This is a genomic window from Sulfitobacter sp. 15WGC (assembly GCF_005068605.1).
GTDB classification, from domain to species: Bacteria; Pseudomonadota; Alphaproteobacteria; order Rhodobacterales; family Rhodobacteraceae; genus Sulfitobacter; species Sulfitobacter faviae.
Genome location: NZ_SZNL01000006.1, coordinates 85,550 through 140,911 on the forward strand (window position 1 = coordinate 85,550; position 55,362 = coordinate 140,911).

Here is a 55,362-nt window from a genome sequence, read left to right on the forward strand (position 1 = left end):
CTTCGCCGGATGTGCGGCGTTTTTTTTTTAGCTGTTCAGGGAGGGGCTGACTGAGGCCTGTCGCGATCAGCGCTCGCCCGCTTCGGCAGGTGCCTCGGCCTCTTGCATCGCTTCCGTCAATGCTTCGATGCTGAGCATGATGGAGGCATGGCGGTTTTTATAGGCCGTGGCGGGGGTTAGCACTTCGAAACCGTCGAAAGGGGCATCCGGCACCGGGCCTTCGCCTTTAAGCATGGCGTGCAGTTGATCGCGTGCGGTTGCGATCTGCGCAAGCGACCTGCCGGGGGCGGCATCGCCCACCACGGCGGCGGCGGCTTGCCCCAGAGCGCAGGCTTTCACGTCCTGCTTCATCTCGGCCAGATGCCCATCCTCAACCCGCACATCGACCGTCACGGTGGAGCCGCAGAGCGGCGAGCGGCGTTTCACACTGGCCTGCGGGGTCTCCATGCGGCCCAAGTGGGGGATCTCGGCCGCGAGCGCGAGAATGCGCGCGGAGTAGAGCTTGATGAGGTCCGTCTCATCCGACATGGGCTGTTCCTTTTCGTGTTGAAACCCTACATAAGCGCCGCAGAGACAGATGCAAATATTTCCACGAGGTGCCCGATGACATTTGATCCTGCTAGCCTTCAGTTCAACGAAGCGGGCTTGATCCCGGCCATCGCGCAGGACGCTGAGACCCATGAGGTGCTCATGCTGGCGTGGATGAATGCGGAGAGCATCGCGCGTAGCCTAGAGACCGGCAAGGTCACCTATTGGAGCCGTTCGCGGCAGGCGTTCTGGGTGAAGGGCGAAACCAGCGGCAATGTGCAAAAGCTGGTCGAGATGCGCGTCGATTGTGACCGGGATTGCCTGTTGGTGATGGTGGATCAGACCGGGCCGGCCTGTCACACCGGGCGGCGGAGCTGCTTTTACACCGGCATTCAGGACGGCGAAGAGGTCGAACTGATGAAGCCGATGGGTTAAGACCGCGCGCTAAAGCCCGATGATTTCACGAATTTCATCGGGCGTGGCGCCGTTCTCGCGATAGAGTGCGATGGCGCGGGCGTCATCACGTTTGGCCAATCGCTTGCCGCTGTCATCGCGGATCAGACGGTGGTGGTGATAGAGCGGCGTCGGCAGGCCCAACAGCGCCTGTAGCACCACATGAATGTAGGTCGCATCAAACAGATCGGCCCCGCGCGGGACCAGCGTCACCCCCTGCGCGTCGTCGTCGAGCACGACGGAAAGGTGATAGGACGTGCCCATGTCGCGGCGGGCCAAGACCACATCCCCGACCGTGTCCATCAACTGATCGGAAGAGAGGGTGATCTTCCCAGTTTCGGCATTCGGCCCCTGGCCGTTTTCGGTGAAGCTTAGCTTGGTATTGCCAAGGTTTTCCAGTGCCTTACGCATATCGAGGCGCAGCGCGCCGGAGCCTTTGGAGTGGCCTGCCGTGCGGCAGGTGCCGGGGTAAATGAGGCCATCGGGGCCGTAGACGGGTTCTGCCCCCTCCTGCGGCGCGCTGGTGGCAGCGGCAATGTCGCGGCGGTTGCAGGTGCAGGCATAGAGCAGGCCGCGCGACCAGAGGGCATCTAGGGCGGCTTCATAGGCCGCCATTCGATCCGATTGCCGCATGACGGGATGCGGCCAGTCGATGCCCAGCCATGCGAGGTCTTCGTAGATCTGCGCCTCCCAATGAGCGCGCGCGCGGGATTGGTCGATGTCTTCGATCCGCAGCAGAAAATTGCCCCCTGCGGCCTTTGCAAGATCATGGGCCAAGAGTGCGGAATAGGCGTGGCCGAGGTGCAGTGGTCCGGTCGGAGATGGTGCGAATCTGGTGATAAGAGTCAATTCTTTTCAATCAGATATACGGTAGACTTCATGTCGATCCCGGGCAGGTGCGGCCCTTCCTCGGCAAAGAGGAGGATTGCCGCGCCGCAATCGGTCCATTCGTGGATCATGCCCAAGGCACCGCGATCTTCCAGCGCTTTTTCATTTAGTGAAAATAGGAGCTTACCGCCCTTTTCTAACCCATGCATCAGCGTATCGAAGAGGGTGATCGGGGCTGCACCGGGGCCGATCACACCGATGGCGCTGATCGCCGCATAAGCCCCGGGCGCAAAGGGAAGTGGCGCGTCAACTTCGAGTTCTAATAGGTTGCGGTATATGCCTTTTTTGCGCGCTTGCTCTAGCATGGCGGCGGATACATCACCGCCGTCGATGGTGGTGAAACCCGCCTGTTTCAGCGCCGCGCCGGACAGCCCGGTGCCGCAGCCGATGTCGAAGATCGGCTGCTCTTTGTCGTCGAGAAATTCTGCGAGCGTGGCAGCGGCGCGGTCGGGCGTGGCATAGCCTTGGGCCTTGATGTCCTCGTCATAGCTGCTTGCCCATTCGTCATAGAGGCTGCGGATCACATTCGTGTCCCGCGCCGCATAGGCCTTGTCGAAAAAATGCTGTGTCATGCCCCCTAGGATATGGGGGATGGGCGGGAGGATCCAGTGTTAACCCCCGCCGCGTTAACCTTGATTAAGCCATGTTTGCCAATCTGCCTTGGCGCGGTCGGTATAGGCTTTGTAGCGGTCCTTGCGGCCACGGCGCCCCGATTTCAGCCCTTCGACCGGGGGGAAAAGGCCGAAGTTCACGTTCATCGGTTGGAAGGTTTTTGCCTCGGCCCCGCCGGTGATATGGGTGATCAGCGCGCCCATGGCGGTGCTGTCGGGCGGGGTGGGCAGGCTGCCGCCCTTGATTTCGGCGGCGGCCATACGGCCCGCCAGCAGGCCCATGGCGGCGCTTTCGACATAGCCTTCGACACCGGTGATCTGACCCGCAAAGCGGATATTGTCGCGGCTGCGCAGGCGCATCTGGTCGTCGAGCAGTGTCGGCGAGTTGATGAAGGAGTTCCGGTGAATGCCGCCCAAACGGGCGAAGCGCGCGTCTTCTAGCCCCGGAATCCGTTTGAAAACATCTGTTTGCGCGCCGTACTTCATCTTGGTCTGGAAGCCGACGATATTGTAAAGCGTGCCCAGTTTATTGTCGCGGCGCAATTGCACCACGGCATGGGCCTTGACCTCGGGTTGGTGCGGATTGGTCAGCCCCACGGGTTTCATCGGGCCGTGGCGCAGGGTTTCGCGGCCCCGTTCGGCCATCACTTCGATGGGCAGGCAGCCGTCAAAATAGCCTGCGGTTTCGCCCTCGCGGAACTCGGTCTTTTCGGCGGCCAGCAGCGCGTCGATGAAATCCTCGTATTGCTCCTTGTCCATCGGGCAGTTGAGGTAGGCGGTGCGCTCTTCCTCGGTCTCGCCCTTGTCATAGCGCGACTGCATCCATGCTTTGGACATGTCGATGCTGTCGAAATAGACGATCGGCGCGATGGCGTCGAAAAAGGCCAGCGCCTCAGCGCCGGTTTCAGCCGCGATGGCTTCGGCGAGCTTGCCCGAGGTGAGCGGACCGGTGGCGATGATCCATTTGCCGTCGCGCGGCAGTTCGGTGATCTCGCCATATTCCACGGTGATGTTGGGGTGGGCGAGCAGCGTGTCGGTGACGCTCTGCGCGAAGGGGTCGCGGTCCACTGCCAATGCGCCGCCTGCGGGCAGGCGGTTCTTGTCGGCGCAGGCCATGATCAGCCCGTTGGCGGCACGCATTTCCCAATGCAGCAGGCCGACGGCGTTTTGCTCGTCATCATCCGAGCGGAAGGAGTTGGAGCAGACCATCTCGCCCAGAAGCCCGGTTTGGTGGGCGAAGGTTTCAACCTTGGGGCGCATTTCGTGGATCACGACCTTCACGCCCGCGTTCGCCGTTTGCCAAGCTGCCTCTGATCCGGCCATGCCGCCGCCGATGATGTGCAATGTATCTGTCATGGGGGCGATGTAGGGCAGGCCAGCGCCGCACGCAACAGGCAAGAACGGGCGGTCTGGCTTCTGAGGGGGAATGGTTTTGGGGTCGCCGCGGCGGGAATGGTCGGTCAGTGAGAGGCTGACCCGGAGGGACCTTCCGCCTGCGGCGACCCAAAATCATCAGGGTTTCTATGCCCTAACATAACTATGCCGTGATTTCGCCAGATTTGCCAGCCCCAGCGTGGCAACAAAGGCTGGCGGATTTGGAAACAATCATTGGGGCCAATCGGGGCGGCGTTTTTCCAAGAAGGCGTCGATGCCATCGCGTGTTTCCGCCTCAAGCATGTTGCGGACCATGACCTCGCCAGTAAAGGCGTAGGCTTGTTCGCTGGGCATCTGCATCTGTTGGTAGAAGGCGCCTTTGCCATGGGCGACGGCGGTGCCGAGTTTGGCGGCGATCTTCTCGGCCAGCGCCTCGGTCTCTTGGGCCAGTTGGTCGCCCGGCACGGCGCGGTTGATCAGGCCCAGTTCAGCAGCCCGGGGGGCGGAGATGAACTCGCCGGTGGTGAGCATCTCAAAGGCTTGTTTGCGCGGGATGTTTCGGGTCAGGGCGACCATGGGGGTTGAGCAGAAGAGGCCGATGCTCACGCCGTTGACGCCGAAGCGGCAGTCATCCGCGGCGATGGCCAGATCGCAGGTGGCGACAAGCTGACAGCCCGCGGCGGTGGCGATGCCATGCACTTGGGCGATGACGGGCTGCGGCAGGCTTTGGATGCGGGCCATCAGGGCGGCGCAGCGGTCGAAAAGCTCTTTGAAACCTGCCGCTCCCCCGTCTTCGGCTTGGCGCATGGCGGTCATTTGGCGCAGGTCGTGCCCCGCGCAGAAGGCTTTGCCAGCGCCGGACAGGACGATGACCCGCGTGGCGCGGTCCGGGGCCAATTGGTCGAAGCGCGCGTGCAGGGCGGCCAGCATTTCGTCCGACAGGGCGTTCAGCCGCTCGGGGGCGTTCATGCGCAGGTGGGTCACCGACCCGCGTGCCGTAACGTCAAGAATTGCCACCTTGCCCTCCCCGGTTGATCGCGCCAACGTTACGCCGAGGACAGCAGGGAGGACAAGTATGGCCGTGGTGATGGATGCGAAGGCGTTGGAAGCCTTCATGCGGGAGGTGTTCGATCAGGTAGCGGATGATTTCGCCGTGGATCATGTGGCCGAGAACGAGATCACCATGCGCCTGTTGACCAGCCGCCGCCATCTGCGGCCCGGAGGGACTGTTTCAGGCCCGTCGATGTTCGCGCTGGCGGATGTCTCGGCCTATCTGGTGACGCTGGCGATGATCGGGCCCAAGGCGCTGGCGGTGACGACGAATTGCTCGATTGATTTTATGCGTAAACCGCTGGCGGATGTGCCGCTGGTGGCCCATGCCAAGCTGCTGAAGCTGGGGCGGCAGCTGTCGGTGACGGATGTGTTGATCTATTCCGAAGGGTCGGACAAGCCGGTCGCGCGGGCCGGGCTGACCTATGCGATTCCGCCAGCGTCGATGGGGTGAGGGGCAGAGTTTAGGGTCAGCGCCTGACCGTGGGGTGGCGATTGCGACGCCGGTCCATGCCACTTTATGGCGCAGCCGTGATGCGCCTTATCGCAGAAGCGCCCCGCCTCACCAAATCGCCAGCCCGCCGGGACGGGCAGGCGATGGCCCGGCGCCTGCGGCTTGATTCCGGGCCGGGGAATTCTCAGAGGCCACAAAAAAGGGCCGGGAAAACCCGGCCCGAGGAAGAGGTCTGGCAGTCGCCACAGGGAAGCTACGCCTGCCAGAACACGCGGGAAGCCTCGGCCGAGGCTTGTTCCGGTGTCAGTCCCGCATCTTCAAGCTCCCAGGGTTCAAGCGCGGCAAGCGCGATCCGGGTGCGTCGGCGGGCCGCCCATGTGGTCACGACAGCCGCAAAGCGCAGCGCAATCACCGCAGGGACCGGCAGGGCGCGGTATGTCATCAATGTCATTGCATCAGCGGTAAGGGGGCGTGCCTGTGTCATGGGGGGAACTCCTTGAAATTGTATTGGCAAAATTGTATTGACACAAAGTGTAGAATGCCTACAGGTGCAAAGGTACAAAGCGCGATACAATTTGACCACAGGAATATTGTGATGGGTACAATTTGGCAGCCGACATTGGCCGAGGGGCAGGGGCCGAAGTACAAACTCGTCGCGCTGACCATCCGGCAGGGGATTAACTCTGGCGCTTTGGCGGTGGGGGATAAGCTGCCGCCGGTGCGGGAACTGGCGTGGCAATTGGGGATTACCCCCGGCACCGTGGCGCGGGCCTATACCATCCTCACCGATGAGGGTCTGTTGGAGGCCGAGGTGGGCCGTGGCACCTTTGTCGCCCCGCCGCAGGCGGCCATCCGCGAGGATGTCTGGAATCGCGAACAAGATAGTTGGATCAAGGAGTTGGAGGTTGCCGATACGGATGCGGTCAGCCTCTTCAGCCCGCGCCTGCCGGACATGGGACAGGTGGCGCTGATCCGCAGCGCCCTACGGCAGGTGGCGGATGTGCCAGGCGAAGACCTGATGAACTATCCCACCCGCGACGCCTATGCCCCGGTGCGGCAAGCGGTGGTCAACTGGCTGTCGCATCTCGCGCTCGGGCCGCTGAGCGAGCGTGACGTTGTGCTCTCGCATGGCGGGCAGAGCGGGATTGTATTGGTACTGCAAGCGATCCTTTCAGGGCCGAAGCCGGTGATGCTGGTCGAAGATCTCTCCTACGCCGGGTTTCGCCGCGCGGCAGAGGTGCTGCGCGCCGAGGTGGTCGGGGTGGCGATGGACGCAGAGGGCGTGCTGCCAGAGGCGCTGGACAAGGCCGCGCGCGACAGCGCGGCGCAGGTCTTTTGCACGACGCCGGAGGTGCATAACCCTACGGGCAGCCACACCAGCCTTGAACGGCGGCGTGCGCTGTTGGAAGTCGCCAAACGGCACGGGTTGGAGATTTTGGAGGATGACTGCTACCGCATGGGCCTCGCCCGCGCGCCGAGCTACCGCTCGCTCTGGCCTGAGCATGTCTGGCATGTCTCTTCGATCTCAAAGGAATTGACGCCTGCCTTGCGGGTGGGGTTTGCGCTGGCGCCCGCAGGCCGTGCGGCGGACCTGCGGCGGGTGGCGGAATATGGCTATTTCGGCCTCGCCCGTCCCTTGGCCGAAGCCACGCGGATTCTCCTGACGGACCCACGGCTCAAGGCGATCTGCGCCGATATTCGCGAAAGACTGGCGGAATATGTCGAAGTGGCGGTCAACCATCTGGGCGGCCACGCTTTGGAATGGTCGCGCGATGTGCCCTTTCTCTGGCTGCAACTCCCGCCGGGGTGGCGGGCTGCCGGGTTCTGCCGCGCGGCAGAGGCGCAGGGCGTGCAGATCCGCTCGGCCGATGAATTCGCCCTGCGCGATGGCCGCGCGCCCCATGCGGTGCGCATCGCGGTGAACGCCCATGTCTCCCTGCGCTCTTTCGAGGCGGCGATGCAGCGGCTGCGCTGCCTTCTGGACAATCCACCGGAGCAGATCAGCGTGTAGAAATATGGGGTATTATTATACCTAAATCGCAACGTATTGTTTTAGCTGATAAAATCAGGGATTGCTGCGCTTGACCCGGCGATGCAGGTGTTTATAACGCCTCCATCAGACACCGGGCGGGGATTCCTCGTTCCGACCAACCTCAAACGGGAATTCATCCATGAAAACCTTTTCTGCGACACCGGCAGATATCGACAAGAAATGGATCATCATCGACGCCGAAGGCGTCGTGCTGGGCCGTCTCGCCTCGATCGTTGCCATGCGCCTGCGCGGCAAGCACAAGCCGTCCTTCACGCCGCATATGGATTGCGGCGACAACGTGATCGTCATCAACGCCGACAAGGTGCAGATGACCGGCAAGAAGCGCGAAGAGCACTTCTACTGGCACACCGGCCACCCCGGTGGCATCAAATCGCGCACCAAGGCACAGATCCTCGAAGGCGCGCATCCTGAGCGTGTTGTGACCCAAGCGGTCAAGCGCATGCTGCCCGGCAACCGCCTGAGCCGCCAGATCATGACCAACCTGCGCGTATATGCAGGTAGCGAACACCCCCATGAGGCGCAGAGCCCCGAAGTTCTGGATGTCAAATCCTTGAACAAGAAAAACACGCGGAGTGCATGAGCATGGCTGACGAAATCAAATCCCTCGACGGTCTGGAAGCAGCCGTGACCGACAACATCGGCGGCGTGCAGGGCACCGAGACCGAAGTGACCCCCCGTGAGCCGGTTCGTGACGAACTGGGCCGCGCCTATGCCACCGGCAAGCGTAAAGACGCGGTCGCCCGCGTTTGGATCAAGCCCGGTTCCGGCAAGGTCATCGTGAACGGCAAGCCGCAGAACGAATACTTCGCGCGCCCTGTGCAGCAGCTGATCCTCGCGCAGCCTTTCGGCATCACCAACACCGAAGGCCAGTTCGACGTGATCGCGACTGTCAAAGGCGGCGGTCTGTCCGGTCAAGCGGGTGCGGTCAAGCACGGCATCTCCAAAGCCCTGCAACTCTACGATCCCTCCCTGCGCGGTGCGCTGAAAGCGGCAGGCTTCCTGACCCGCGACAGCCGCGTCGTCGAGCGGAAGAAATACGGTAAGGCCAAAGCGCGCCGGAGCTTCCAGTTCTCCAAGCGTTAAGCTTACCGGTCATATTTTGCGAAAGGGCTGCCCTCCGGGGTGGCCCTTTTTCGTTGCGGTGGGCAGGGTTGGCCGCGGGACATGAAAAAGGCCGCCGCGGTTTCCCGCAGCGGCCTTAGGGTCGGATCGCCTTTGATCCTAAATCGGCTTAGCCGCCGATTTCGTAGCTCACGGTGAAGCCCAGCACGCCGTCGCCATCGTTGGTGTCTTCGTAAAGCGCTTCGAAAGTGACGCCGTCACCGAAGTCATAAACGGCACCGGCTTCGGCATAGATGTTGTCGTCGCGGTCGCTGTTGCCGATGAGGCCAACGGCGGTCCAACGCTCGGACAGGGGCGCTTCGAACGCGACTTCCTGATCGCTTTCGCCATTGTCGGGATCGATGATCACGGCGAATGCGCCCGAAGCGTCACGCCCGATGGGGAAGCCCAGCGTCGCGGTGATCTCTTCGCTGTGATCTTTGGAATCGTTCAGCCAGATGTAGCCATAGGTCAGATCCCAGCTCAGGCCTTGACCGAAGTCCGCGCCGTAGCCGAGGTTCGCTTCGAATTCGACGTCATCGGTGGGGTCTTGGTAAAGCGATGTCGCGCTCAGCCCGGTGTGGAAGCCGCCGTAGGTCAGCTCGACAAAACCTTCGACTTCGTTCTCAACGTGATCGAAATCATCCGACGTGTTGAACCGTGTCGCGGCAGAGACGCCGGCGGTCCAGCCAACCATGGAAGTCATGCTGCGGTCTTCGATGACCGGGTCGAAACCGGTAGTGACGTTTTCCTGCGCATAGGCAGCAGAGGAGAGCAGCCCGGCGGTGAGGCCGAACCCGATAAGATGTTTGATATTCATGGCATTTGCCTAGTTTTGGACCATAGCTTGTCTGCGACTGGCGAGGTCAGGTTGTGAAGGCCCCTCGGATAGGGCGCTCTCCGGGGGGCGGCAAGGCCCGATTGCGCATATCTGGCATGCGTTAGAACATAACATTGTGATCGACGGAAATTTCGCCCAAGTCGTTGGTTTTTATCAGGCGACGTGGTTCCGGGCGGGGCTGTGCCTGCCTATATCAGCCCCAACACAGGAGACAGTCATGCAGTATTCAGTTCTTGATCTTGCGCCCGTGCCCGAAGGGTCGGATACCACCACCGCCATCGCCAATTCGGTCGCTCTGGCGCAACTGGCCGAGGCCAAGGGCTATCACCGGTTTTGGATGGCGGAGCATCATAATATGCCCGGCATCGCTTCGGCGGCGACCTCGGTTCTGCTGGGTCATGTGGCGGATCACACGAAAGAGATTCGCGTCGGCGCGGGCGGGGTGATGCTGCCCAACCATGCGCCCTTGGCCATTGCCGAACAGTTCGGCACGCTTGCGGCGATTCATGGTGACCGGATCGATTTGGGGCTGGGCCGCGCGCCGGGCGGGGATCAGGCGGTGATGCGCGCCATGCGCCGCGGCATGATCGCGGGCGATCAATTCCCCGATGACGTGGCCGAGTTGATGGCCTATCTCGGCGCGCCCGATCCCCGCGCGCCGGTGCGCGCCCATCCGGGTGAGGGGACGCATGTGCCGATCTGGATCCTCGGCTCCTCGCTCTATGGCGCACAATTGGCGGCGCATTTTGGGCTGCCCTATGCCTTTGCCTCGCATTTCGCGCCGGATGCGTTGGAAGAGGCCGCGGCGATCTATCGTCGGGATTTCAAACCGTCCAAAGCCTGCCCCGAACCGCGTTTCATGCTGGCGGTGAACGTCTTTGCCGCCGACACGGATGAGGAGGGCGCCTATCTGCGGACCACCATGCAGCAGGCTTTCGCCCGTCTGCGTACTGGCCGCCCCGGCAAGCTGCCAGCCCCGGTGCGCGACATCGATGCCGAGATCGGCGCGGGCCTGCGCCAAGGGGTCGACCACGCATTGCGCATCTCTGCGGTCGGCAGTCCTGAGACGGTGAAACGTCAGTTGGAAACGCTGATCGCGCAGCACCGACCCGATGAGTTGATCTTGACCGGGCAGATTCACGACCATAACGCGCGGCTGCGCTCGTTCGAGATTGCGGCGGATGTCTTGCAGGAGATGAAAGTGGCGGCCTAAGGGCCGCCGCCGTCACTCGTCGGGGCTGACCAGCCCCAAGCCGCGCAGATAAATCCCGATCCCGGTTTCCAGCAGGTCATCGGGCGGGAAGGGCGAGGCGCGACCGGGCGAGTTGCGGGCGAAAAGCTCGACCACCCCGTGGCTCATCGCCCAGATATGGGCCGAGAACATCGAGGCGGGCGGGCGTTTGTCCGCCGGGATATGTTGGCTGAGGTCGGTCGCCGCGCGTTCCAGCACCGCATTGGCGCGGTTGGCGGCATGGGCCAGTTCCGGCGTGCGGTTGACCGAGATGCCGGATTCGAACATCGCGATGTAATGGCCGGGATGTTTGCGGGCAAAGGCAAGATAGGCGCGGCCCGTCGCCTCAAAGGCTTTAAGTGCCGAGGGCTGGCCGGATTGATAGGCAAATTCCATCAAGTCGGCAAAGATATCATAGCCTTGATGCGCGGCCTCGGCGATGAGGTCTTCGCGGCCCTCAAAATGGCGATAGACCGCCGCCGGGGTGACGCCCGCGCGTTTGGCGGCCTCGGAAAGGGTGAAACCCGTGGGGCCGCGCTGCTCGATCAACTCAAGCGCCGCGTCGATCAGCGCTTGGCGCAGGTTGCCGTGATGGTAGCCGCGCTTAGGCATCCCAGATGTCCGGCCCGCCGCAGATTTCATCGTCGATCTTGCCGATCGCCTTGGCGTCTTTCTGAGGATAGTCGAAACGGTGCAGCAGATGGCGCATGGCCGCGAGACGGGCGCGGCGTTTGTCGTCAGAGCGGATCACCGTCCACGGGGTTTCATCCGTATGGCTGCGCAGCAATGTCTCGGCGATGGCGGCGGAATACTCCTCCCATTTCGCGAGACCTTTGACGTCGATGGGGCTCAGTTTCCACTGTTTCAACGGATCGGATTCGCGCGACAACATGCGGCGCAACTGCTCGGCCCGGCCCACGTTGAGCCAGAACTTGATCAGGTGAATGCCGTCTTCGACGAGCATCTGCTCGAACGGGGTGACCTGTTCAAAGAAATGCGCGCGTTGTTCGGGGGTGCAAAAGTCAAAGACCTTTTCCACCACCCCGCGATTGTACCAAGAACGGTCATAAAAAACCATCTCGCCCGCTGTGGGCAGATGTTTGATATAGCGCTGAAAATACCACTCGCCTTGCTCGGTTTCGGTAGGTTTCGACAGGGCCACCACCCGCGCGGACCGTGGGCTGAGGTTTTCGCGCATACGGCGGATCGTGCCGCCTTTGCCAGCGGCGTCGCGGCCCTCGAAAACCATGACCACGCGCTGCCCGGTTTCGCGCACCCAAGATTGCAGTTTGACCATCTCGATCTGCAAACGGTCATAGTCGCGCTCATAGGTCTTGCGCGACAGACGTTCATCATGCGGGTAGCTGGGCGAAAGGATATCGTCCTTGTCGGCCCGCTGGATCGCTTGGCGGATGTCCTCGGGGGCGTCGTTTTCGTAAAAGGCGCTGATTGCGCCGTCAAAGGGCAGGTCCATGGGCGCTCCTTGCGGGTTGTTCTTGTTTCAATATGGGATGTTAAGGCGATTAACGCAAACCGGCACGGGCGGCGGCGCGGTCGATGGCATCCACCACCGCCTGCGGGTCGGCGTGATGGGGCATATGGCCCATGCCGGGCAGGCGGGTCAGGGCGCCGTTGGGGATGTCTTTGATCAGTTCCTCGGCGTGGATATGCATCGGCACAATGGTATCGGCATCACCGTGAATGATTTCGACCGGCATGGTCAGGCGGTCATATTGCGCGGCCATTTCAACCACATGCGGGCGGAGTTGATAAACCTGTTGCGCATTGGCGCGGCTGGCGCTGCGGCGCAGAGTGAGGCCCGTGCCGATGTGATCGGCATAGCCTTCGGGCGCTTGCTGTGGGGCAAAGATCGCCGCGATGCTGCTTTGCACCACGCTGTCGGGGACAAAGGCGGTGACGGCGGGGATAAAGAGCGCCCCGCCAAGCCGTGAGGCGCTGACGTTATAGAGCCAGCCGAGACCGCCGGGCCAAGGCTCCGACACGGCAGAGACCAGCACCAGCGCTGCGGTCTCATCAGGGCGTTGCAGCCCCCAAGCCAGCGCCACGGCCCCGCCAAAGGAATGGCCCAGCACGATGGGGTTTTCGACACCCAGTTGATCCGCCGCTTTCTGCAAGAGTGCGGCCTGTTCCTGCGGCGACTCGCCGCGCGGGTTCCAAGGCCCGCGCGCGCCGGGCAGGCGGGCGGTATAGCCCATGCCGGGACGGTCGAACATGATGACGCGGTAGCGGTCGCTCAGCCGCTCAGCGAAGCCCAGAGTAAAATCGCGCAGGTTGCCGCTGGCCCCGTGGATCAGTACCAGATCGGGCCCGCTGCCGATGATCTTGGCATGGACCGGCAGGCCATCCACCGTGATGATCTCACCCTCGGGCGGATGGCTTGCCTCGGCCCGCGCCTCATGCCGCGCGGCACGCCATTGGACAAGCGCGGTGAGCAGCGCCAGCCCGAGGAGGAGGGCAAGCAGCAGTTTAATGGCCGATCTCATTCATATCAAAGGGGGTGGTTTGGTATATCTCGTTGATCCAATTGCCATAAAGCAGATGCGCATGGCTGCGCCAGCGGTTCACCGGCGTGCGCGCGGGGTCATCCTCGGGGTAGTAGTTGCAGGGCACGTTGATCGGCACGCCATTCTCGACATCGCGGTCATACTCTTGCTTGAGCGTGTCGCGGTCGTATTCAAAATGGTTAAAGACATAGAGCGCGCGGTGTTCGGGGTCTTCGATCAGACAGGGGCCAACCTCATCACTGCCCAAAAGGGTGGTCAGGCCGGGACGCGCGTCAACCTCGTCTTGTCGCATCTCGGTCCAGCGCGAGACGGGCACGGTGCAATCATCCGAAAAGCCGCGCAGATAGGGCGAGGCGGGCGCGAGGTTGCGGTGCCGGAAACAGCCGAAAGCCTTTTCGCTCAGCATGTGTTTCTTGACGCCGTGGAAGTGGTTGATCATCGCCATGCCGCCCCAGCAGACGCCAAAGGTGGAGTGGATGTTCGTCTGGGTCCATTCCATCACCTCGCGCAGCTCGTCCCAATAGGTCACCTCGTCAAAGTCGAGATGTTCGATCGGTGCGCCGGTGATGATCAGCCCGTCGAATTTCTCGGCCTTCATCTCCTCAAAGGGGCGGTAGAAGCTTTCCATATGTTCGGCGGCGGTGTTGCGGGTCCGGTGGTCTGACATGCGGATGAGGCTCAGTTCGATCTGCAAGGGCGTGGCACCGATCAGCCGGGCGAACTGGTTCTCCGTCTGGATTTTCTTGGGCATCAGGTTCAGCAGGGCGATGCGCAGGGGGCGGATGTCTTGCCGCGATGCCAGTTCCTCGTCCAGCACCATGACCCCTTCGTTGCGCAGAACGTCGAAGGCAGGCAGGCGGGAGGGGATCTTGATGGGCATGAGACAGGTCTTTCAGGGGTGGCCAGTGCAGTCAGATAATCTTGGGCGGGGCGGGTTCAACCGCCTGCGGGCAGGTGGCGGGCAATGAGGTCGGTAAAGTCTTCGGGAGCTGTCAGCGCGTCGATATCGGTGGGGGTGATGGTCACACCCCATTTCGACATGGCGGCGTAGCGGGGTTGGCGGTGCGACAGGGCGGCGGCATAGGTCCAGCGGATGAAATCGTCGGGGTTCACCGCGTCCTCGGTGATGTTCTTTTCGGCCAGATAATCGGCCCATGCCCGGGCGAGGAATTCGGGCTGATAGGCCATCGGCTTGGGCGCTTTGTCAAAGCGGCGGATAAGTTCCTCGGTATGGGCTTCGTCGCCCTTGATCCAGACCAGCAGACATTCCTCGGCCAATTGCCGCAGGAGCGGGTCGTTCGGGTCTTCGGGGTCGACCCATTCGCAGATCGAGCCACCGGTGTCGCAGATGAAATGCGGATAGCCATAGAGCGCTTCGGCGCGGGTGGCGAAATAGGCGGTGTCTTGCAGCGCGCTGATCTCGGCCCGGCGGAAAGCCTCTTGCCGTTTGGCGTATTCTGCCATCGGCAGCCCGCCGCGCGAAGGGTCGCCCGGTTTGCCCAGCCATGTGGCCACGGGCGACAGGTTGTCGAAGGTGATGTTTGAGCCGATGTAGATGCTGTCGCTCAGCAGCAGATCGCGCAGGAAGGGCACTTTCATCGCCTCGGCTTTGGCGTTGTCGGCGATGAGTTCGCCCAGGTAACGGGTGCCGATGCGGTAGTCGATGGAGTAGTGAAACCAATCCCCGCTGGCGCGCAGCAGGCTAGAGAGATGGGTCTTGCCCAAGCCCGACATGCCGAAGATCAGAACTTTGCGCCGCGGCGCCGCGCGCCAATCGTCAGCCGTGGGGTAGAGCATGTATCACCAAGGTTAAGTGCTTCGTTTCCCCTGACTACCCCAGTGTTTCACCAGACGCCAGATGCGGCCATCGAGCACCAGAAGCCCAAGTGCGAGAAGGGCGAAACCGCCATAGGCAGCGGGGCGCAGGGTCTCATCACGCAGCCATGCGCCCAGCAGGATCGCCACGGGGGCGACCAGCAGTGTCACCAACATCAGGTTGCTGCTGCCCGCCATGCCGAGCACGCGGTAATAGAGCAGATAAGCCAGCGCCGTCGCGGCCAGCGCGTAATAGGCGATGGCGACGAGCGTGGCCGGGGCGAGGTTTAGGGTCAGTGGCCCCTCCGCCACCCATGCCAGCGGCAGCATGACCAGCGTGGCGCCGGTGAGCATCCCGGCGGCGGCCAGTTGCGGCGGCTGGCCCGGCAGCAGTTTGCGCGCGCAGACACCGGCCATGGCATAGGACATCGCCCCGCCCAGCACGGCCAGTTGTGCAAGGCTGCCGAGGTCGAAATTCGTGAGATTTTCCAGACCGATGGCGGTGCTGACGCCCGCGAAGCCGAGGCAGACGCCAATCGCCTTGCGCGGGGTGATCCGCTCATCCGCCAGAAAGATCGCCGCGGCCAGCACGCCAAAGATCGCGGTGGCGGCATTGAGGATCGAGGTCAGCCCCGAGGGGATGTGCAACTGCCCCCATGCCATCAGCGAGAAGGGGATCACATTGTTCAAAAGCCCCATCAGCAGGAAGGCCGCCCAGATGCGCGGGTCGCGCGGCAGTGGCAGGCGCATGGTGGCGACGGCGGCCCAAAGCACCAACATCGCCCAGAACACCCGATGCGCGACCGAGGTCAGCGGCCCGATCTCATCCAAGGCCACCCGCACGGCGACAAAGGACGCGCCCCAGAGCAGGGCGAGACAGCCCATTTCGATCCAAGCGCGCGGGGGGATGGTTTTCTGTGTGATCATGGCTTGGGTTTAGGCTGTTCCACGGATCGGCACGACCCGAAAGATGCGCATGCATAAAAAAACGCCGCCCGAGGGTCTCGGGCGGCGTAATCTCGACGGGTCTGGTGTGGATCAGAAGGTGAAACCCACTTTTACACCAAAGGCCAGAGCATCGTTGTCTTCGAACTCGCCCGAGGCATTCGTACCGTTCAAAGTTGTCTCTGCATCACCGATGTTGACGTAGCGCACGCCGGTGGTGATCTTCATGTTGTCGCGGGTATAGACGGCGGCCAGTGCAAGGCTCTTGTTGCCATCGGTCGGCCCGAGGTTGGAGGCGAACCCGCCGTTGGACTTCTCATAGCCGACGGAGGCCGAGACCGACCAGTTGTCGTTCAGACGGCGGCCCACGCCGAGCGAGTAGGTGAAAACGTCGTCATCGTAGCTGACGAGCGAGCCGCCCGTCGCGCCTTGGTATTGGGCGGGGGTGATGTCGAAGGAGGACCAATCGACCCAGCGGATGCCACCAAAAAGCAACGTGTCGGCGGCGATGCCGGTCTGGAAATCAAGGTTCACCGACTGCGGGGTTTCGATTTCGGTCGTGCTCATGATGGCGCCGAACTCGGTCGTGTCGACCTCGTGGTCGATGCTGGAGCTATAGGTCAGCGCGACACGCATGGCGATGTCGGGGCGCTCATAGGCGACACCCGCAACATAGCCGACGCCGGTGTCACGCTCGCCGTTCACCGTATAGCCGGCGACGAAGGGCACAGCTGCGACCGCTTCGATGGTTTGGACGCGCAGACCGCCGTGAACGCTGAAGTTCTCGTTCATGCGGTAGCGCAACAGGCCGGTTATCGCGTGGCTTTCCAGATCCGCTTGGGCACCTTGTGCATAGTAGCCGGTGGGCGTGGGGTAATCGACATCCGCGCCGAACGGCTGATCATAGATGATCGCATAGGACAGCTTGTCGTTGATGTCGGCCTTATAGGCTGCGCCAAACTGGAGATAGCTGGAGGTCATATCGCCGGAGCTGACATTCGACAGCGATGGCGGCGGCACCGCCATTGTCGACGTCCCGCTGGTGGATGGATCGATATGCCCAAAGCTGAACTCCGCATAGCGGCCGCTTTCAAACAGGGCGTTGATGGATTGGCCCGACCGATCGATGCCGCCAGCGTGAACGATTGCCGTAGATGCCAACAGTGCCGGAATTGCCAAGAAATAGGTTTTCATTTGCTCTCCTCCCAAGACTTCTGTGCGGATCCTCCCCGGCACAGGTTGGAAACGATCTAAGCGGATTGCTGCCGTTTGCGTCAATCGCTGACCTTGGGTCAGGCTGGAATCTGGGCCAACATTACTTGGGGTGTGCTTTGCGGGTCTCAAACCAGATATTGAGATAGTTGCCCGCAAAGATGATCCCGGCCCCGACAAAGACCCAGATATCCAGCGCTTCGGCATAGAGAAGCATGCCCACAATCGCGATGGCCGGTAGGCGGACGAAATCAATGGGCACCACCACGGTCGCGGGGGCAAGGCTTAGTGCGTTGGTCAGGCAGTAGTGCGCAAGCAGCCCGCAGGCGCCGACCAGCAGCAGGAAGGGCGTCGTCTCAGCCGTGGGGCTGGCGATATCGCCATCGTAGCCTGCCGCGATCAGGCCGAACAGCAGTTGCAACGTGGTGAGATAGAAGAGGATCGTGGTGATCCCTTGGGTTCGCGTCAGCCATTTAGTCAGCACATTGGTCAGGGCAAAGAAGACGGCGCATCCCGCCGCCGCCAGAATGCCGGTGTTGAGGTTGCCGATATCGGGGCGCGCCACGATCAGGATGCCGATGAACCCCATGATGGCGGCCAGCGCCCGTGTCGCGGTCAGCCGTTCGCCCAGCAGGAAGATCGACAGGACGATGACCCATAGCGGCGACGTGAATTCCAACGCGAAGACCTGTGCCAGCGGGATCAGCGACACGGCGAAGAACCACAGGTTCTGCCCGGTGAAATGCGCAAGGTTGCGCAGCAGTTGCAGGCCGAAGTTGCGGGTGTTGATCTGCCGCCACGCGCCCGTGGCTCCGGCGAGCGACAGGACGATGATCACGCCAATCACGCTGCGGTAGAGCATGACCTCGAAAGTGTCGAACCGCGCCGAGAGTTCGCGCCCCGCCACGGCCATGGTGGAGAATGACCCGATGGAGCCGATCATCCAGAGTGCAGCGCGAAAGGTGGGGCTCATGTGGTTTCTGTGATCTGATAGTCGCGGGCGATCCCGGCGGTGAGCCGCGCCCAGTTCGATGCTGCGGCACGGGCCTGATGCGCCTCAAAGGCCGCCCGGTCGGTAAAGAGCTCCGCGACCTGCCAGACAAGGGGATCGTCGGTCGGGGTCACGTCGAAGCTGAGGCATCCCGGCTCGGCCCGGGTAAGACGCAGATGCGCGTCAAGCCCTGCGCGCACCCGGTCCGCCTCGGCCCGGGTGGCGCAGCGTAGGTGGCCGGTCAGGGCCACCCGCAATTTATTCCCACTCGATGGTGCCCGGAGGTTTCGAGGTGATGTCATAGGTCACGCGGTTGATGCCCGGCACCTCATTGATGATCCGTGTGGCGGTTTCGCCAAGGAAATCATGCGAGAAGGGGTAGTAATCCGCCGTCATCCCATCGACTGAGGTCACCGCGCGCAGGGCGCAGGCGAAGTCATAGGTGCGGCCATCGCCCATCACGCCCACGGTGCGCACCGGCAGGATCGCCACGAAGGCCTGCCAGATATCGTCATAAAGCCCATGGCGGCGGATTTGGTCGATATAGACCGCATCGGCTTCGCGCAGGATGTCGAGCTTCTCGCGGGTGATCTCACCAGGACAGCGGATCGCAAGACCCGGCCCGGGGAAGGGGTGGCGACCGATGAAGGAGGGCGGCAGGCCCAGCTCGCGGCCCAACTCGCGCACCTCGTCCTTAAACAGCTCGCGCAGCGGCTCGACCAGTTTCAGGCCCATCTTTTCGGGCAGCCCGCCAACGTTGTGGTGGCTCTTGATGGTGACAGAGGGCCCGCCGGAGAAGGAGACGCTCTCGATCACGTCCGGGTAGAGCGTGCCTTGGGCAAGGAAGGTCGCATCGCCCACTTCCTTGGCGTGTTTCTGGAAGACGTCGATGAAGAGCTTGCCGATGATCTTGCGCTTGGTCTCGGGGTCCGAGACGCCGTCCAGCTCGCCCAGGAAGAGTTCCTGCTCATCCGCGTGGATCAGCGGCATGTTGTAATGGTCGCGGAACATGGTGACGACCTCTTCGGCCTCACCTTTGCGCAGCAGACCGTGGTCAACGAAAACGCAAGTCAGCTGGTCGCCGATGGCCTCATGGATCAACACCGCGGCGACGGAACTGTCGACCCCACCCGAAAGGCCGCAGATTACCTTTTGGTCGCCGACCTGCTCGCGGATCGCGGCGATGGCCTCCTCACGATAGGCGCTCATGGTCCAGTCGCCCTTGAAGCCCGCCAGACGCACGAAGTTCTCATAAAGGCGCGGACCGTTGGGGGTGTGATGCACCTCGGGGTGGAACTGCACTGCGTAGAAGTGACGCTCCACATCCGCGGTGATGGCGAAAGGCGCGTTGGGGGAGGTGCCATAGACCTCGAACCCCGGGGCGATTTTGCTGACGTGGTCACCATGACTCATCCAGACCTGTTCGCGGTCGGTGGCGAACCAGCCTTCGAGCAGATCAAGCTGTTGGCCCGTGGGGGTGACAAAGGCCCGGCCGAATTCAGCGGTGCCATGGCCGCGCTCCACATGGCCGCCAAGGCAATGCATCATGACTTGCTGGCCATAGCAGATGCCAAGGATCGGCACGCCCAGTTCAAAAACAGCCTGCGGCGGACGCGGCGCGCCTTCGGCAAACACCGAGGACGGGCCACCCGACAGGATCACCGCCTTAGGCGCGAATTCCTTGAGGAAGGCTTCGTCCACCGTGTTGAACGGGTGGATTTCGCAAAAGACATTCAGCTCCCGCAGGCGACGCGCGATAAGCTGCGTGACCTGGCTGCCGAAGTCGATGATGAGAAGGCGGTCATGGGTGATATCTGTCATGGGGCTGTGATTAGGCCCGTGCGCGCGCTCTGGCAAGTCTCTAGCAGGCCGAAGACCAGTGCCGCCTGCGTTTAATTCGCGCAAGTGGCGCGGGGACGGCACGCGATGTCGCTTTTTGCCGCTAGGGGGCGTTATCCGCGCGAAGCGCCTGCCGGGAATGGGGTAGTGACGGGCCAAGACTTGTGGGAAGGAAAGAGCAATGGCGGAATCAGCACGACGGGCACGCGGCGGTGGTGGTGCGGCAAGACGCGCGGCGCGCACAGCCGTCTCTTTCGAGACAGCGCGCTATATCGAGCGGAATATCCCGAACTTCGAAGTGCTGACCGAAGAGGCGCTGGAGATCATCGAACAGAACGCCGATGCGGTGCTGGAAGAGATTGGCGTGAACTTCCCCGACAACCCCGAGGCATTGGCGCTCTGGCGTGAGGCCGGGGCCGATGTTCAGGGGGAGCGGGTGCGTATCCCACGGGGGCTGGCACGCAAGCTCTGCTCCACCGCGCCTTCGACGATCACCCAAGTGGCCCGCAACCGAGATCGGGATGTGGTGATCGGGGGGAGGAACCTTGTCCTCGCCCCCGTCTATGGCCCGCCCTTCGTGCGCGATGCCGCAGGGGGGCGGCGCTATGCCACGATGGCGGATTTCGAGAAGTTCGTTAAACTGGGCTATATGTCCAAATGGCTGCATCACTCGGGGGGGACGGTATGCGAGCCGACAGATATCCCGGTGAACAAACGTCACCTCGATATGCTGCATGCCCATATGACGCTGAGCGACAAACCCTTCATGGGATCGGTGACCGAACCCAGCCGTGCGCAGGATTCCGTCGATATGTGCGGTATCCTCTTCGGTAAGGATTTCGTGCAGGAAAACACGGTGATGACCTCGCTCATCAACATCAACTCGCCGATGACCTTCGACGATGTGATGATGGGCGCGCTCAAGGTCTATGCCGAGAACAATCAGGCCTGCATCATCTCGCCCTTCATCGTAGGCGGTGCCATGGCCCCGGTGAGCGTGGCGGGCACGCTGACACAGGTCTTGGCCGAGACGCTGGCGGGCATCGCCTATAGCCAGCTTGTCCGCCCCGGGGCGCCGGTGATCATGGGGGCTTTCGTCACCTCCATCGATATGAACAGCGGCGCGCCCACATTCGGCACGCCCGAGGCTGCGCATATCACCTATGGCGCTGGGCAACTGGCCCGCCGGCTCAACCTGCCGTACCGCAGCGCCGGGTCTTTCACCGGCTCGAAACTGCCCGATGCGCAGGCGGCTTATGAGACCTCGAACAGCCTAAACATGGGGCTGCTTTCGGGGGTGAACTTCATGCTGCACGCCTGTGGCTGGCTGGAAGGGGGGCTTGTTTCCTCTTTCGAGAAATTCGTCATGGATGCGGATCAACTGGGCACGTTGCATCACCTTGCCCGTGGGGTGGAGATCGACGTGAACGCACAGGCCATGGACGCGATCCGCGAAGTGGGGCCGGGGGGGCATTACCTCGGCTGCGCCCATACGCAGAGCAATTTCCGCGATGCCTTTTGGAAGTCGGATCTGTTGGACTACAAACCTTTCGAGACTTGGTCGGACGAGGGCGCGCGCGACACGCAGAGCCTTGCCACCGCGCGGGTCGAAAAGATGCTGGCCGACTATCAGCAGCCCGCGCTGGATCCAGCCATTCGCGAAGCGCTCGATGCCTTTGTCGCAACCCGTAAGGCGGCGGAACCCGATAGCTTTAGCTAAAGCTTTGCGGCGGGGGCGATCCCCCGCATCGCAGATCAGGCGCCGGGCATCATCGCGGCCTTCAAGAACCGCGCCTCGCCGACCATGGCAATAAGAACATCTACATGGCGGATCAGGCTATAGCTTGCATCCGCCGTCTTGCGCTGGGTGTCCAACGCGGCCTCGATCTCGATCAGTTTGATCAGCGCGGTGCCGTGGCGTGGCAATATACCAAAGCCCAGTATCCGTGGCAAATGGGTGCCGCGGCGGTAGTCTTCGGCCCCGATGCGGGCGGCCCGCATCAAGAGGCGCGGGCGGTGAAGTCTTTGCAACATGGTCAGTAGATCTTGCATCAAAGTCTCCGATTTCTGAGGGGTGAATCACCCCGGGTCGGCGAAGTGTTGCACAACCTTTCCGGGTGTTGCGTGTTGCGGGTTCCCGGCGAACGGCGCCTTTCGATGGCGTTTACCTTTTGGAAACAATCATTGCCAAATGCGACGATTTTAACGAACGGGTAACCAAAACATCCATAGGTTGTGAATAACTCTGGGGATAACTCACCCAGCTTGGGGACCCGCCAAAATGGAAGTGGCAGTCAATTGAAGGCGCATCACCAAATTCAACAGTCCGTCCTGCCGGGATGGGTGCCGCACGGAGCCCTGCATTACCTCGCACATACGGAGACCGGCGCCCCGATCCGGGCCTTGGCACGCCAAGCTGGCTGTCATGCCTCGACCATCATGCGCCAAATCCGCCGTATCGAGACACGGCGCGACGATCCGCTGGTGGATGCCGCCCTGCGCAGGCTCGGGGCCGTGCGGCGCGCCTTGGATTGTACTGCTGGCCCCCCAGCAGGAAAGACAGCGACAATGACCAAACCCGCCGCCCCCCTTCTTGACGAAGACACCTTCGCCGCCGAGGCGCTGCGCGTCCTGCGGCGCCTGCATGAGGCGGGCGCGATCCTTGCCGTGGCTGAAGGGATGGAAAAGGCCGTCGTCCTGCGCGAGACGGACACCGGCCCCGGCGCACGCACTGCCGTGGTGGACAGCGCCGTGGCGCAGGCGATGGCGCTAAAAGATTGGATCGCGCCGGGCAGCACAGGCCGGGTGACACGCTATCATATCACCAGCGCGGGGCGCGCGGCGCTGCGGCGCATGCTTGAAGAGCAGGGCGCAGCCGCAGACGGCTTTGCCGAAGATCAGACCGCCTTTCTGGGCGGGCCCGACGCGCCCGCCGCAGACCTAGGCGCAGATGCGGATACGGCCCCGCGCCGTGGCCGCTATTGCCTGTCCGAAAGCCCGCTTTCGACCCTCGCACGGCGGCGCGACAAATCCGGCGCACCCTTCTTGAACGAGGGGCTGGTCCATGCGGGCGAAAGGCTGCGCGAAGATTTCGAACTGGCGCAGATGGGCGGTGAGGTTACGCAGAATTGGGACCATTTCCTGACCCCCGGCGCCAAACCCAGCGGCGGGCGAGATGGGGCAGGCGCCATGGCCGCGGCGGAGGCGCGCAAGAGGGTGGCCGATGCCATGGCCGACCTCGGCCCCGGCCTGTCGGACGTGGTGCTGCGCTGTTGCTGTTATTTGGAAGGGTTGGAGACCACCGAAAAACGGCTCGGTTGGTCCGCGCGTTCGGGCAAGATCGTGCTTCGGATCGCGCTCATGCGGCTGAAGCGGCACTACGATGAAACCGTGGGGCCAGGCGGCCCAATGATCGGGTAAATGCCGGTCGGGTAAAGAAGGGGCGGCAGGATGATAATCCTGCCGCCCCGTTGTTTTAGTCTGCGACCTTCACCGGCGTCTCATCTGTGACCGAGATCGCCACTTCGTCTTTCTCGCAAGCGGCACGCACACCGGCGGCATAGTCGGGGTGCACTTTCTCAAGCACCGCATACCAGCGTTCTTTCACCGACTGCGAACAGGGCGCCATGGCACCGGCCATGTTCTCGTGCAGACGGTCACGCTGCGCCTGATCGAACACCTCGGTATAGAGCTTGCGCGGCTGGATGTAATCGGCATCCGCCTCTTCCTGCACATACCGGTCCGCATCGCCCGAGATGCGCAGCGGTGGTTCTTGCACCGATGGATCGGGACGGGCCGAGCCTTCGTATTGGTTCGGCTCGTAATAGGCGTCCGGGTGGCCGGTCTGCTGCGGGAAGAACCGCATCGCGCCGTCCTTGTGGTAGTGATGCATCGGCGCGGCCTTGGGCGCGTTCACGGGCAGGGCCTCGTAATGCGTGCCGAGACGGTAGCGGTGCGCATCCGCATAGGAGAATACCCGCGCCTGCAACATCTTATCGGGCGAGAAGCCGATGCCGGGGATTTTGTTCGACGGCGAATAGGCAGCGTTCTCGATGCTCTGGAAGTAGTTGTCAGGGTTGCGGTTGAACTCCAACATGCCGACGGGGATCAGCGGGTAATCCGCATGCGGCCAAACCTTGGTCAGGTCGAAGGGGTTGAAGCCGCAGGTCTCGGCCTCTTCCTCGGGCATGACTTGGATGTTCAGCTCCCATTTCGGGTAGTCACCGCCTTCGATCGCGTTGAAGAGATCCTCTTGGAAGTTCTCACGGGTGGAGCCGATCAGCTTTTCCGCGTCTTCATTGGTGCGGTTGCGGATTTCCTGCTGGCAGCGGAAGTGGAACTTCACCCAGTGACGCTCGCCCTTGGCGTTCCACATCGAATAGGTGTGGCTGCCGTAGCCGTGCATATGCATTGGGTTCACCGGGATGCCACGGTCGGACATCAGGATGGTGACCTGGTGCACACATTCGGGCTGCGCCGCCCAGAAGTCGAACATCGCCTCGGGCGACCGCAGGTTGGTGCGCGGATGGCGTTTCTGGGTGCGGATGAAGTCCGGGAATTTATAGGCATCGCGGACAAAGAAGATCGGGGTGTTGTTGCCCACAACGTCCCAGTTGCCCTCTTCGGTGTAAAATTTCACCGAGAAGCCGCGCACGTCACGCTCACTGTCGGCGGCGCCAAGCTCGCCCGCCACGGTGGACCAGCGCGAGATGATTTCGCAGGTCTTGCCCACTTCGGAGAAGATCGCAGCACAGCTATATTGGCTGATGTCATGGGTGACGGTGAAGGTGCCCTCGGCGCCCCAGCCCTTGGCGTGAACGGCACGCTCAGGAATGCGCTCGCGGTTCTGATGGGCGAGCTTCTCGATCAATTGGTAGTCGTCCAGCAGGACCGGGCCACGGGCGCCCGCGGTCTTGCTGGTGTCGTTTGTCGGCATCGGTGCGCCGGCGGTGGTGGTGAGACGCTTGCTCATCTTGGGTTCCCCTCGGTTACTGTCTGACAGCAAGATGATCGATTCCCCCCATAATTTCCAATTGCAGTTTTATAAAATTGCGATAGGTAAAAGTTATGAATTTTACCCTGAAACAACTCGAATACTTTCGCGCGCTGGCGACCTTGGGCAACTTCGGGCGGGCGGCGGAGGCGAGCAATATCTCCCAGCCAGCGCTTTCGGTGCAGATCCGCAGTTTGGAGGAAACGCTCGGCGGGCGGCTGATCGAGCGGCAAAGTCGCGCTTCGGTGCTCACGCCCTTGGGCCGCGAGGTGCTGACCCGCGCCGAAGATATCCTGCGCCGCGCCAAGCTGCTCGAGGCCACGGCGCGGGAGCAGGTGGGGCTGGCGGGCACGTTGAATCTCGGGCTGATCCCGACCGTGGCACCCTATCTTTTGCCCGGCGTGCTGGCCGCGTTGCGGGCGCAGGATATCTCGCTTCGGGTTGAGGTACGCGAGGCGCAGACGGATCAATTGCTGGCCGATCTGCGCGCCGGGGCGCTGGACGCGGCGGTGATGGCGGTGCCCTCGGGTGAAACGGGCCTCGCAGAGGTGCCGCTTTTCGAGGATCGCTTCCTGCTGGCCGGGTCCGCCGACCGGATAGCGGGGGCGGATGTCGCCCGCCCGACCGATTTGGCCCGCACACCGCTGATGTTGCTGGAGGATGGCCACTGCCTCACCGATCAGGCGCTGGAGGTTTGCCAGCGCGACCGCACGCAGGCGGGCATTCACACCGGGGCCTCCTCCCTCGCCACGCTGTCGCGGCTGGTGGAGGCGGGCTTTGGCATGACCCTGATGCCCGAAATCGCCGCCAAGACCGAGCTTGATGCCGCACCGGGGCTGCGCCTGCACCGTTTCGGCGCGCCGGAACCTGCGCGGCAAATCGGGCTCGTCCGCCGGGCGGGCACGCCGGGCAGCGGTTGGGCGGCGCAACTGGCCGAGACGCTGAAGGAAGTGGGGGAGGGGCTGACCGGAGAACTGCGCGCGAAATACTAGGCGCTGTGGGGCCTGCCGGGTCAAAGGGAGCGTGTCAAAAGGACCGGGCCAAAGGGCCCGATCCGGTCACATGAAAGAGCGCTTAGGCCGCTTCGGTTTGTTTCTGGTTCTCGAGGTATTCCAGCAGGGTCTCAGGGCTGGAAACGCCGTAGGGGTCTTCGTCGTGGTTGTCACGGATGCCGGGCTCTTCGAACCATGCTTCGATCTGACCATCGTTGATGATCGCCGCATAGCGCCAGCTGCGCGGGCCGAAGCCAAGGTTGTCTTTGGCGACCAGCATGCCCATGCGGCGGGTGAATTCGCCCGAACCGTCAGGGATCACGTCGATGTTCTGGACGCCCTGCATCTCTTTCCACTTGTTCATCACAAAGCTGTCGTTGACCGACAGGCAATAGATCGCGTCGATGCCATGCTCTTGGAAGGCGGCGAAATTGTTTTCGAACCCGGGCAGCTGGTAGGTGCTGCAGGTCGGGGTGAAGGCACCGGGGAGGGAGAAGAGCACAACGCGCTTGCCTTTGAAGAAATCATCGCTGGTCTTGTCTTCCCAGCGGAAGGGGTTGGACCCTTCGATGCTTTCGTCGCGCACGCGCGTCTTGAAGGTGACGTTGGGGACATTGATACCGGGTTTCATCGCGTCTCTCTTTCTCGGATTGGAATCTTTGCGGCTTGGTAGCCCATATAAGAAGCCTCGGCAACTCTCGCAATGCTGCAACTGCATTGTAATTTTTCAGTTACATATCAACGTTCTAAATCAACGGTCTAGGGCGATGCCGCCTTTGCATGGCCGCCTTGTCGCGGGGGCGTATGCAGTAGGTGGCCATCGGGTTAAGGACTGTGATAAACAAGGCGCGACACAATGATCAGAGGCCCCCGATGCGCGATCTGAAGATACCCGAACAGCGCCACCCCGAAAAGGCGCGCAAGCCCGACAACGCCCAGCCGAAAAAGCCGAGCTGGATCAGGGTCAAAGCGCCCGGCGGCAAAGGCTATGCCGAAACCGCGCGGATCATGCGCGACAACAAGCTGACCACGGTCTGCGAAGAGGCGGGCTGCCCCAATGTCGGGGAATGCTGGTCTCAGGGCCACGCAACGATGATGATCATGGGCGAGGTCTGTACCCGGGCCTGTACCTTCTGCAACATCGCCACCGGTAAGCCGCCCGAGGCGCTGGACGTGTTCGAGCCGGGCCGCGTGGCCGAAGCGGTCGCCAAACTGGGGCTGAACCATGTGGTCATCACGAGCGTTGACCGCGACGATATCGAAGACGGCGGGGCGGAACATTTCGCCCAGACGATCCGCGCCGTGCGCCACCGCAGCCCCGACACGACAATCGAAATCCTGACACCGGATTTCATCCGCTGCGGTCCCGAAGCCCTTGAAAAGGTTGTCGAAGCGCGACCTGATGTGTTCAACCACAACCTTGAAACCGTGCCGGGCCTCTATCCCGAGGTGCGCCCCGGCGCGCGCTACTTCCACTCCCTCCGCCTGCTTCAGCGGGTCAAGGAGTTGGACCCGTCGATGTTCACCAAATCGGGCATCATGGTGGGTTTGGGCGAAGATCGCCAAGCGGTCATTCAGGTCATGGAAGACATGCGCGCCGCTGACATCGATTTCCTGACCATCGGCCAGTACCTACAGCCGACGCCCAAACACCATGCGCTGGACCGTTTCGTCACCCCCGAAGAGTTCACCTCTTACGAAAAGGCGGCCTACGGTAAGGGCTTCCTCATGGTCTCGGCCACGCCGCTGACCCGGTCGAGCTACCACGCGGGTGACGATTTCGCGCGGCTGCGCGAGGCGCGTAACCGCAAACTGGGTATTGCCTGATCGAAAAGACGCGCCCGGCGCTAACCGCCGGGCAGGGCCTTGAGGTAGGCCGCAATCGCTTCGCGGTCGCTTTCGGGGAGCTGCGCGAGGTTGCTGACCACCTCGGCCATCTCACCGCCCGCGCTGTCGTATTCCGGCGTGAAGCCGGAGGTGAAATAGGCTACGAGATCGGGCTTTGACCAATCAAGCTGATCCGGTGTGATGCCGGGAATACGCCCCTTGCCCGAAGGGTTCGGCGCGCCGGTCAGCCAAGCGCCCCGGTCAAGCGCGCCCAAGGCATTGCGCGGGGTGTGGCATTCGCCGCAATGGGCAAGAGCTTCGACCAGATAACGCCCGCGTTCGACCTCAGCATCGGGCGCGTCGCTCATCACGAAATCATCATGTGAAAACAGCGCCTTCCATGCGCCAAGCCCGCGACGGATGTTAAAGGGGAATGCCACCTCATGCGGCAGGCTCGGCGTATCCGAGGCGGGCAGGGTCTGCATATAGGCAAAGAGGTCCACCACATCCTGCGGGGCGAGGTGTTGGTAGGCCGTGTATGGAAAGGCGGGGTAATAATGCTGCCCCTCGGGCGAGACACCCCGCGTCACGGCACGGGCGAACTCCGGCAGGGTCCAGTCACCGATGCCATGCTCTGGATCGGGGGAGATATTGGGCGCGTGGAAGGTGCCGAAATCACTGGCGAAGGGCAGCCCCCCGGCCAGCACCAGCCTCTCATCCTCTTCACTTTCGGGCGCAGCGTGGCAGGAAACGCAGCCGCCAGCGGCAAAGACCAGCGCGCCCGCCTCCGGGTCCGGTGTCAGCCCGGCACCATAGGAAGGCTCAAGCGGATTGGGCCGGGTGAGCGCCCAGCCAAGGGCCGCGCCGAGAGCGGCACAGCCCAGCAGTACTGGAATGACCCGTCGCAAGGATCAGTTCTTGGGGCCGCGGTAATCGTCATGGCAAGCGCCGCAAGCCTTGCCGATTGCGCCCATGCCCGCCCTCAGCGCGTCCAGATCGGTGCCCGCGGCCTCGATCATATCCGCGCTGGCGGTTTCCAGCGCCATCAGCGCTTCGTTGAACCCTTCGGCATCGCTCCAGATTTCGGCCTTGGCGCGGGAACCTTCGACGGCGCCTTGCTCGGTCCCTTCAAGCCAGAGGGTGCCCGGCGCGAAACCGGCGGCGGCGTTCAGATTGGTCGCGGCGGCGGTGGCCATCTCGGCGTTATACTCCGTCTCGCCCTTGGCCATGCCGCCCAGAATGCCGGTATGATAGGCAATCAGTTGCATCTGCGCATGGCGCGCGTTCACCGCCGCACTGGCGGCTTTCTCACTATGGCTGGCGGCGAAGCCTGCGGTGGCAATCAAGGCGGCGCTGATACCAATGGCGGTAATGCTTTTGGTCAAATGCATGGTCATCTCCCTTTTCTTGCCGCAGCGTAACATGGCAGGGGCAGGTCGCAAAAAACAAAAATGTGATCAGCGGGATAAGACTGCGGGCAGGGTCAGAACCGGCGGGGGATACGTTCGGCCGTGGCCCAGTCAGGCCAATAGCCCAGCCATTCGACAAGCCCCACGGCCAAAGCCGCCGCGATGATCGCAAAGACCAAGATCACCCGTTTGCCCGAAGGTGGATTGCGCGCCCATTGGGACATGCGCAGCAGCCACCGCGGGTCCATCACGTAAAGCGGACTTTCCCGATGAAGGGCAGGTTGCGGTCGCGTTGGGCAAAGTCGATGCCATAGCCCACAACGAATTCATCGGGAATTTCAAAGCCGGTCCAATCCGCCTTGAGGTCGACCTCACGCCGGGTGGGTTTGTCAAGCAGGGCGATGGACTTCAACCGCGCAGGCTCACGGGAGCGCAGCAGGTTGGTGACATGGTGCAGCGTGTGGCCAGTGTCGACGATATCTTCGACAACCAGCACGTCGCGCCCTTCGATGGCCCCGCGCAAGTCTTTGAGAATGCGCACCTCTCGGCTGCTCTCCATGCCGTCGCCATAGCTGGAGGCTTCGAGGAAATCGACTTCGATCGGCAGGTCCAACTCACGCACCAGATCGGCGATAAAGACGAAAGAGCCGCGCAGCAGGCCGACCACGACCAATTTATCGGTGCCGTTGAATTCACCGTGAATCTCACGGCAAAGATCTTCGATCCGCGCCGCGATGGCCTTGGCCGAGATCATTTCGTCGATGACATAAGGCCCGTGTGCCATGGTTTTGCCCTTGAATCTGCGGGGTTGAGACGTGAAATAGGGGGTTAACCCGCAACGCTACGGAACGCAATGCCTACGCACTCAGAGACCCGCCAACTGCCCTATAGCGCGCAACAGATGTATGATCTTGTCGCCGATGTGGGCCGCTATCCTGAATTCCTGCCCTGGACCGCCGCCGCGCGCATTCGCAGCGACGAGGACCGCGGCGATCATCGGGTGATGGATGCCGATCTGGTGATCTCGTTCAAAGTCTTTCGGGAGCGGTTTACCAGCCGCGTCGTGCTGTGGCCCGGGGCCAAGAAGATCGACACGGAATACCTCGACGGACCATTCAAGTATATGAAATCAAACTGGCATTTCGAGGATAATCTCGAAGGCTGTCAGGTGCATTTCTTCGTCGATTTCGAATTCCGCAACGCCATCTTGCAAAAGGTCATCGGCGTGGTTTTCAACGAGGCGATGCAGCGTATCGTGCGCGCCTTTGAGAACCGCGCGAAAGAGCTTTACGGCCCCAAGGGTTAAAGCGCCGCGTATCCTTGCAGCAAAAGGCCGAGCGCGTGGTCGCGGGCGGCCAAACGCACGGCATCACGGCCCTGCGCGCCGAACTCCACCGTTTCTGTCTGAACCCCGGCTGCCGTGGCAAGGCCGAAACAGACGCGGCCCTCGGGCTTGTGCTCTGATCCGCCGGGGCCTGCGATGCCGGTGATGGAGACGGCGATCCGCGCTTCGGACCGCGCCAGAGCGCCCGCCGCCATTCCTTCGGCGACCTGTTCCGAGACCGCACCCCAATCCGCCAACGTCTCCTCCGACACGCCCAGCATCGCCATCTTCGCCGCATTGGTATAGGTGACGAATCCCCGGTCCAGCAGCGCCGAGGAGCCCGGCAGATCGGTCAGCGCGGCGGTGAGCATGCCGCCGGTGCAGCTTTCCGCACAGGCGACCATCGCGCCGGTTTCGCGGGCCTTTTCCAACAGTTGCGCGGCAAGGCTCATTTACAGCACCCCGTGATAAAGTGCGGCCAGCGCCATGACGCCGAGCGCCGCGAAAACCCCGGCAAAGATATCGTCGAGCATCACCCCCCAAGGCCCGCCCAGACGGTCGGCCCAGCCGATGATCAGCGGTTTGGTGATGTCGAACAGCCGGAACAGCGCGAAGGCGGCGATCCAACCGGGCCACATGGCAAGGATCGGGATTTGCATCGACCATGCGGCATAGGAGAGCGGCAAAAGCGCGATCCACTGGCCGACCAATTCATCGACCACCACCTCTCCGGGGTCATGATCCGGCCCGCCCGCGGTGTAGCGTCCGGTGGCCCACCAGCCCAAGGGAATGGCCACCAAAAGCCCGATCACCAGCAGCGGAAAGCCCCCCAACACATGCAAAAGCCAAGCATAGGGCAGGGCGATGAGCGACCCCCAAGTGCCCGGCGCGGGGCGGATGTGGCCAACGCCCAGTAGCGTCGCGATCAGATGTGCTGCGGTCATGATTTCACCAATGTTGCCGTTGCCATACAGGCGATGCCTTCGCCCCGCCCGGTAAAGCCGAGGCGCTCGCTCGTGGTGGCCTTGACTGATACGCGGTCGATCTCAATCCCCAGCATCTCGGCCATCGCGGCGCGCATCGGCTGCACATGAGGGCCGATCTTGGGGGTCTCGCAAATCAGCGTGCAATCGACATGGGTGAGGGTGAAGCCCATGTCGCGCGCCAGTTCCGCGGCATGACGCAGGAAGATATCGCTGCGCGCGCCTTTCCATTGTGGGTCGCTCGGCGGGAAATGCTGGCCGATGTCGCCGCGTGCAAGCGCGCCGTAGATGGCATCGGTCACCGTGTGCAGCGCCACATCGGCGTCGGAATGGCCGACCAGCCCGTTGGTATGTGGGATGTCGATGCCGCAGAGGGTCACGTGATCTCCGGGGCCGAAAGCGTGCACGTCAAATCCGTTGCCGGTGCGAATGTCCATGCGGGTCTCCAATATGCGGGCGGCGCGGGCGAAATCCTCGGGCCGGGTGATTTTCAGGTTATCGGCGCTGCCTTGGGTGATGGCAACGGTCAGGCCCGCCGCGCGGGCGACTTCGACGTCATCCGCCGCTTGGCCGTCATAAGCCGCATGCGCCGCACGGATCGCGGTGAGGTCAAAGCCCTGCGGTGTTTGCGCGGCGAAAAGGGCGCTGCGGTCTTGGGTGCCGGTGACGCGGCCTTCGTGCCCCTGCCAAAGCGCGTCACTCACCGGCAGCCCCGGCGCGGCGGCTTGATGGTGGTCGAGCGCGTCGATCACGCCTGAGATGATTTGGGCCGAAACGCAGGGCCGTGCCGCATCATGGATCAGCACCTTCCTCGCCCCCCGGATCGCCGCAAGCCCGCGTTGGACCGAGGCCGCGCGGTCCGCCCCGCCGGTGGTGACGGTGATGCCACCCGCCGTGAATGCCCCTGCATGATCCATGTCGTCCGCGTTCAGCACCAGCACGATCTCGGTGATCTGGGGCAGGGCGCGAAAGGCGGCGATCGTGTGGTCGATCACCCGCGCCCCCGCCAGCGCCTGCCATTGCTTCGGCTGCGGACCGCCGGCGCGGCTGCCGCGTCCTGCGGCAACGATCAGAGCTGCGATACTCATTTGGGCAATCCGGAAAAGCTGGCGAACATGGCCCTGTCTAGGCAATGCGGCGGCGGGGTGCAATCTGGGGTGGCTGCCTAAAAAATGGGCAGTGCCTTGGCGCATAGCTGCTTTTCCGGGTAGTTTTATTGAGGTCACCCCGTGGCAGAGCTACACAGCAAGGGACCGCACAAGGATTAAGCATGTGACCGCCGACCCCCTGACATTCGACCCGCCGGTATTCCTCGCCCCGATGGCCGGGATCACCGATCTGCCCTATCGCAGCCTCGTGGCGCGATTCGGGGCCGGATTGGTCGTGTCCGAGATGGTCGCCAGTCAGGAGTTGCTCAGCCGCCGCCCCGGCACGCGGGAGAAAGCGGAACTGGGGCTCGATGTCATCGGCACCTCCGTTCAGCTTGCCGGGCGCGAGGCCGAACCGATGGCCGAAGCCGCCCGCATGGTCGAGGCGATGGGCGCGCGGATCATCGACATTAACATGGGCTGCCCGGCCAAGAAGGTTACGCAGGGCGCCTCCGGCTCGGCACTGATGAAGACCCCCGATCACGCACTGCGGCTGATCGAGGCGGTGGTCGGCGCGGTCAAGGTACCGGTGACGCTGAAAACCCGGCTGGGCTGGGACGACAATATGCTCAACGCCGCCCCGATCGCCAAACGGGCCGAAGAGGTGGGCGTGCAGATGATCACCATCCACGGGCGCACGCGCTGTCAGTTCTACAAGGGCCGCGCCGATTGGGCCGCGATCCGGGCGGTGAAAGAGGCCGTGAATGTTCCGGTCATCGCCAATGGCGACATTATTGGCAGTGACACGGCGCGCACGGCGCTGCGGCTGTCGGGGGCGGACGGTGTGATGGTGGGCCGCGGTGCGCAAGGAAGGCCGTGGCTGCTGGCGCAGATCGCCCATGATCTGCATGGACGGCCCAAGCCGATGATCCCGCAAGGGCAGGCGATGGCCGAAATGGTGGCCGAACATTACGACGAGATGCTGCGTTTCTACGGCACCGATTTGGGGGCCAAGGTCGCGCGGAAACATCTGGGCTGGTATATGGATCACTGCGCCACCCCTGCCGATCTGCGCCGCGCGCTGCTCACGGCGCGCGAGGTGAAAACCACTTTCGATCTCATCGCGGAGGCCATGCAATATGACGCCGCCACCGCCCAACCCCGGGCCGCAGCATGAGAAGCGAGACCCCGGAGCGGCAGGTTTGGACCTCTCTGCCGGTGCCTGCTTTCATCGTCGGTGCCGATGACCGGGTCGTCGATCTGAACCCCTCTGCCGAAGGCTTCCTCAATGCCTCCGCCCGCGCCACCATCGGCCAGTCGATCTGGCAGCTGATCGCGGTGGATCACCCGCTTGAGGCCGCATTCGCCCGTGCGCGGCTGCAAGGCACGCCGCTTTTCGTCAATGACGTGGATGTGGGCGCGATGCAGCGCGCGCCCTTGCAGTGCGGCTTGCAGATCGCCCCGCTGGTGGGCGGCGCAGGCGAGATGGTCTTGATGATCACCCCGCGTGAATTGGCCGGGCGCATCACCCAAGATCACAGCGTGAAATCCGCCGCCAAATCCGCCATCGGCATGGCCGAGATGCTGGCCCATGAGATCAAGAACCCGCTCGCCGGGATCACCGGCGCGGCGCAGCTCTTGTCGATGAACCTGTCCAAGAATGATCTGGAACTGACCGATCTGATCGTCGCCGAAAGCCGCCGCATCGTGAAACTGCTGGAGCAGGTCGAACAATTCGGCAATCTGACCGCGCCCGAGCGCAAGCCCGTGAACCTGCATGACGTGTTGGACCGCGCCCGCCGATCGGCTCTGCTGGGCTTTGGCTCGCACATGAAAATCACCGAGGATTACGACCCCTCGCTGCCGCCCGCGCTTGGCGACAAGGACCAGCTTTTGCAGGTCTTGCTCAACCTCATTCGCAACGCGGCTGAGGCGGCGGGCGAGGCGGGGGGCACCATCCGGCTCCGCAGTTTCTATGAACATGGCTTCCAGCTGCGCCGTGCTGATGGGGATGGCCAGCCGTTGCCCCTCCAGATCGAAGTGATCGACGATGGCCCCGGCCTGCCGGATCATATCCGCGCCGATGTTTTCGATCCCTTCGTCTCGGGCCGGGAGAATGGCACCGGGCTGGGCCTCGCCTTGGTGAGCAAGATCATCTCAGACCATGGAGGCTGGATTTCCGTCAGTTCCGCCCCCGGTCGAACCGCATTCCGCATTTCGCTGCCGCGCGCAGGCGCCGCTGCCCTCAAGGAGAATTGACATGGATGGCACCATCCTCGTCGCCGATGACGACCGCACAATCCGCACCGTTCTGACCCAAGCGCTGACCCGCGCGGGCTGCAAGGTGCATGCCACGTCAAGCCTGACCACCCTGATGCGATGGGTCAGCGAGGGCAAGGGCGACGCGGTGATCTCTGACGTGGTCATGCCCGATGGCAACGGATTGGAAATGTTGCCGAAAATCGCGCAGGACCGGCCCGGCCTGCCGGTGATCGTGATCTCGGCGCAGAACACGATCATGACGGCGATCAAGGCGGCAGAGGCCGAAGCCTTTGACTATCTGCCCAAACCCTTCGACCTGCCGGACCTGATGAAACGCACGGCGCGCGCCTTGGAGCAGCGCACGACGCTCAGCCGCAAAGCTGCCGCCGATGACAGTGCCGAGATCGACGCGGAGCGTGATGATCTGCCGATGATTGGCCGCACCCCGGTGATGCAAGCGCTCTACCGCACCGTGGCGCGTGTGATGAACACGGACCTGCCGGTGCTGATTTGGGGCGAGAGCGGTTCGGGCAAGTCACTGATCGCGCGAGCTATTCACGACTTCTCTGATCGGCGCAGCCTGCCGTTCGTGACCGTGACGGACGCCGATCTTGCCGATATCGAAGGCCCCTCGCGGGTGCTGGCGCGGGTCGGCGGGGGCACTCTGATGATCGATGAGATCGCGGATTTCCCGCAGGATATTCAAGCCCGTCTGGTGCGGATGATGGACGCGCCGGGCGATGACGCGCCGCGCTTCATGGCCACCAGCCAAAGCGATCTGGATGCCGCGATGCAAGAGGGCAAGCTGCGCCGCGATCTCTATTACCGTCTGTCTGGGGCGACCCTCGAAGTGCCCGCCCTGCGAGATCGGGTCGAAGACATCCCGCTTTTGGCGGACCATTTTCTGGCCCGCGCCAATCCCGGCCCTGCTTCGCCGCGCAAGCTGTCGGACAAAGCTGCGCAGATTTTGCTGAAATTCCCATGGCCCGGTAATGTGCGCCAGTTGGAGCATGCGATGCGGCAACTCGCGCTCGCCAGCCAAGCGGCTGAGATTACGGCCAGCGAGGCTGAGCAACTGCTGGGGGCGCAAAGCGGTCCGGCACCGATGCAGACCGAGGCCGATACCGAACGGCTGGGCGCCTCGGTCGAGCGGCATTTGCAACGCTACTTTGATCTGCACGGCTCCATGCTGCCGCCGCCGGGTCTCTACGCGCGGATTCTGCGTGAGGTTGAGCTGCCGATGATCGAAATCGCCCTTGCCGCCACGGCGGGGAATCAGGCGAAATGTGCCGCTTTGCTGGGAATTAACCGAAATACTTTGCGCAAGAAGATCACCGACCTCGATATTGAGGTGACACGGGGCCGCAAGATGATGTAAAAGAGCCACATAACAGTGGCCATCGGGGAACTCCCCCGTTCAGGACCACATAATATGGCGGTTGATGCAGCGATGCATCACAACATCGGTGAGGTATGCGGGTGGCAACCCGGTCACGCAGGTTCAAGCTCGAGCGGTTGGGGCGTCTCAGGCGGGTCAAGCGGCTGCGCAATTGGTCCACCTTCGGGCTGGTGGTGCTGGGGCCGGTCTTGGCGCTGGCGACGTATCTGGCGCTCGGGCCGCTAGGGCAGGGGGCGGATACGCTCAACCTGCGGCTCATTCTCTTGTCCGACCTCGTCTATGTGCTGCTGGTGGCGGCGCTGGTGCTGATCCAAGTCGGGCGGCTGATCTCGGCACGGCGCGCCAAATCGGCGGGGTCGCGGTTGCACCTGCGGCTGACGGGGGTCTTTGCGCTGATGGCGCTGATCCCGACGGTCACGGTGGCGATTTTCGCGGGGCTCACGGTGAATGTCGGGCTCGAAGGCTGGTTTTCCGACCGGGTCAGCGGCGTGGTCGGCTCGTCTCTGGCAGCGGCGGAGGCTTACGAGGCCGAGCAGCGCGAGGCGCTGATCTTGGACGCGCAGACCCTTGCCCGCAGCATCGACAGCGCCCGCGCACAGGGCATCAACCTGAGCGACAGTGAGCTTTTGGGCGAGGGCCAGCGGCAAATCCAACGGGGCCTGCGCGAAGCCTTTCTGATCGACAGCACCGCGCAGATCCGGGCGCGGGGGGATCGGTCCTATCTCTTTGATTTTGAGGCCCCCACCGAGGCGCAGCTGGAAACCGCCAGCGAAGAGGGGCTTTTGGTCATCGAGGACTGGCCCAACAATGAATTCCGCGCGCTGGTGCCGATGGACGCCTATGTCGATCGTTTCCTCTATGTCTCCCGCGCGGTAGATGGTGAGATTCTGGCGCTGCTGGATGAAACCAAGGAAACGGTGCGCCTCTACCAACAGCTTGAATCCGAACGCGGGCGGCTGCTGTTTGAATTCGCCCTTGTTTATCTGGGCTTTGCGGTAATCCTCATTTTGGCCGCCGTTTGGCTGGGCCTGTGGTTTGCCGAGCGGCTTTCCGGCCCGGTTGGGCGGCTCACGGGGGCCGCGCAGCAGGTGGGCGCGGGCGATTTGAACGTGCAGGTCCGCGAAGAAGAAGGCGATGACGAGATCGCCATGCTGGGCCGTTACTTCAACCAGATGACCCGGCAGTTGAAGGGCCAGCGCGAGACGCTGTTGGAGAATACCGACCAGATCGAACGCCGCCGCCGCCTCTTCGATTCCGTGCTAAGCTCGGTGACCTCGGGCGTGGTGGGGCTCGATCCCGAGGGGCGCGTGACCTTCGTGAACCGCTCGGCCATGCGGCTGCTGGATTGGTCCGAAGATCAGCAAAGCCTGCCCCTGACCCTTGCGGTGCCGGAGTTCGGGCCGCTGTTCGAAACGGTCAAGGCCGCCTCGGATGAGGTGGCGCAGGCCGAGGTCAAGGTCTCGCGCCAAGGGGCGATGGAGAACCTCTTGGTCCGCATGGCGACCCGCCGGTCCAAGGATGGCGATCTTGAGGGCTATGTGGTGGCCTTTGACGATGTGACCGATCTGGTGTCGGCGCAGCGTATGGCCGCATGGGGTGATGTGGCCCGCCGCATCGCGCATGAGATCAAGAACCCGCTGACGCCCATCCAGCTGAGTGCCGAGCGCATTCGCCGCAAGTTCGGCCCCAAGATGGCCGAAGGCGATGACGACGCGCTGGAGCAGATGACCGGCGTGATCATTCGCCAGACAGGTGACCTGCGGCGAATCGTCGACGAGTTCTCGAAATTCGCGCGGATGCCCGAGCCGGAAACCAGCCGTCAGGACATCCGGCAGTTGCTGCGCGACGCGGTGCTGCTTCAGCAAAGCCGGCAGGAAGAGGTGGCGATCAAACTCGACCTGCCCGCAGAGCCGGTGATGGCCAATATCGACGGCACGATGATTTCGCAGGCGCTGACCAATCTGATCAAGAACGCAGGCGAAGCCATTGAAAGCCTGAAGAAAGAAGGCGCGCCTGAAGGGCATGCACCGCAGATCCGCGTGACGCTCACGCCCGAGAACCGGCTCTTGCGGCTGACCATCGCCGACAATGGCATTGGCCTGCCCGAAGACCGCGCCCGGCTGTTCGAGCCCTATGTGACCACGCGCAGCGAAGGCACGGGGCTGGGCCTGCCGATAGTCAAAAAGATTATCGAGGAACACGGCGGCAGCCTGACGCTCGAAACCGCGCCCGCATTTGACGGGCAAGACCATCACGGTGCCATGGCAGTCATTTCGCTGCCCTTGGCCATCGACGCAACGACAGACCAAGGGGATAAGGCAGATGAGTGACATTCTGATTGTAGACGACGAACGCGACATCCGTGAGTTGATCTCGGATATCCTTGAGGATGAAGGTTTCGCCACGCGCTTGGCCAGCAATTCGGATGAGACGATGGCCGAAATCAACACCGAGGCACCGGCCCTGATCATCCTCGACATCTGGTTGAAAGACAGCCGCATGGACGGGATCGACATCCTCAAGACGGTCAAACGCGACAACCCGGATGTGCCGGTGGTGATCATTTCGGGCCATGGCAATATCGAGATTGCCGTGGCAGCGATCAAACAGGGCGCTTACGATTTTATCGAAAAGCCGTTCAACATCGATCAGTTGCTGGTGGTGATCCGCCGCGCGATGGAAACCTCGCGCCTGCGCCGGGAGAACCAGAACCTCAAGCGCCGCGATGTGGCAACCTCCGAGATGATCGGCACCTCCGCCCCCTATCGGGCTTTGCTGGGCCAGCTTGACAAGGTGACCAAATCCAATGGCCGCGTGATGCTGACTGGCCCCGCCGGATCGGGCAAGGAAGTGGCTGCCCGCTATATCCACGCCCATTCCGCCCGCGCCGCCGCACCCTTTGTCACCGTCAACTGCGCCGGGGTGGCGCCCGACCGGATGGAAGAGGTGCTCTTTGGTCGCGAGACGCCTGATCGCGGGGTCGAGCCGGGGTTGCTAGAGCAAGCCCACGGCGGGGTGATCTATTTCGATGAGGTCGCCGACATGCCGCTTGGCACCCAGTCCAAAATCCTGCGGGTGCTGGTCGATCAACAGTTCACCCGCGTTGGCGGGACCGACAAGGTCCGCGTCGATCTGCGGGTGATTTCCTCAACGAACCGCGATCTGGATCAGGCGATCAAGGCAGATACCTTCCGGCAGGAACTCTATCACCGTCTCAACGTCGTGCCGATCGCCGTGCCCTCGCTTGAAGAGCGCCGCGAGGATATCCCGCTGCTGGCCGAACATTTCATCGCCGAATTCAACGCCTCTCAAGGGCTGCCGCAGCGTGCGTTGACCGAAGACGCCGTGGCGCTCATGCAGACGATGGTTTGGCCCGGCAACGTGCGCCAGCTCAAAAACCTTGTCGAACGGGTGCTGATCCTTGGCGACGGCACCGGCCCGATCGAAGCGCGGGAACTGCCGGGCGAAGAAGAGAATGGCGGCGATGAGGGGCGCGTGGTGCTCTCAGGCGCCTTGGCGACGTTGCCGCTGCGCGAAGCGCGCGAGGCGTTCGAGCGGGAATATCTGCTGACCCAGATCAACCGTTTCGGCGGCAACATCAGCCGCACCGCGAATTTCGTGGGGATGGAGCGCAGCGCCCTGCACCGCAAGCTGAAATCGCTTGGCGTGGTAACCTCGGCCAAAGCGGGCGTGCGTGTGGCCCATGTGGACGAGGAAGTCGAAGCGGCGGGGTAAGCGCCGCCGGTCGCGCGCGCGGGCTGCCCCGCGCGCGCGTGCGTCACCCTTGCGTGACGATCTGGAACGACCCATCGCTGTTGCGGATCACGCAGGATTTGGGGTTGAGCGCGGGCAGCGTGGTCGTCGCGCGTGTCGGTGCGGCGCGGGCCACATTGCGGGGGCAGGCGGGGATCGACACGGGCGCGAAACCTTTGTCGGCCATACATTGCGCCTCGACCCGGTTGCGCAGGTCTTCGTTCGGGTCAAAGGTCACCAATTCCCCGGGCACGTAAAAACCGCCCCGCGTGGTGCAATTGTTGTCGGCATCGCAGTGGCGCCGCGCGGGTATATAGCGTGGCGGTTCGCGGCGGATCTGCGTCGAGATTGGCACATCGCGCAGGGCCTGAACCTCGCAAGCGGTGGTGGCGCGGTTGACCTGCGCGACACTCGCGCCCGGTTTGTAATAGGTGTTGAGCGGCGCACAGGCCGCCGCCGCCAAGCCGACAAAGGTCAAGGCGAAAGCGGCGCGGGAGGGGCGAGGGGATATCGGTTTCATGGCCCCATCATGCCGCCGTTGCGGGGCAAAGACAATTGATTTGACCCTTGCCAACCCATCTGTCATGCCCTCTAACCGACCCAAGACAACCCTCACACGATCTTTGCTCAGGGTAAGGAAGCCTTCATGAAAATCATCATTTGCGGCGCAGGGCAGGTGGGTTGGCAGATTGCCCGTCACCTCAGCGGAGAGCGCAACGATGTGACCGTGGTCGACAGCAATGCCGAATTGATCCGCCGCGCCACCGATACGCTGGATGTGCAGGGCATCGCCGGTTTCGCGAGCTACCCTGACGTGCTGGACCGTGCAGGCGCGCGCGACGCCGAGATGATCATCGCCGCGACCCATTCCGATGAGGTCAATATGGTGACCTGTCAGGTGGCGCATTCGGTCTTTGGCATCAACCGCAAGATCGCGCGGCTGCGCAGCCAATCCTATCTCGATGCGATCTACTCCGACCTCTACCGCCGCGATCACATGCCGATCGACGTGGTGATCTCGCCCGAGAAGGAGGTCGCCACCGCAGCGCTCCAGCGGCTCAGTGCACCCGCCGCTTTCGACACCGAGATTTTCATGGAGGGGCAGGCGCAGCTTCTGGGGATTTCGATCGACAGTGATTGTCCTGTGGTGAACACACCGTTGCGGCAGCTGACCGATCTCTTCTCGACCCTGCGCGCCGTGGTCGTGGGCGTGCGCCGCGACGGCACGCTTTTCGCGCCCGAGGCGAAGGACCAGCTTTTCGTCGGAGATGATTGCTATGTCTTTTCGCATCACGACGACATCGCCCGCACGATGGAGATTTTCGGCAAGCAAACCACCAAGCAAGAGCGTGTCGTGCTCGTGGGCGGCGGCAATGTCGGCCTGACCGTGGCGCAGCATCTGGAAAGCGGGCCTCTGCGCGTGCGCACCAAGATGATCGAGAAGAACCGCAAATGCGCCGAGCGTGCCGCCGAAGGGTTGGAACGGACAATCGTGCTCAATGGCGACGGGCTGGATGCGGCGCTGCTGGCCGAGGCGGGCATCAGCCGCGCCGATGCGATGCTGGCGGTGACCGACGACGATAAGACCAACATGCTGTCATGCGTCCGCGCCAAAGCCGAGGGCTGCCCCTATGTGATCGCGCTGATCAACGATCCCACGCTGGTGCCGCTGATGACCCACCTTGGAATCGACGCCTATATCAACCCGCGCGCCACGACCGTAAGTTCGATCCTGCGTCACATCCGCCATGGCAGGGTGCGGGCGGTCTATTCCATCGGCGATGCCGAGGCCGAGGTGATTGAGGCCGAAGTGCTGTCGACCTCGCCCCTTGCAGGTAAGAAAGTCTCGGAAATCGACTTCCCCGAAGGCGTTTTGATCGGCATGCTGCGCAAAGAAGGCAAGGTCATTCGCCCCTTAGGCAGCACGCGGATCGACGAAGGCGATGTGGTCGCCCTCTTTGCTCTGGCCGAGGATGTGCCGCGGGTCGAACAGCTTTTGCAGGTCTCGATCGACTTTTTCTAAGCGCAGGAGCGCCTTTGTGACGCAACCGACCCGCATAGGCCCGACCGGCATCCGCCGGGAGATCGTGCAGCTGCCGCTGTTCTTGCAATTGTTCGGCGTCTCCGCCCTGTCGATGATCCTGCCGTCGATCCACGGGCTGGTGATGAACGATCATTTGGCCAGCCGGGCCTTTCTCTATGCGGGGCTTCTGGGGCTTGTGGCCTTCACGCTGATCGCCATCGCCCATGCCGGGCGCAAACCTTTGGACGGGGCGCTTGGGCCACTTTTGTCGCTGCTTTCGGCCTTTGTGTTGCTGCCGGTCTTCTTTGCGGTGCCTTTTCTTGAGGCGCTGCCGACGACGCGTTTCGTGAATGTCTATTTCGAGATGGTCAGCGCCCTGACCACCACCGGGGCCACCATGTTCAACCCCGAACGGCTGAGTGACACGCTGCATCTGTGGCGCGCGCAGGTCGGCTGGATGGGCGGGCTGCTGATGTGGGTCACGGCCTCAGCCATTCTGGCCCCGCTGCATTTGGGGGGCTTTGAGGTCACGGCGCAGGCTGAGCCGGGGCGGCCTGATGACCGGATCAACACGCGGATGGGCCGCATCACCCCGCGCCAACGGCTGCTGCGCACCACCCAAGCGTTGCTGCCGATCTACTTCGGGCTGACACTGCTGCTGTGGCTTTTGCTCGTCATCGGTGGGGAGACGGCCTTGGTGGCGCTTTGCCATGCCATGTCGGTCATGGCGACCTCGGGCATTTCGCCCATCGGCGGCGTGGCCGAGGCGCAGGTCGGCGTGACGGGCGAGGCGGTGATGATGCTCTTCATGCTCTTCGCCCTGTCGCGGCTGACCTTTTCCAAGGATACCGTCACCGCCACCCAAGGCGGGCTGATGACCGACCCTGAGTTTCGCATCGGGCTTTTGGTGGTGATCGGCGTGCCGCTGCTGCTGTTCGCGCGCCATTGGATCGGCGCTTTTGAGGTCGAGGTTGAGGTCGACGGCACCCGCGCCTTGCACGCGCTTTGGGGCGGGCTCTTCACGGTGCTCTCCTTCCTGTCGACCACCGGTTTCGTCTCTGAGCATTGGGCCGATGCGCAGAATTGGTCGGGGCTGCGCACGCCGGGGCTGGTGCTCATGGGGCTTGCGCTGATCGGCGGCGGGGTGGCCACCACGGCGGGCGGGGTGAAGCTGCTGCGGGTCTTCGCCCTTTACCAAAACGGGGTGCGCGAGATGGACCGGCTGGTCTATCCCAATTCCGTCAGCGGGGCGGGGGCGGCCGGGCGGCGTTTGCAAAGCAACGGGGCTTTCATCGCTTGGATCTTCTTCATGCTCTTCGCCATGTCACTGGCTGGGGTGACCCTGCTGCTGACCCTGACCGGCGCCTCCTTCGATGCGGCGGTGGTCATGTCAGTGGCCACGCTGTCCACCACCGGGCCGCTGATCGAACATGCCGCCGACAAGCCCATTCACCTGATCGAACTGGGATTGGCGGCCAAAGTCATCCTTAGCGGTGCCATGGTGCTGGGGCGGCTGGAAACCTTGGCGATTATTGCGCTGATGACCCCGAATTTGTGGCGCGCTTGACACGTTTAGCGCTAGAACCGCCCTAGTCCTCTGATATTGGGGCTGGAAACTCACGCTTTCGCACTCCATACTTGAGGCAATGGGGGGGTCCGGTACGCGGACGCCAGCAAGAACAAAAGGCGATACTACCATGGCGTCAGACAGACAGAACCTTCAGGATGCGTTCCTTAACCACGTTCGCAAGACCAAAGTACCGGTGACAATTTTCCTGATCAATGGCGTCAAATTGCAGGGCGTCATTACATGGTTTGACAACTTCTGCGTTCTGCTGCGCCGCGACGGTCAATCGCAACTTGTGTACAAACACGCGATTTCGACCATCATGCCAAGCCAGCCGATCAGCCTATATGAGGGCGAAGACGCTTCTTGAGCCGTCCAGCATTTCAGATCGACAACAGCGACGGGCCCCGCGTAACGCGCGCTTGGGTGCTGCATCCTGATATCAAGTCCGACAACGACCGGCGCGCGCCCGAGCCCGCGCTGGCCGAAGCCGTGGCACTGGCCGAGGCGCTGCCCGAGTTGCAGGTCGTCGGCTCCGAAGTCGTGCCCCTGCGCACGGTGCATGCGGGTATGCTGTTCGGCAAGGGCAAGATCGAAGAGCTTGAGCAGCGCATGAAGGGGGCAGAGGTCGACCTCGTGCTGGTCGATGGCCCCGTGACCCCGGTGCAGCAGCGCAATCTTGAGAAGGCTTGGGGCGTCAAACTGCTCGACCGGACCGGGCTGATTCTCGAAATTTTCAGCGATCGTGCGGCGACCCGCGAAGGGGTGCTTCAGGTTGAGATGGCCGCGCTGAACTATCAGCGCACGCGGCTTGTCCGGGCATGGACCCACCTTGAGCGGCAGCGCGGCGGTTTGGGTTTTGTCGGCGGTCCGGGTGAGACCCAGATCGAGGCTGACCGCCGTGCCATTGACGACCAATTGGTGCGCCTGCGCCGCCAATTGGAAAAAGTCGTGAAAACCCGCGCCCTGCACCGTGCCGCACGGGCCAAGGTGCCGTTCCCCATCGTCGCGCTGGTGGGCTATACCAACGCCGGGAAATCCACGCTTTTCAACCGTTTGACCGGGGCCGAGGTTATGGCCAAAGACATGCTCTTTGCCACGCTCGACCCGACCATGCGCAGCCTCGTGCTGCCCGATGGGCCTGAGATCATCCTCAGCGACACGGTGGGTTTCATCAGCGATCTGCCCACGGAACTCGTCGCCGCCTTCCGCGCCACGCTGGAAGAGGTTTTGGCCGCCGATATCATCTGCCATGTGCGCGATGTCTCTCATGCCGAGACCGAAGAGCAGGCGCAGAACGTGCGCGATATTCTCGCCTCTCTCGGTGTGCCGAAAGAGACCCGCAGTTTCGAGGTTTGGAACAAGCTGGACCTGCTGCCCGAAGACCGGGCCGAGGCGATGCGCGCCCGTGCCGCGCGCAACGATGATGTGCTGGCGATCTCGGCCATCACGGGCGAAGGGCTGGAGACGCTGCAAGAAACCATCGCCGAGGCGCTGCAAGGTGCCGTGCGCGAGGCTGTGCTGACCCTTGGTTTCGCCGACGGCAAGAAACGCGCCTGGCTGTTCGCGCAGGACGTGGTCGAGGGCGAGCGCCAGACCGACGACGGGTTCGAGATCACCGTGCGCTGGTCCGCGCGGCAAGAGGCTGAATTCCAGCAAATTTGACGGGTTTGCCATGGGCGGTGAAATTTTGCCGCCCCCGGCATCGAATTCCGCGCGTCGCGCCGCATATGGTCCTATGACCAAAAACGGAGCGCGCCACATGACCCTCGTTATCCTTTACCTCTCTACCGTCGTCATCTTCCTCGGGCTGGATTATCTCGGGCTGACCTACCTCATCAAACCTGCGTTCGAGCGTGATATCGGCAACTGGCTGTTGGATGAATTCCGCATGGCCCCGGCGCTGATCTTCTATGCCTTCTTCGTGGCCGTGGTGCTGTGGTTCGTGTCTTGGCCCGCGATGGTGCAGGATCATTCGCTGCTCTGGGTCTTTGGCAATGCGTTGCTGATCGGGGCGATGGGCTATGGCACCTATGAGTTCACCAATTTGGCGACGCTCAAGGATTGGACATGGGCCATGGTCGCGCGCGACTTCACTTGGGGCTCGGTCCTGACCGGGACGGCGACGACGGCGGGTGTGGCGATCACCCGCGCCTTTACCTAACGGCCCGTTTCGGTCGACCAGCGCCATGCGCCGGGTTGCAGCCCGGCCAGCGTCCAGTCGCCCACGCTTTCGCGGATCAGCCGCAGCGTGGGCAGGCCGACATGGGCTGTCATGCGCCGCACTTGCCGGTTGCGCCCCTCGCGGATGGTGATGCGCAGCCAAGCATCGGGGACCGTCTTGCGAAAACGCACCGGCGGGTCGCGCGGCCAAAGCGGATCAGGCGCGTCGATCTGATCCACCTGGGCGGGTTTCGTCAGACCGTCCTTCAGTTCGACACCTTTGCGCAGCGCGTCGAGCGCCGCGGCATCCGGCGTGCCTTCGACCTGCACCAGATAGCTCTTGGGCCGTTTGTATTTGGGATGCGCGATGCGGGCCTGAAGCGGGCCGTGGTCTGTCAGCACCAAAAGCCCTTCGCTGTCGCGGTCGAGCCGCCCTGCGGGATAAAATCCCTTTTCATCGACATAGGCCGAGAGGGTGGGCCGTGTGCTGCCTTCGGTGCCTTTGTCGGTGAATTGCGACAGCACGCCATAGGGTTTGTACAGCAAGATCACGCGGGCGGTCATTGGGCAGGCTCCAATCGGGTCACGCCCACGGCAGCGGCGCGGGCCAGTTCGGCGTCCAGCGACATCGGGATATATTCGCCCCGCCGCCAGAGTTGCGCCATATCATCGTAATGGCGCGACAGGAAATGCCCCGATTGCCCGGTGGAGGTGACAAAGACCGAACTGTCGGGATCGGCAAAATCGTAAACGCCGCGATAGCCCGCGCCGTGCACGTTATAAAACGGGTCTTTGCCGGTGCCGCGTGTCAGCCCGCGTTGCAGGGTGTTGTCCCCGCCCGAGGTCGACTGGCGGATGTTCACGAAGTAGCGCAAAAGCGGCACCTCGCCCAGCACGGGGTGATCATGGGTCGCCTGATGCGCGTCGCCCCAGCGGAGCGATTCAAGCTGCGTGCCCCATGTCTCGTTGATCCACAAAAGCGCATCGTCGAGCGCCAGCCGCGCCATGTCGTGGCAGGTCTCCACCGGCGCGGATTGGCGCACATCGCACCATTTCGCAGCGCCCTGCACATCGCGAAAGGCGCGTTCGATGAAGAGCGGCTGGATATGGGTGAACTCCTCGGCCAGCGGTCCCAATTCATCGCGGATCAGCCGGTCCTGTAGCGCGCGGATCCACGCGGCATAGATCAGCGGCTCGGGCAGGTGTTCGTTCATCTCACCCGACCAACCGGCGAGCAGATCAAGCGCGCGCTGGCGCTGGCGCTCCGGCGTGCCATCGGGGGCGGCCTCTCCGGTGAACCACAGCTCGGCGCCGATGAGCGGCAGCAGCGACCGGGCGGTGGGGCTGACGGTATCAAGCTGCGCTTCGATGAAACTATCGCGGGTGTGCACCTCGCGGTTCTGCATCAGCCGTTGCCAGCGCTGGACCCGCTGCGTGTCGCCCCAGACAAAGGAGACATGGTTGGGGAAGGGGCGGTCGACCGTTTTGTTGTTGGTATTGCCAAGGATGCCGCCTGCGGGGGCGATGAATTCGGGGTTCGCGGTATAGGGCAGCATCCCGTCCCAGCGGTTGGCGGCGATCCAACCGGGGCTGGGCATGCGCCCTTCGCTTTGGTGATTGGCATCGCGGCGCGGCATGGCGCCGATGGTCTTCATCGCGATGGTGTCGCGGTCGACAAGCGTGAGGTTCTGCGCGGGTGCCACATAGTCCGTTGCGGCATTGATCGCCTGCTGCACCGATTTCGCGCGCATCACCTTCATCGCGGCGGCAAGTGAGGTGTCCTCTTCGGTAAAGAGGGTCGAGGCGACAGAGGCCACATGCCCCGGCGGGGTGATGCTGCCAAGGTTGTAGTGGCTGCCGGGCAGCACGGGGCCATTGTCGGTCCAACGCAGGGTGACAGTGATCGGATCGGCATCGGCGATATTGATGATCGACGCGCGTTTGCGGAACTTCTTGAACCCGTCCGGGGTGCGATATTCCTCGGCGTTGTCGGGGTTCAGCTCTTCGATATAGACGTCTTGATCATCGACATAGGCGGTGGTTAGCCCCCAGCCCAGATCGGCGCTGCGGCCCGTAAGCACCACCGGCATCCCCGGAATGGTGCCACCGATCACGCCGCCGGTTTCAAGCTCCAGCCGGGCCAGATACCAGATCGCGGGGGCGGTGAAGCCCAAATGCGGGTCATTGGCCAAAAGCGTGCCCCCTGCGGCAGAGCGCGAGGGCGCGGCGGCCCAAGCGTTGGAAGCCCCGGCGAAGGCCTGCCGTTTGAAGGGTGACAGCGGGTGGCTTTCCATCGGCGCTGCGGCGGCGTGGCGGCGGGTGACCTCGGGGAAAAGGGCGGCATATTCAGGCAGGGCGGCGACCCCGCTGCCCGGCGCTTCGGGCAGGATGTCGCGCAGACGGTCCGGATCGCTCAACTCCAAAGACACGCGCGCGCGCAGCACCTCGGCCTCCAGATGGCCCGACATTTGCAGGCCCATGAGCTTGGTGATCGCGAGTGAATCCGCAGGCCGCCACGGGGCCATGGGCGCATTGAAAAGCCACATCTCGGGCGCACCGCGGCCCAAGGCTTCGGTGTTGATCTGGTCGAGACGCGCGTTGATCCCCGCGGAATAAGCCTCAAGCGCCGCTTCGGTTTCGGGGTCGAGCTTATCCGCCGCCGCCACGGCAAGGCGGTAGATGTCATAGCGCCGCATCAGCTTGTCGGTGGTGATGGTGGCGGTGCCGAAGACCTCGGACAGACGCCCCTGCGCGGTGCGGCGCAGGGTGATCAATTGCCACAGCCGGTCTTGGGCATGCGCGAAGCCGAGGCCGAAAAAGACATCCTCATCGCTCTGCCCGAAGATATGCGGCACGTTGGCATTGTCGCGCACGATCTCGACCGGGGCGCTGACGCCCGCGACCTCGACCGTATCATCATAGTCGGGCAGGGACCGCGCGGCGAACCAATAGACCAGCACCAAAACCACGACGCTCAGCGCGACGAGAAACACCGCCAATCGGATAAGCCAGCGAAACATCAATGCCATCGGGGGATCCTCGACTGGCGCGCAGATTGACCGGAGCGCGCAGGGTGGTAGGTGTAATGACAGGGAATAACGCAACTGAATGACAAGGAAAAGCACATGGCAAAGCTCGCGTTTTTGGGACTGGGGGTCATGGGGGCTCCGATGGCGGGGCATCTGCAAAAGGCGGGCCACGATGTGACCGTCTACAACCGCACCGAAGCCAAGGCCGACGACTGGGTGAAAACCTATGGCGGCGCTATGGCCAAGACACCGCGTGCGGCGGCAAAGGATGCGGACTTCGTGATCGCCTGCGTCGGCAATGACGATGATCTGCGCTCGGTCTGTTTGGGGGACGACGGGGCCTTTGGCGGCATGACGGCGGGGGCGATCTTTGTTGATCACACCACCGTTTCGGCGGCTGTGACTCGTGAGCTTTATGCCGCCGCCGATGACGCGCAGGTGAGCTTTGTCGACGCGCCGATCTCAGGTGGTCAGGCAGGCGCGGAAAACGGCCAATTGTCGATCATGTGCGGCGGCGACGAAGGCGCTTTTGACCGGGCGCTGCCGATCATGGAGGTCTACGCGAAAATTTGCCGCCGCATTGGGGAAAGCGGCGCAGGTCAGATGACCAAGATGTGCAACCAGATCGCCATCGCGGGGCTGGTGCAGGGCCTGTCCGAGGCGCTGCATTTCGCCGAGAAGGCGGGGCTTGATGGCCGCGCCGTGGTCGAGGTGATCAGCCAAGGCGCGGCAGGTTCATGGCAGATGGAAAACCGCTATGAGACCATGCTCGACGACAAGTTTGATCACGGCTTTGCTGTGGATTGGATGCGCAAGGATTTGGGCATCTGTCTCGATGCGGCGGATGAGACGGGGGCGAGCCTGCCGGTGACCGCGCTGGTCGATCAGTTCTACAAAGACGTGCAGAAGATGGGCGGCGGGCGTTGGGATACGTCGAGCCTGTTCAAACGGTTGCAGAACCTCGGCTAACCCGCAATGGGCAGCTTTGCCCATTGCCCCAAACAAAAAACGCCCGGCCTAAAGCCGGGCGTGTGCTTTCAGCAGACGCGGATGCCCATTAGGGAATGATCCGCGTGTATTTCGTGCCTTCCAGCGTCGCGCCGATGCGCAGGCCCGCGCGGCCAAAGACGGCGGCCAGCACCGGGGCCATGACGGTGGTGGTATCCGCACTGACGCTGTCGCCCTTGTCCGAGATCACATATTCCAGACCGGCCCCCGCCGCCCAACCGGGCGAGCTGCGGAATTCGCGCAGGGCGGGTTCGGTCATGAAGAACAGCACATGCGCATATTGCTGCGCGCCGATCTGCAAGCCGCCCGAGGCTTTGGTCACCGAATAATAGTCCACCGTCACGTCGTTGACGCGCAGCGCGCCGCGCCCGTAGGCACCGCCAAAGCCGAGGCCCGCTTCGGTCACCAGCGGCATGACCAACATGCCATTGGCCTTTTCGGCCAATTGCCGGGTGTTGGGATAGCCGCGGTACATCTCGGCCAATGTCGCGTCCACGCGCGCGTCGATCATCGCGCTGCCGCGTCCGCCCACGCCATTGCCGCAGGCCGCGGTCGCGCCGAGCGCCGAGAGGGCGCCCAATGTCACGAAGCGCCGGTTATATGTCTGTTTGGTCATCTTATCTGCCTGTATATTCAAGATCGGTTGCCTGCTGCCGGTTTTCCCGACTTATGCGCAAGATTACGCATAATCCTGCGGCTTGTCATGTTGATTGGCCCCTTTGCGCAGATTTACGCCCTTAGGTCACGCGCTTTTGAGCAAAAGCCGGGCGACATCGGGGGCGAAATAGGTCAGCACGCCGTCGCAACCCGCGCGTTTAAAGGCCAGAAGGCTCTCCATCATCGCGCGTTCGCCGTCGATCCAACCTTGGTCCGCCGCGCCCTTGATCATGCTGTATTCGCCTGAGACCTGATAGGCGAAGGTCGGCGCGCCGAAGGCGTCTTTTACCCGGCGACAGATATCAAGGTAGGGCATTCCCGGTTTCACCATGACCATATCCGCGCCTTCCGAGAGGTCACGCGCCACAAGCCGCAGCGCCTCGTCACTATTGGCCGGATCCATCTGATAGGTCTTTTTGTCGCCGGTCAGGGCCGCAGAGGCGCCAACCGCGTCGCGGAAGGGGCCGTAGAAAGCGCTGGCGTATTTGGCGGCGTAGCTCAGGATCATCACATCTTGATGCCCGGCCTCTTCGAGGGCTGCGCGGATCGCGCCGATGCGCCCGTCCATCATATCCGAAGGCCCGATGATATCCGCCCCTGCTTCGGCTTGGGCCAGCGCCATCTTGACCAGCGCCTCGACCGTGCGGTCGTTCACGATGATGCCGTCTTCGACGAAACCGTCATGGCCGTTGATGTTATAGGTATCGAGCGCCACATCGGTCATCACCACCATCTCCGGCACCGCCTTTTTGATCGCGGCAATGGCGCGGTTGGTGGCGTTCTGCGGATCCCATGCGCGGGCGCAGTCTTCGGTTCGGTCCTCGGGCCCGGTATAGGGAAAGACGCAGACCGTGCCGATGCCCAGGTCCGCCGCCGCGCGCACCGCCGGGACCAGCGTGTCGACCGACCGGCGCATGACACCGGGCATGGAGGGGATCGGCTCTTCCACGCCTTGGCCATCGCGCACGAAAACCGGCCAGATCAGATCGCCCAGTTGCAGGTCATTCTCGCGCACCAACGCGCGGATACCGGCATTGGCACGGGTGCGGCGCAGGCGTGTGGCGGGGAAGGGGGCGTGGACGGGTTGCATCAATTATACCTCAGAATGGCTTGGCACGGGCTTGCCATGTATTTTTGAACGCCTCAACCCTATGAATTGTTGCGCCGGACCGCTAAGAGATCCGAACTCAATATTCGGACGAGCACGCCTTGGACTGGTATCAAACCCTTTTCGAAATGATCGACATGCGCTCTTTCTCGAACCTTTGGTTCTGGATCGCGCTGGCTGTGATGTGGTCGACGGCAAGTCACTGGGTGCTGGGCGTGCCCTTCGACATGGTCCTGCGCGCCCGCCGCTATGGCGGAGAGGCCGAGGCCGATTTGGAAGACATCGTGCGGATCAACGTGAACCGGATGCTCTATATCTCGCAGGTCTCGGGGCTGTGGCTCTTGGGGCTGGGGTTCTTCGCGCTGACCTCTCTGGTGCTCTTGGGGTTCGTCTATGGCATCGAATTCGCTCAAGCCCTGCTGCTCTTGGGCTTTCCCATGTCGCTGGTGGGGCTTTTAAGCCTGTCGACCGCCCGGCTCATTCGCATCGAAGGGTCAACCGGCGAGGTGCTGCGGCGGCGATTGATGCGGCACCGGCTTTACACCCAGATCATCGGCATGGTCTCGATCTTCGTGACCGCGCTTTGGGGAATGTATCAAAATCTAAGCATCGGCCCGCTGGCGGGTTGACAGCCCCCCTCCGAGGGCCAATTGAGACCCGATGAACGATCCGCGCAATATCACCCTCTCCGGCGTTCCCGAAGGCTATGATGCCCGCGCCATCCTCGATGAAATCGCCAAGGGCGGCCAGCCGGTGGTCCATGTGGCGCGCGATGACAAGCGCATGGCGGCGATGCAGGCTGCCTTGCGGTTCTACGCCCCCGACATGCCGGTCGTCACCTTCCCGGGGTGGGATTGCCTGCCCTATGACCGGGTGTCACCCAACGCCGATATCTCGGCCCGGCGGATGGCGACGCTGGCGGCGCTGGTGCATGGGATGCCCGATCAGTTCGTCTTGCTGACGACCTTGAACGCGGCCAGCCAACGCATCCCCGCCCGCGACACCCTGCGCGACGCGGCCTTTGCCGCCCGCGTGGGCAGCCGGATCGACGAAAAGGCGCTGCGCGCGTTTCTGGTGCGCATGGGCTTTGTGCAAAGCCCCACGGTGATGGAGCCGGGCGATTACGCGGTGCGCGGCGGGATCATCGACATTTACCCGCCCGGCGATCTTGGCCCGGTGCGGCTCGATCTCTTCGGCGATGTGCTGGATGGCGCGCGGCGGTTTGATCCAGCGACGCAGCGGACGACCGAAAAGCTCGATCTGGTGGAACTCGCCCCGGTGAGCGAGGTCATCCTCGACGAGGCCGCGATCACCCGGTTCCGGCAGAACTACCGTATCGAATTCGGCGCCGCGGGCACCGACGATCCGCTTTACGAGGCGATCAGCGCGGGCCGCAAACATCAGGGCGCGGAGCATTGGCTCGCGTTTTTCCACGATGATCTGGAAACGCTTTTCGACTATCTGCCCAAGGCGACGGTCACTCTGGACGATCAACTGACCCCGATGCGGATTGCGCGGTGGGAAACCATCGAAGACCAGTATGAGACCCGCAAACTGGCGATGAAGACGCGCTCGAAGATGGACAGCGTGTACAAACCCGCCCCGCCGGAGGGGCTATACCTGACCGATGAGGCTTGGACCCAAGCGTTGCTGGATCATCGGGTGATCCAGTTCAACCCGCTGCCGCAGCCCACGGGGCCGGGGGTGCTGGATGCAGGCGCGCGGCTCGGGCGCAATTTCGCCCCTGAGCGACAGCAGGAATCCGTTAGTCTTTTCGGTGCTTTGGCCGCGCATATTAAAGCAAAGCTTGAGGTTGGGCCGGTGCTGATCGCCAGCTACTCCGAAGGCGCGCGGGAGCGCCTGACCGGGCTGATCGAAGACGAAGGTCTGGCCGAGGCGATCCCGGTGATGGATGCCACCCGCATCGGAAAGCGCGGGCTGCATCTGGCGGTTTGGGCGCTGGAGCACGGCTTCGAGGCGCCGGGGATGACGGTGATCTCAGAACAGGACGTGCTGGGCGACCGTCTGATCCGTGCGCCGAAACGCAAGCGCCGGGCCGAGAACTTTCTGACCGAGGCGCAAAGCCTCAGCCCCGGCGATCTGGTGGTTCATGTCGACCACGGCATCGGGCGCTATCACGGGATGGAGGTGGTCACCGCCGCAGGCGCCGCGCATGAGTGCCTCGTGCTGGAATATGCCGAACAGTCAAAGCTTTACCTGCCGGTGGAGAATATTGAACTGCTGTCGCGCTACGGGCATGAGGAAGGGCTTTTGGATAAGCTCGGCGGTGGTGCATGGCAGTCTAAAAAGGCCAAGCTCAAAGAGCGCATTCGCGAGATGGCGGACAAGCTCATCCGCATCGCCGCCGAACGCAGCCTGCGCAAAGCGCCCGTGCTCGACCCGCCGCCGGGCATGTGGGATGCCTTCTCGGCCCGTTTCCCTTACACGGAAACCGACGACCAGCTCCGCGCCATCGGTGATGTGATCGAAGATCTGACCTCCGGCAACCCGATGGACCGTCTGGTCTGCGGCGATGTGGGTTTCGGCAAGACCGAGGTGGCGATGCGCGCGGCTTTCGTCGCGGCCATGTCGGGCGTGCAGGTCGCGGTGATCGCGCCGACGACCCTGCTCGCGCGGCAGCACTACAAGAGCTTCGCGGAACGCTTCCGCGGCTTCCCGATCAACGTGCGGCAACTCAGCCGTTTCGTCTCGGCCAAGGAGGCGGCGGCGACGCGTGAGGGGATGGCCAAGGGCACGGTCGATATCGTCATCGGCACCCATGCGCTGCTGGCAAAGGGTATTCGTTTCAACGACCTAGGCTTGTTGATTATCGATGAAGAACAACACTTTGGCGTCACCCATAAGGAGCGGTTGAAGGCGCTGCGCACGGATATCCACGTGCTGACCCTGACCGCCACGCCGATCCCGCGCACCTTGCAACTGTCGCTCACCGGCGTGCGCGATCTGTCGATCATCGGCACGCCGCCCGTGGACCGCTTGTCGATCCGCACCTATGTCAGCGAGTTCGACGCGGTGACCATCCGCGAGGCGCTCTTGCGCGAGCATTACCGCGGCGGGCAGAGCTTCTACGTTGTGCCGCGCGTCAGCGACCTGCGCGAGATCGAGGAGTTCCTGAAGGCACAACTGCCCGAGCTTTCTTACGTCGTCGCCCACGGCCAGATGGCGCCGGGGGAGCTCGACGACCGAATGAACGCTTTCTACGACGGCAAGTTCGACATTCTGTTGGCCACGACCATCGTGGAATCCGGCCTCGACATTCCCACCGCCAACACGATGATCGTCCACCGCGCGGATATGTTCGGGCTGGCGCAGCTCTACCAGATCCGGGGTCGGGTGGGGCGTTCGAAAACGCGCGCCTATGCCTATCTCACGACCAAGCCCCGCGCCAAGCTGACCGACACGGCGCAGAAACGCCTGCGGGTGCTGGGCAGCCTCGACACGCTCGGCGCGGGCTTCACGCTGGCGTCCCAAGACCTCGACATTCGCGGCGCGGGCAACCTGCTGGGCGAAGAACAGTCCGGCCAGATGCGCGACGTGGGTTTCGAGCTTTACCAGTCCATGCTGGAAGAGGCGATTGCCAAGATCAAAGCGGGCGAGCTGGAGGGGCTGTCGGAGGCCGACGAGCAATGGGCGCCGCAGATCAACCTTGGCGTGCCGGTGCTGATCCCCGAAGACTATGTGCCCGACCTCGACGTGCGGCTCGGCCTCTATCGCCGCCTCAGCGAGCTATCGACCAAGGTTGAGCTGGAAGGCTTCGCCGCCGAGCTGATCGACCGTTTCGGCAAGCTGCCGAAAGAGGTCAACACGCTGATGCTGGTGGTGCGGATCAAGGCGATGTGCAAACG

The 55,362-nt window shown here is 62.9% G+C and carries 56 protein-coding genes (1 of these 56 running past the window's edge); 24 read left to right on the forward strand and 32 right to left on the reverse strand.

What is annotated here, in order from left to right:
• Window positions 1-66: 66 nt before the first annotated feature.
• On the reverse strand, window positions 67-528 hold the full coding sequence (locus tag FCK22_RS06810) for an iron-sulfur cluster assembly scaffold protein (RefSeq protein WP_067266897.1): 462 nt from the start codon (window positions 526-528) through the stop codon (window positions 67-69).
• A gap of 75 nt (window positions 529-603) precedes the next feature.
• Between FCK22_RS06810 and hisI the strand changes: the two genes are divergently transcribed.
• Window positions 604-963 (forward strand): phosphoribosyl-AMP cyclohydrolase, encoded by a 360-nt coding sequence (gene hisI, locus FCK22_RS06815; protein ID WP_067266895.1) that lies wholly within the window; start codon window positions 604-606, stop codon window positions 961-963.
• A gap of 9 nt (window positions 964-972) precedes the next feature.
• Here hisI and gluQRS read toward each other — a convergent pair whose 3' ends face one another.
• The 4 genes from gluQRS to FCK22_RS06835 all read right to left on the reverse strand — a co-directional run bounded on the left by gluQRS (window position 973) and on the right by FCK22_RS06835 (window position 4,871).
• Window positions 973-1,830: a tRNA glutamyl-Q(34) synthetase GluQRS gene (gene gluQRS, locus FCK22_RS06820; protein WP_067266893.1), complete on the reverse strand. Its 858-nt coding sequence runs from the start codon at window positions 1,828-1,830 to the stop codon at window positions 973-975.
• Window positions 1,827-2,441 (reverse strand): methyltransferase domain-containing protein, encoded by a 615-nt coding sequence (locus tag FCK22_RS06825; protein ID WP_067266892.1) that lies wholly within the window; start codon window positions 2,439-2,441, stop codon window positions 1,827-1,829. The genes gluQRS and FCK22_RS06825 overlap by 4 nt, the downstream gene beginning before the upstream one ends.
• Window positions 2,442-2,495: 54 nt before the next feature.
• Entirely contained in the window at window positions 2,496-3,836 is a 1,341-nt protein-coding gene (trmFO, locus tag FCK22_RS06830; RefSeq protein ID WP_067266890.1) for a methylenetetrahydrofolate--tRNA-(uracil(54)-C(5))-methyltransferase (FADH(2)-oxidizing) TrmFO, read from the reverse strand.
• Between the two features lie 249 nt (window positions 3,837-4,085).
• Window positions 4,086-4,871: an enoyl-CoA hydratase gene (locus FCK22_RS06835; protein ID WP_067266886.1), complete on the reverse strand. Its 786-nt coding sequence runs from the start codon at window positions 4,869-4,871 to the stop codon at window positions 4,086-4,088.
• Between the two features lie 58 nt (window positions 4,872-4,929).
• Here FCK22_RS06835 and FCK22_RS06840 point away from each other — a divergent pair, with 58 nt between their 5' ends.
• Window positions 4,930-5,358: a PaaI family thioesterase gene (locus FCK22_RS06840; protein ID WP_067266884.1), complete on the forward strand. Its 429-nt coding sequence runs from the start codon at window positions 4,930-4,932 to the stop codon at window positions 5,356-5,358.
• A gap of 253 nt (window positions 5,359-5,611) precedes the next feature.
• Here the strand turns inward: FCK22_RS06840 and FCK22_RS06845 are convergent, their stop codons facing one another.
• On the reverse strand, window positions 5,612-5,842 hold the full coding sequence (locus FCK22_RS06845) for a DUF1127 domain-containing protein (RefSeq protein ID WP_067266882.1): 231 nt from the start codon (window positions 5,840-5,842) through the stop codon (window positions 5,612-5,614).
• Between the two features lie 111 nt (window positions 5,843-5,953).
• Between FCK22_RS06845 and FCK22_RS06850 the strand changes: the two genes are divergently transcribed.
• From FCK22_RS06850 to rpsI, 3 genes are all read left to right on the forward strand, one after another.
• Window positions 5,954-7,369 carry a PLP-dependent aminotransferase family protein gene (locus FCK22_RS06850; protein ID WP_067266880.1) on the forward strand — a complete coding sequence of 472 codons (1,416 nt, stop codon included), beginning with the start codon at window positions 5,954-5,956 and terminating at the stop codon, window positions 7,367-7,369.
• A 160-nt stretch (window positions 7,370-7,529) separates the two neighbouring features.
• Complete coding sequence (gene rplM, locus FCK22_RS06855) at window positions 7,530-7,991, forward strand: 50S ribosomal protein L13 (RefSeq protein WP_067266879.1); 462 nt, start codon at window positions 7,530-7,532, stop codon at window positions 7,989-7,991.
• A 2-nt stretch (window positions 7,992-7,993) separates the two neighbouring features.
• Window positions 7,994-8,494: a 30S ribosomal protein S9 gene (gene rpsI / locus FCK22_RS06860; protein ID WP_067266905.1), complete on the forward strand. Its 501-nt coding sequence runs from the start codon at window positions 7,994-7,996 to the stop codon at window positions 8,492-8,494.
• A gap of 148 nt (window positions 8,495-8,642) precedes the next feature.
• Here the strand turns inward: rpsI and FCK22_RS06865 are convergent, their stop codons facing one another.
• Entirely contained in the window at window positions 8,643-9,332 is a 690-nt protein-coding gene (locus tag FCK22_RS06865) for a hypothetical protein (protein WP_067266877.1), read from the reverse strand.
• 238 nt (window positions 9,333-9,570) lie between these two features.
• Between FCK22_RS06865 and FCK22_RS06870 the strand changes: the two genes are divergently transcribed.
• Window positions 9,571-10,566, forward strand: coding sequence for an LLM class flavin-dependent oxidoreductase (locus FCK22_RS06870; protein WP_067266875.1), 996 nt, complete (start codon window positions 9,571-9,573; stop codon window positions 10,564-10,566).
• 12 nt (window positions 10,567-10,578) lie between these two features.
• Here the strand turns inward: FCK22_RS06870 and FCK22_RS06875 are convergent, their stop codons facing one another.
• The 10 genes from FCK22_RS06875 to guaA all read right to left on the reverse strand — a co-directional run bounded on the left by FCK22_RS06875 (window position 10,579) and on the right by guaA (window position 19,893).
• Window positions 10,579-11,196, reverse strand: coding sequence for a TetR/AcrR family transcriptional regulator (locus tag FCK22_RS06875; RefSeq protein WP_067266873.1), 618 nt, complete (start codon window positions 11,194-11,196; stop codon window positions 10,579-10,581).
• Window positions 11,189-12,058 carry a polyphosphate kinase 2 gene (gene ppk2, locus FCK22_RS06880; RefSeq protein WP_067266871.1) on the reverse strand — a complete coding sequence of 290 codons (870 nt, stop codon included), beginning with the start codon at window positions 12,056-12,058 and terminating at the stop codon, window positions 11,189-11,191. The genes FCK22_RS06875 and ppk2 overlap by 8 nt, the downstream gene beginning before the upstream one ends.
• 49 nt (window positions 12,059-12,107) lie before the next feature.
• The gene (locus tag FCK22_RS06885) at window positions 12,108-13,088 is read right to left on the reverse strand and encodes an alpha/beta hydrolase (protein WP_067266869.1); all 981 of its coding nucleotides are present in this window, start codon (window positions 13,086-13,088) and stop codon (window positions 12,108-12,110) included.
• On the reverse strand, window positions 13,072-13,989 hold the full coding sequence (gene metA, locus FCK22_RS06890) for a homoserine O-succinyltransferase (protein WP_067266868.1): 918 nt from the start codon (window positions 13,987-13,989) through the stop codon (window positions 13,072-13,074). Before metA ends, FCK22_RS06885 begins: the two co-directional genes overlap by 17 nt.
• A 56-nt stretch (window positions 13,990-14,045) precedes the next feature.
• Complete coding sequence (locus tag FCK22_RS06895; protein WP_067266866.1) at window positions 14,046-14,906, reverse strand: ATPase; 861 nt, start codon at window positions 14,904-14,906, stop codon at window positions 14,046-14,048.
• Window positions 14,907-14,918: 12 nt separating this feature from the next.
• The gene (locus tag FCK22_RS06900) at window positions 14,919-15,851 is read right to left on the reverse strand and encodes a DMT family transporter (protein ID WP_136720309.1); all 933 of its coding nucleotides are present in this window, start codon (window positions 15,849-15,851) and stop codon (window positions 14,919-14,921) included.
• Window positions 15,852-15,962: 111 nt separating this feature from the next.
• Window positions 15,963-17,063 carry an outer membrane protein transport protein gene (locus FCK22_RS06905; protein WP_067266864.1) on the reverse strand — a complete coding sequence of 367 codons (1,101 nt, stop codon included), beginning with the start codon at window positions 17,061-17,063 and terminating at the stop codon, window positions 15,963-15,965.
• Window positions 17,064-17,184: 121 nt separating this feature from the next.
• A complete protein-coding gene (locus FCK22_RS06910; protein WP_067266862.1) occupies window positions 17,185-18,054 on the reverse strand; it encodes a DMT family transporter in 870 nt (289 codons plus the stop codon).
• A complete protein-coding gene (locus FCK22_RS06915) occupies window positions 18,051-18,323 on the reverse strand; it encodes an antibiotic biosynthesis monooxygenase (protein ID WP_136720310.1) in 273 nt (90 codons plus the stop codon). Before FCK22_RS06915 ends, FCK22_RS06910 begins: the two co-directional genes overlap by 4 nt.
• Window positions 18,324-18,330: 7 nt before the next feature.
• Window positions 18,331-19,893 (reverse strand): glutamine-hydrolyzing GMP synthase, encoded by a 1,563-nt coding sequence (guaA, locus tag FCK22_RS06920; RefSeq protein ID WP_067266859.1) that lies wholly within the window; start codon window positions 19,891-19,893, stop codon window positions 18,331-18,333.
• A gap of 199 nt (window positions 19,894-20,092) precedes the next feature.
• Between guaA and FCK22_RS06925 the strand changes: the two genes are divergently transcribed.
• Window positions 20,093-21,631, forward strand: coding sequence for a trimethylamine methyltransferase family protein (locus tag FCK22_RS06925; protein ID WP_067266857.1), 1,539 nt, complete (start codon window positions 20,093-20,095; stop codon window positions 21,629-21,631).
• Between the two features lie 35 nt (window positions 21,632-21,666).
• Here FCK22_RS06925 and FCK22_RS06930 read toward each other — a convergent pair whose 3' ends face one another.
• Complete coding sequence (locus FCK22_RS06930; protein WP_067266855.1) at window positions 21,667-21,963, reverse strand: DUF6477 family protein; 297 nt, start codon at window positions 21,961-21,963, stop codon at window positions 21,667-21,669.
• A 279-nt stretch (window positions 21,964-22,242) separates the two neighbouring features.
• Here FCK22_RS06930 and FCK22_RS06935 point away from each other — a divergent pair, with 279 nt between their 5' ends.
• A complete protein-coding gene (locus tag FCK22_RS06935) occupies window positions 22,243-23,331 on the forward strand; it encodes a DUF6456 domain-containing protein (RefSeq protein WP_067266904.1) in 1,089 nt (362 codons plus the stop codon).
• Window positions 23,332-23,386: 55 nt separating this feature from the next.
• Here the strand turns inward: FCK22_RS06935 and FCK22_RS06940 are convergent, their stop codons facing one another.
• Window positions 23,387-24,883 (reverse strand): catalase, encoded by a 1,497-nt coding sequence (locus FCK22_RS06940; protein WP_067266854.1) that lies wholly within the window; start codon window positions 24,881-24,883, stop codon window positions 23,387-23,389.
• 95 nt (window positions 24,884-24,978) lie between these two features.
• Between FCK22_RS06940 and FCK22_RS06945 the strand changes: the two genes are divergently transcribed.
• Window positions 24,979-25,896, forward strand: coding sequence for a hydrogen peroxide-inducible genes activator (locus tag FCK22_RS06945; protein ID WP_067266852.1), 918 nt, complete (start codon window positions 24,979-24,981; stop codon window positions 25,894-25,896).
• An 82-nt stretch (window positions 25,897-25,978) separates the two neighbouring features.
• Here the strand turns inward: FCK22_RS06945 and FCK22_RS06950 are convergent, their stop codons facing one another.
• Window positions 25,979-26,527 carry a peroxiredoxin gene (locus FCK22_RS06950; protein ID WP_067266850.1) on the reverse strand — a complete coding sequence of 183 codons (549 nt, stop codon included), beginning with the start codon at window positions 26,525-26,527 and terminating at the stop codon, window positions 25,979-25,981.
• 242 nt (window positions 26,528-26,769) lie between these two features.
• On the opposite strand from FCK22_RS06950, the gene lipA reads away from it, so the two are divergent.
• Window positions 26,770-27,723: a lipoyl synthase gene (gene lipA, locus FCK22_RS06955; protein WP_067264040.1), complete on the forward strand. Its 954-nt coding sequence runs from the start codon at window positions 26,770-26,772 to the stop codon at window positions 27,721-27,723.
• A 20-nt stretch (window positions 27,724-27,743) separates the two neighbouring features.
• Here the strand turns inward: lipA and FCK22_RS06960 are convergent, their stop codons facing one another.
• The 4 genes from FCK22_RS06960 to hpt form a co-directional block, all read right to left on the reverse strand.
• Window positions 27,744-28,631 (reverse strand): cytochrome c, encoded by an 888-nt coding sequence (locus FCK22_RS06960; RefSeq protein WP_067264043.1) that lies wholly within the window; start codon window positions 28,629-28,631, stop codon window positions 27,744-27,746.
• 3 nt (window positions 28,632-28,634) lie between these two features.
• Window positions 28,635-29,114: a cytochrome c gene (locus FCK22_RS06965; RefSeq protein ID WP_082852041.1), complete on the reverse strand. Its 480-nt coding sequence runs from the start codon at window positions 29,112-29,114 to the stop codon at window positions 28,635-28,637.
• A gap of 92 nt (window positions 29,115-29,206) precedes the next feature.
• The gene (locus FCK22_RS18870) at window positions 29,207-29,383 is read right to left on the reverse strand and encodes a hypothetical protein (RefSeq protein WP_197470872.1); all 177 of its coding nucleotides are present in this window, start codon (window positions 29,381-29,383) and stop codon (window positions 29,207-29,209) included.
• Window positions 29,380-29,916 (reverse strand): hypoxanthine phosphoribosyltransferase, encoded by a 537-nt coding sequence (gene hpt, locus FCK22_RS06970; RefSeq protein ID WP_067264049.1) that lies wholly within the window; start codon window positions 29,914-29,916, stop codon window positions 29,380-29,382. Before hpt ends, FCK22_RS18870 begins: the two co-directional genes overlap by 4 nt.
• 69 nt (window positions 29,917-29,985) lie before the next feature.
• On the opposite strand from hpt, the gene FCK22_RS06975 reads away from it, so the two are divergent.
• Window positions 29,986-30,438 (forward strand): type II toxin-antitoxin system RatA family toxin, encoded by a 453-nt coding sequence (locus FCK22_RS06975; RefSeq protein WP_067264051.1) that lies wholly within the window; start codon window positions 29,986-29,988, stop codon window positions 30,436-30,438.
• Here FCK22_RS06975 and FCK22_RS06980 read toward each other — a convergent pair.
• Genes FCK22_RS06980 through FCK22_RS06990 form a run of 3 tightly spaced genes read right to left on the reverse strand, consistent with a single transcriptional unit; the run spans window position 30,435 to window position 32,527 of the window.
• Window positions 30,435-30,908 carry a CinA family protein gene (locus FCK22_RS06980; protein WP_067264053.1) on the reverse strand — a complete coding sequence of 158 codons (474 nt, stop codon included), beginning with the start codon at window positions 30,906-30,908 and terminating at the stop codon, window positions 30,435-30,437. The genes FCK22_RS06975 and FCK22_RS06980 overlap by 4 nt on opposite strands.
• The gene (locus tag FCK22_RS06985) at window positions 30,909-31,400 is read right to left on the reverse strand and encodes a phosphatidylglycerophosphatase A (protein WP_067264054.1); all 492 of its coding nucleotides are present in this window, start codon (window positions 31,398-31,400) and stop codon (window positions 30,909-30,911) included.
• A complete protein-coding gene (locus FCK22_RS06990) occupies window positions 31,397-32,527 on the reverse strand; it encodes a bifunctional 2-C-methyl-D-erythritol 4-phosphate cytidylyltransferase/2-C-methyl-D-erythritol 2,4-cyclodiphosphate synthase (RefSeq protein ID WP_067264056.1) in 1,131 nt (376 codons plus the stop codon). Before FCK22_RS06990 ends, FCK22_RS06985 begins: the two co-directional genes overlap by 4 nt.
• Before the next feature lie 184 nt (window positions 32,528-32,711).
• Between FCK22_RS06990 and dusB the strand changes: the two genes are divergently transcribed.
• The 5 genes from dusB to FCK22_RS07015 all read left to right on the forward strand — a co-directional run bounded on the left by dusB (window position 32,712) and on the right by FCK22_RS07015 (window position 39,923).
• The gene (gene dusB, locus FCK22_RS06995) at window positions 32,712-33,704 is read left to right on the forward strand and encodes a tRNA dihydrouridine synthase DusB (RefSeq protein WP_082852039.1); all 993 of its coding nucleotides are present in this window, start codon (window positions 32,712-32,714) and stop codon (window positions 33,702-33,704) included.
• The gene (locus FCK22_RS07000) at window positions 33,701-34,786 is read left to right on the forward strand and encodes an ATP-binding protein (protein WP_067264058.1); all 1,086 of its coding nucleotides are present in this window, start codon (window positions 33,701-33,703) and stop codon (window positions 34,784-34,786) included. Before dusB ends, FCK22_RS07000 begins: the two co-directional genes overlap by 4 nt.
• A gap of 1 nt (window position 34,787) precedes the next feature.
• Entirely contained in the window at window positions 34,788-36,167 is a 1,380-nt protein-coding gene (locus tag FCK22_RS07005) for a response regulator (protein ID WP_067264060.1), read from the forward strand.
• Window positions 36,168-36,262: 95 nt separating this feature from the next.
• On the forward strand, window positions 36,263-38,518 hold the full coding sequence (locus tag FCK22_RS07010) for a PAS domain-containing sensor histidine kinase (protein ID WP_067264061.1): 2,256 nt from the start codon (window positions 36,263-36,265) through the stop codon (window positions 38,516-38,518).
• The gene (locus FCK22_RS07015; protein ID WP_067264063.1) at window positions 38,511-39,923 is read left to right on the forward strand and encodes a sigma-54 dependent transcriptional regulator; all 1,413 of its coding nucleotides are present in this window, start codon (window positions 38,511-38,513) and stop codon (window positions 39,921-39,923) included. Before FCK22_RS07010 ends, FCK22_RS07015 begins: the two co-directional genes overlap by 8 nt.
• A gap of 43 nt (window positions 39,924-39,966) precedes the next feature.
• On the opposite strand, the gene FCK22_RS07020 is transcribed toward FCK22_RS07015, so the two are convergent.
• Window positions 39,967-40,461, reverse strand: coding sequence for a hypothetical protein (locus FCK22_RS07020; protein ID WP_136720312.1), 495 nt, complete (start codon window positions 40,459-40,461; stop codon window positions 39,967-39,969).
• 126 nt (window positions 40,462-40,587) lie between these two features.
• Between FCK22_RS07020 and trkA the strand changes: the two genes are divergently transcribed.
• The 5 genes from trkA to FCK22_RS07045 all read left to right on the forward strand — a co-directional run bounded on the left by trkA (window position 40,588) and on the right by FCK22_RS07045 (window position 45,695).
• Complete coding sequence (gene trkA / locus FCK22_RS07025) at window positions 40,588-41,964, forward strand: Trk system potassium transporter TrkA (RefSeq protein ID WP_067264064.1); 1,377 nt, start codon at window positions 40,588-40,590, stop codon at window positions 41,962-41,964.
• Window positions 41,915-43,531, forward strand: a complete 1,617-nt coding sequence (locus FCK22_RS07030) for a potassium transporter TrkG (protein WP_247738100.1) — start codon at window positions 41,915-41,917, stop codon at window positions 43,529-43,531. Before trkA ends, FCK22_RS07030 begins: the two co-directional genes overlap by 50 nt.
• A 130-nt stretch (window positions 43,532-43,661) precedes the next feature.
• A complete protein-coding gene (gene hfq, locus FCK22_RS07035; protein ID WP_007119530.1) occupies window positions 43,662-43,901 on the forward strand; it encodes an RNA chaperone Hfq in 240 nt (79 codons plus the stop codon).
• A complete protein-coding gene (gene hflX / locus FCK22_RS07040) occupies window positions 43,898-45,196 on the forward strand; it encodes a GTPase HflX (RefSeq protein ID WP_067267205.1) in 1,299 nt (432 codons plus the stop codon). The genes hfq and hflX overlap by 4 nt, the downstream gene beginning before the upstream one ends.
• A 97-nt stretch (window positions 45,197-45,293) precedes the next feature.
• Window positions 45,294-45,695, forward strand: a complete 402-nt coding sequence (locus tag FCK22_RS07045; protein ID WP_067267203.1) for a DUF2177 family protein — start codon at window positions 45,294-45,296, stop codon at window positions 45,693-45,695.
• Here the strand turns inward: FCK22_RS07045 and FCK22_RS07050 are convergent.
• Together FCK22_RS07050 and FCK22_RS07055 are read right to left on the reverse strand one after the other, a co-directional pair.
• Complete coding sequence (locus FCK22_RS07050) at window positions 45,692-46,258, reverse strand: pseudouridine synthase (RefSeq protein WP_067267202.1); 567 nt, start codon at window positions 46,256-46,258, stop codon at window positions 45,692-45,694. The genes FCK22_RS07045 and FCK22_RS07050 overlap by 4 nt on opposite strands.
• Window positions 46,255-48,723, reverse strand: a complete 2,469-nt coding sequence (locus tag FCK22_RS07055; RefSeq protein ID WP_067267200.1) for a penicillin acylase family protein — start codon at window positions 48,721-48,723, stop codon at window positions 46,255-46,257. Before FCK22_RS07055 ends, FCK22_RS07050 begins: the two co-directional genes overlap by 4 nt.
• Before the next feature lie 96 nt (window positions 48,724-48,819).
• Here FCK22_RS07055 and FCK22_RS07060 point away from each other — a divergent pair, with 96 nt between their 5' ends.
• Complete coding sequence (locus FCK22_RS07060; protein WP_136720313.1) at window positions 48,820-49,692, forward strand: NAD(P)-dependent oxidoreductase; 873 nt, start codon at window positions 48,820-48,822, stop codon at window positions 49,690-49,692.
• 88 nt (window positions 49,693-49,780) lie between these two features.
• Here the strand turns inward: FCK22_RS07060 and FCK22_RS07065 are convergent, their stop codons facing one another.
• Window positions 49,781-50,347, reverse strand: a complete 567-nt coding sequence (locus FCK22_RS07065) for a YSC84-related protein (RefSeq protein WP_067262066.1) — start codon at window positions 50,345-50,347, stop codon at window positions 49,781-49,783.
• 126 nt (window positions 50,348-50,473) lie between these two features.
• Window positions 50,474-51,478, reverse strand: a complete 1,005-nt coding sequence (hemB, locus tag FCK22_RS07070; RefSeq protein ID WP_067262065.1) for a porphobilinogen synthase — start codon at window positions 51,476-51,478, stop codon at window positions 50,474-50,476.
• A 119-nt stretch (window positions 51,479-51,597) separates the two neighbouring features.
• On the opposite strand from hemB, the gene FCK22_RS07075 reads away from it, so the two are divergent.
• A complete protein-coding gene (locus FCK22_RS07075; RefSeq protein ID WP_136720314.1) occupies window positions 51,598-52,125 on the forward strand; it encodes a component of SufBCD complex in 528 nt (175 codons plus the stop codon).
• Window positions 52,126-52,156: 31 nt separating this feature from the next.
• Window positions 52,157-55,362: the 5' portion of a transcription-repair coupling factor gene (gene mfd, locus FCK22_RS07080; RefSeq protein ID WP_067262063.1), read on the forward strand. Its footprint extends 265 nt past the window's final position; 3,206 of the gene's 3,471 nt are visible here — the first part of the coding sequence; it begins with the start codon at window positions 52,157-52,159; its stop codon lies beyond the right edge, outside the window.

What these genes read in the sequence shown, in the direction of transcription:
- FCK22_RS06965 (WP_082852041.1), bottom strand. Translation starts at nt 29,114, where the DNA reads ATGCATTTGACCAAAAGCATTACCGCCATTGGTATCAGCGCCGCCTTG.
- FCK22_RS06825 (WP_067266892.1), bottom strand. Translation starts at nt 2,441, where the DNA reads ATGACACAGCATTTTTTCGACAAGGCCTATGCGGCGCGGGACACGAAT.
- FCK22_RS07015 (WP_067264063.1), top strand. Translation starts at nt 38,511, where the DNA reads ATGAGTGACATTCTGATTGTAGACGACGAACGCGACATCCGTGAGTTG.
- FCK22_RS06810 (WP_067266897.1), bottom strand. Translation starts at nt 528, where the DNA reads ATGTCGGATGAGACGGACCTCATCAAGCTCTACTCCGCGCGCATTCTC.
- rpsI (WP_067266905.1), top strand. Translation starts at nt 7,994, where the DNA reads ATGGCTGACGAAATCAAATCCCTCGACGGTCTGGAAGCAGCCGTGACC.
- FCK22_RS07030 (WP_247738100.1), top strand. Translation starts at nt 41,915, where the DNA reads ATGTGCCGCGGGTCGAACAGCTTTTGCAGGTCTCGATCGACTTTTTCT.
- FCK22_RS07005 (WP_067264060.1), top strand. Translation starts at nt 34,788, where the DNA reads ATGGATGGCACCATCCTCGTCGCCGATGACGACCGCACAATCCGCACC.
- FCK22_RS07000 (WP_067264058.1), top strand. Translation starts at nt 33,701, where the DNA reads ATGAGAAGCGAGACCCCGGAGCGGCAGGTTTGGACCTCTCTGCCGGTG.
- FCK22_RS07060 (WP_136720313.1), top strand. Translation starts at nt 48,820, where the DNA reads ATGGCAAAGCTCGCGTTTTTGGGACTGGGGGTCATGGGGGCTCCGATG.
- FCK22_RS07020 (WP_136720312.1), bottom strand. Translation starts at nt 40,461, where the DNA reads ATGAAACCGATATCCCCTCGCCCCTCCCGCGCCGCTTTCGCCTTGACC.
- hpt (WP_067264049.1), bottom strand. Translation starts at nt 29,916, where the DNA reads ATGGCACACGGGCCTTATGTCATCGACGAAATGATCTCGGCCAAGGCC.
- FCK22_RS06875 (WP_067266873.1), bottom strand. Translation starts at nt 11,196, where the DNA reads ATGCCTAAGCGCGGCTACCATCACGGCAACCTGCGCCAAGCGCTGATC.
- FCK22_RS06940 (WP_067266854.1), bottom strand. Translation starts at nt 24,883, where the DNA reads ATGAGCAAGCGTCTCACCACCACCGCCGGCGCACCGATGCCGACAAAC.
- FCK22_RS06870 (WP_067266875.1), top strand. Translation starts at nt 9,571, where the DNA reads ATGCAGTATTCAGTTCTTGATCTTGCGCCCGTGCCCGAAGGGTCGGAT.
- FCK22_RS06845 (WP_067266882.1), bottom strand. Translation starts at nt 5,842, where the DNA reads ATGACACAGGCACGCCCCCTTACCGCTGATGCAATGACATTGATGACA.
- guaA (WP_067266859.1), bottom strand. Translation starts at nt 19,893, where the DNA reads ATGACAGATATCACCCATGACCGCCTTCTCATCATCGACTTCGGCAGC.
- FCK22_RS06885 (WP_067266869.1), bottom strand. Translation starts at nt 13,088, where the DNA reads ATGAGATCGGCCATTAAACTGCTGCTTGCCCTCCTCCTCGGGCTGGCG.
- hfq (WP_007119530.1), top strand. Translation starts at nt 43,662, where the DNA reads ATGGCGTCAGACAGACAGAACCTTCAGGATGCGTTCCTTAACCACGTT.
- FCK22_RS06950 (WP_067266850.1), bottom strand. Translation starts at nt 26,527, where the DNA reads ATGAAACCCGGTATCAATGTCCCCAACGTCACCTTCAAGACGCGCGTG.
- FCK22_RS06985 (WP_067264054.1), bottom strand. Translation starts at nt 31,400, where the DNA reads ATGACCGCAGCACATCTGATCGCGACGCTACTGGGCGTTGGCCACATC.
- FCK22_RS06900 (WP_136720309.1), bottom strand. Translation starts at nt 15,851, where the DNA reads ATGATCACACAGAAAACCATCCCCCCGCGCGCTTGGATCGAAATGGGC.
- hemB (WP_067262065.1), bottom strand. Translation starts at nt 51,478, where the DNA reads ATGCAACCCGTCCACGCCCCCTTCCCCGCCACACGCCTGCGCCGCACC.
- FCK22_RS06865 (WP_067266877.1), bottom strand. Translation starts at nt 9,332, where the DNA reads ATGAATATCAAACATCTTATCGGGTTCGGCCTCACCGCCGGGCTGCTC.
- rplM (WP_067266879.1), top strand. Translation starts at nt 7,530, where the DNA reads ATGAAAACCTTTTCTGCGACACCGGCAGATATCGACAAGAAATGGATC.
- trmFO (WP_067266890.1), bottom strand. Translation starts at nt 3,836, where the DNA reads ATGACAGATACATTGCACATCATCGGCGGCGGCATGGCCGGATCAGAG.
- FCK22_RS06910 (WP_067266862.1), bottom strand. Translation starts at nt 18,054, where the DNA reads ATGAGCCCCACCTTTCGCGCTGCACTCTGGATGATCGGCTCCATCGGG.
- FCK22_RS06895 (WP_067266866.1), bottom strand. Translation starts at nt 14,906, where the DNA reads ATGCTCTACCCCACGGCTGACGATTGGCGCGCGGCGCCGCGGCGCAAA.
- FCK22_RS07050 (WP_067267202.1), bottom strand. Translation starts at nt 46,258, where the DNA reads ATGACCGCCCGCGTGATCTTGCTGTACAAACCCTATGGCGTGCTGTCG.
- FCK22_RS06980 (WP_067264053.1), bottom strand. Translation starts at nt 30,908, where the DNA reads ATGAGCCTTGCCGCGCAACTGTTGGAAAAGGCCCGCGAAACCGGCGCG.
- FCK22_RS07045 (WP_067267203.1), top strand. Translation starts at nt 45,294, where the DNA reads ATGACCCTCGTTATCCTTTACCTCTCTACCGTCGTCATCTTCCTCGGG.
- FCK22_RS06905 (WP_067266864.1), bottom strand. Translation starts at nt 17,063, where the DNA reads ATGAAAACCTATTTCTTGGCAATTCCGGCACTGTTGGCATCTACGGCA.
- FCK22_RS06930 (WP_067266855.1), bottom strand. Translation starts at nt 21,963, where the DNA reads ATGCAAGATCTACTGACCATGTTGCAAAGACTTCACCGCCCGCGCCTC.
- FCK22_RS06990 (WP_067264056.1), bottom strand. Translation starts at nt 32,527, where the DNA reads ATGAGTATCGCAGCTCTGATCGTTGCCGCAGGACGCGGCAGCCGCGCC.
- ppk2 (WP_067266871.1), bottom strand. Translation starts at nt 12,058, where the DNA reads ATGGACCTGCCCTTTGACGGCGCAATCAGCGCCTTTTACGAAAACGAC.
- FCK22_RS07055 (WP_067267200.1), bottom strand. Translation starts at nt 48,723, where the DNA reads ATGGCATTGATGTTTCGCTGGCTTATCCGATTGGCGGTGTTTCTCGTC.
- lipA (WP_067264040.1), top strand. Translation starts at nt 26,770, where the DNA reads ATGCGCGATCTGAAGATACCCGAACAGCGCCACCCCGAAAAGGCGCGC.
- metA (WP_067266868.1), bottom strand. Translation starts at nt 13,989, where the DNA reads ATGCCCATCAAGATCCCCTCCCGCCTGCCTGCCTTCGACGTTCTGCGC.
- FCK22_RS06840 (WP_067266884.1), top strand. Translation starts at nt 4,930, where the DNA reads ATGGCCGTGGTGATGGATGCGAAGGCGTTGGAAGCCTTCATGCGGGAG.
- trkA (WP_067264064.1), top strand. Translation starts at nt 40,588, where the DNA reads ATGAAAATCATCATTTGCGGCGCAGGGCAGGTGGGTTGGCAGATTGCC.
- FCK22_RS06925 (WP_067266857.1), top strand. Translation starts at nt 20,093, where the DNA reads ATGGCGGAATCAGCACGACGGGCACGCGGCGGTGGTGGTGCGGCAAGA.
- FCK22_RS07010 (WP_067264061.1), top strand. Translation starts at nt 36,263, where the DNA reads ATGCGGGTGGCAACCCGGTCACGCAGGTTCAAGCTCGAGCGGTTGGGG.
- FCK22_RS06850 (WP_067266880.1), top strand. Translation starts at nt 5,954, where the DNA reads ATGGGTACAATTTGGCAGCCGACATTGGCCGAGGGGCAGGGGCCGAAG.
- hisI (WP_067266895.1), top strand. Translation starts at nt 604, where the DNA reads ATGACATTTGATCCTGCTAGCCTTCAGTTCAACGAAGCGGGCTTGATC.
- FCK22_RS07065 (WP_067262066.1), bottom strand. Translation starts at nt 50,347, where the DNA reads ATGACCAAACAGACATATAACCGGCGCTTCGTGACATTGGGCGCCCTC.
- FCK22_RS06945 (WP_067266852.1), top strand. Translation starts at nt 24,979, where the DNA reads ATGAATTTTACCCTGAAACAACTCGAATACTTTCGCGCGCTGGCGACC.
- FCK22_RS06975 (WP_067264051.1), top strand. Translation starts at nt 29,986, where the DNA reads ATGCCTACGCACTCAGAGACCCGCCAACTGCCCTATAGCGCGCAACAG.